General features: G+C 62.0%; 47 protein-coding genes and 3 tRNA genes (1 of these 50 cut by a window edge). 28 read left to right on the top strand and 22 right to left on the bottom strand.

Translation table 11 applies throughout. From position 1 onward, the window contains the following. The 9 genes from ACNFCJ_RS17535 to ACNFCJ_RS17495 all read right to left on the bottom strand — a co-directional run. Positions 1–645, bottom strand: partial view of a substrate-binding periplasmic protein gene (locus ACNFCJ_RS17535; RefSeq protein WP_416772741.1) — the 5' portion only. Its footprint begins 18 nt before the window's first position; only the first 645 of its 663 coding nucleotides appear in the window; it begins with the start codon at positions 643–645; its stop codon lies off the left edge, out of view. A gap of 155 nt (positions 646–800) precedes the next feature. Further along, complete coding sequence (locus ACNFCJ_RS17530; protein ID WP_416772706.1) at positions 801–1754, bottom strand: diguanylate cyclase; 954 nt, start codon at positions 1752–1754, stop codon at positions 801–803. After that, positions 1741–2568 carry an alpha/beta fold hydrolase gene (locus ACNFCJ_RS17525; protein ID WP_416772704.1) on the bottom strand — a complete coding sequence of 276 codons (828 nt, stop codon included), beginning with the start codon at positions 2566–2568 and terminating at the stop codon, positions 1741–1743. Before ACNFCJ_RS17525 ends, ACNFCJ_RS17530 begins: the two co-directional genes overlap by 14 nt. 303 nt (positions 2569–2871) lie before the next feature. Continuing rightward, the gene (locus ACNFCJ_RS17520) at positions 2872–3771 is read right to left on the bottom strand and encodes a hydroxymethylglutaryl-CoA lyase (RefSeq protein ID WP_416772703.1); all 900 of its coding nucleotides are present in this window, start codon (positions 3769–3771) and stop codon (positions 2872–2874) included. Positions 3772–3868: 97 nt separating this feature from the next. Next, a complete protein-coding gene (locus ACNFCJ_RS17515) occupies positions 3869–5797 on the bottom strand; it encodes an acetyl/propionyl/methylcrotonyl-CoA carboxylase subunit alpha (protein ID WP_416772701.1) in 1929 nt (642 codons plus the stop codon). Between the two features lie 2 nt (positions 5798–5799). Continuing rightward, entirely contained in the window at positions 5800–6594 is a 795-nt protein-coding gene (locus ACNFCJ_RS17510; RefSeq protein WP_416772699.1) for a gamma-carboxygeranoyl-CoA hydratase, read from the bottom strand. Positions 6595–6721: 127 nt separating this feature from the next. After that, positions 6722–8329, bottom strand: coding sequence for a carboxyl transferase domain-containing protein (locus ACNFCJ_RS17505; RefSeq protein ID WP_416772697.1), 1608 nt, complete (start codon positions 8327–8329; stop codon positions 6722–6724). A 103-nt stretch (positions 8330–8432) separates the two neighbouring features. Further along, the gene (locus tag ACNFCJ_RS17500) at positions 8433–9596 is read right to left on the bottom strand and encodes an isovaleryl-CoA dehydrogenase (RefSeq protein WP_416772695.1); all 1164 of its coding nucleotides are present in this window, start codon (positions 9594–9596) and stop codon (positions 8433–8435) included. Positions 9597–9631: 35 nt separating this feature from the next. Beyond that, a complete protein-coding gene (locus ACNFCJ_RS17495; protein WP_059392556.1) occupies positions 9632–10012 on the bottom strand; it encodes a MerR family transcriptional regulator in 381 nt (126 codons plus the stop codon). An 87-nt stretch (positions 10013–10099) separates the two neighbouring features. On the opposite strand from ACNFCJ_RS17495, the gene ACNFCJ_RS17490 reads away from it, so the two are divergent. The 3 genes from ACNFCJ_RS17490 to ACNFCJ_RS17480 all read left to right on the top strand — a co-directional run bounded on the left by ACNFCJ_RS17490 (position 10100) and on the right by ACNFCJ_RS17480 (position 13417). Further along, entirely contained in the window at positions 10100–10867 is a 768-nt protein-coding gene (locus ACNFCJ_RS17490; RefSeq protein ID WP_416772693.1) for a 3-hydroxyacyl-CoA dehydrogenase, read from the top strand. Between the two features lie 133 nt (positions 10868–11000). Then, positions 11001–12191: an acetyl-CoA C-acyltransferase gene (locus ACNFCJ_RS17485; RefSeq protein WP_416772691.1), complete on the top strand. Its 1191-nt coding sequence runs from the start codon at positions 11001–11003 to the stop codon at positions 12189–12191. Between the two features lie 98 nt (positions 12192–12289). Further along, positions 12290–13417 (top strand): acyl-CoA dehydrogenase family protein, encoded by a 1128-nt coding sequence (locus ACNFCJ_RS17480; RefSeq protein ID WP_416772689.1) that lies wholly within the window; start codon positions 12290–12292, stop codon positions 13415–13417. Between the two features lie 35 nt (positions 13418–13452). Here the strand turns inward: ACNFCJ_RS17480 and blaPRC are convergent, their stop codons facing one another. Together blaPRC and ACNFCJ_RS17470 are read right to left on the bottom strand one after the other, a co-directional pair. Beyond that, the gene (gene blaPRC / locus ACNFCJ_RS17475; RefSeq protein WP_416772687.1) at positions 13453–14592 is read right to left on the bottom strand and encodes a PRC family class C beta-lactamase; all 1140 of its coding nucleotides are present in this window, start codon (positions 14590–14592) and stop codon (positions 13453–13455) included. A gap of 95 nt (positions 14593–14687) precedes the next feature. Further along, a complete protein-coding gene (locus ACNFCJ_RS17470; RefSeq protein WP_416772685.1) occupies positions 14688–16523 on the bottom strand; it encodes a sigma-54-dependent Fis family transcriptional regulator in 1836 nt (611 codons plus the stop codon). Positions 16524–16783: 260 nt separating this feature from the next. Between ACNFCJ_RS17470 and ACNFCJ_RS17465 the strand changes: the two genes are divergently transcribed. The 6 genes from ACNFCJ_RS17465 to ACNFCJ_RS17440 are packed head-to-tail and all read left to right on the top strand — an operon-like array spanning position 16784 to position 22723. Then, entirely contained in the window at positions 16784–17878 is a 1095-nt protein-coding gene (locus ACNFCJ_RS17465) for an ABC transporter ATP-binding protein (protein WP_416772683.1), read from the top strand. Continuing rightward, a complete protein-coding gene (locus ACNFCJ_RS17460; RefSeq protein WP_416772681.1) occupies positions 17878–18975 on the top strand; it encodes an ABC transporter ATP-binding protein in 1098 nt (365 codons plus the stop codon). Before ACNFCJ_RS17465 ends, ACNFCJ_RS17460 begins: the two co-directional genes overlap by 1 nt. After that, positions 18972–19835 (top strand): carbohydrate ABC transporter permease, encoded by an 864-nt coding sequence (locus ACNFCJ_RS17455; protein WP_013715269.1) that lies wholly within the window; start codon positions 18972–18974, stop codon positions 19833–19835. Before ACNFCJ_RS17460 ends, ACNFCJ_RS17455 begins: the two co-directional genes overlap by 4 nt. An 8-nt stretch (positions 19836–19843) precedes the next feature. Next, entirely contained in the window at positions 19844–20644 is an 801-nt protein-coding gene (locus tag ACNFCJ_RS17450) for a carbohydrate ABC transporter permease (RefSeq protein ID WP_013715270.1), read from the top strand. Positions 20645–20656: 12 nt separating this feature from the next. After that, positions 20657–20929, top strand: a complete 273-nt coding sequence (locus tag ACNFCJ_RS17445; protein WP_003239937.1) for a DUF2160 domain-containing protein — start codon at positions 20657–20659, stop codon at positions 20927–20929. Positions 20930–20980: 51 nt separating this feature from the next. Then, the gene (locus tag ACNFCJ_RS17440) at positions 20981–22723 is read left to right on the top strand and encodes an extracellular solute-binding protein (protein ID WP_416772678.1); all 1743 of its coding nucleotides are present in this window, start codon (positions 20981–20983) and stop codon (positions 22721–22723) included. Positions 22724–22783: 60 nt separating this feature from the next. On the opposite strand, the gene folD is transcribed toward ACNFCJ_RS17440, so the two are convergent. Next, positions 22784–23638, bottom strand: a complete 855-nt coding sequence (gene folD / locus ACNFCJ_RS17435; protein ID WP_416772676.1) for a bifunctional methylenetetrahydrofolate dehydrogenase/methenyltetrahydrofolate cyclohydrolase FolD — start codon at positions 23636–23638, stop codon at positions 22784–22786. A gap of 269 nt (positions 23639–23907) precedes the next feature. On the opposite strand from folD, the gene ACNFCJ_RS17430 reads away from it, so the two are divergent. The 9 genes from ACNFCJ_RS17430 (at position 23908) to ACNFCJ_RS17390 (ending at position 32794) form a co-directional block, all read left to right on the top strand. Beyond that, a tRNA-Arg gene (locus ACNFCJ_RS17430) sits at positions 23908–23984 on the top strand. A 36-nt stretch (positions 23985–24020) separates the two neighbouring features. Next, positions 24021–24096 (top strand) — tRNA-His (locus tag ACNFCJ_RS17425). A gap of 56 nt (positions 24097–24152) precedes the next feature. Beyond that, positions 24153–24237: transfer RNA gene (locus tag ACNFCJ_RS17420), tRNA-Leu, on the top strand. Between the two features lie 128 nt (positions 24238–24365). After that, a complete protein-coding gene (gene tig, locus ACNFCJ_RS17415) occupies positions 24366–25676 on the top strand; it encodes a trigger factor (protein WP_099524457.1) in 1311 nt (436 codons plus the stop codon). A gap of 94 nt (positions 25677–25770) precedes the next feature. Further along, the gene (clpP, locus tag ACNFCJ_RS17410; protein WP_037052973.1) at positions 25771–26412 is read left to right on the top strand and encodes an ATP-dependent Clp endopeptidase proteolytic subunit ClpP; all 642 of its coding nucleotides are present in this window, start codon (positions 25771–25773) and stop codon (positions 26410–26412) included. A gap of 107 nt (positions 26413–26519) precedes the next feature. Continuing rightward, positions 26520–27800, top strand: a complete 1281-nt coding sequence (gene clpX, locus ACNFCJ_RS17405; protein WP_099524454.1) for an ATP-dependent Clp protease ATP-binding subunit ClpX — start codon at positions 26520–26522, stop codon at positions 27798–27800. 149 nt (positions 27801–27949) lie between these two features. Then, positions 27950–30346: an endopeptidase La gene (gene lon, locus ACNFCJ_RS17400; protein WP_416772672.1), complete on the top strand. Its 2397-nt coding sequence runs from the start codon at positions 27950–27952 to the stop codon at positions 30344–30346. Between the two features lie 135 nt (positions 30347–30481). After that, positions 30482–30754, top strand: a complete 273-nt coding sequence (gene hupB / locus ACNFCJ_RS17395) for a nucleoid-associated protein HU-beta (protein WP_003239952.1) — start codon at positions 30482–30484, stop codon at positions 30752–30754. 192 nt (positions 30755–30946) lie between these two features. Beyond that, positions 30947–32794, top strand: a complete 1848-nt coding sequence (locus tag ACNFCJ_RS17390) for a SurA N-terminal domain-containing protein (protein WP_416772670.1) — start codon at positions 30947–30949, stop codon at positions 32792–32794. A gap of 54 nt (positions 32795–32848) precedes the next feature. Here ACNFCJ_RS17390 and ACNFCJ_RS17385 read toward each other — a convergent pair whose 3' ends face one another. From ACNFCJ_RS17385 to ACNFCJ_RS17355, 7 genes are all read right to left on the bottom strand, one after another. Next, complete coding sequence (locus ACNFCJ_RS17385) at positions 32849–34396, bottom strand: phospholipase D family protein (RefSeq protein WP_416772669.1); 1548 nt, start codon at positions 34394–34396, stop codon at positions 32849–32851. Between the two features lie 231 nt (positions 34397–34627). Then, a complete protein-coding gene (fabI, locus tag ACNFCJ_RS17380) occupies positions 34628–35422 on the bottom strand; it encodes an enoyl-ACP reductase FabI (protein WP_024308006.1) in 795 nt (264 codons plus the stop codon). 28 nt (positions 35423–35450) lie between these two features. Further along, a complete protein-coding gene (locus ACNFCJ_RS17375; protein ID WP_143500429.1) occupies positions 35451–37064 on the bottom strand; it encodes an ABC transporter ATP-binding protein in 1614 nt (537 codons plus the stop codon). A gap of 1 nt (position 37065) precedes the next feature. Then, on the bottom strand, positions 37066–38085 hold the full coding sequence (locus ACNFCJ_RS17370) for an ABC transporter permease (RefSeq protein ID WP_416772668.1): 1020 nt from the start codon (positions 38083–38085) through the stop codon (positions 37066–37068). 2 nt (positions 38086–38087) lie between these two features. Then, positions 38088–39173: a microcin C ABC transporter permease YejB gene (locus tag ACNFCJ_RS17365; RefSeq protein WP_125879894.1), complete on the bottom strand. Its 1086-nt coding sequence runs from the start codon at positions 39171–39173 to the stop codon at positions 38088–38090. A 1-nt stretch (position 39174) separates the two neighbouring features. Further along, positions 39175–41034: an extracellular solute-binding protein gene (locus ACNFCJ_RS17360; protein WP_416772666.1), complete on the bottom strand. Its 1860-nt coding sequence runs from the start codon at positions 41032–41034 to the stop codon at positions 39175–39177. Continuing rightward, the gene (locus tag ACNFCJ_RS17355) at positions 41031–42860 is read right to left on the bottom strand and encodes an extracellular solute-binding protein (protein WP_416772665.1); all 1830 of its coding nucleotides are present in this window, start codon (positions 42858–42860) and stop codon (positions 41031–41033) included. The genes ACNFCJ_RS17360 and ACNFCJ_RS17355 overlap by 4 nt, the downstream gene beginning before the upstream one ends. A gap of 147 nt (positions 42861–43007) precedes the next feature. Here ACNFCJ_RS17355 and ACNFCJ_RS17350 point away from each other — a divergent pair, with 147 nt between their 5' ends. Beyond that, positions 43008–44450, top strand: coding sequence for an HDOD domain-containing protein (locus tag ACNFCJ_RS17350; protein ID WP_416772664.1), 1443 nt, complete (start codon positions 43008–43010; stop codon positions 44448–44450). On the opposite strand, the gene ACNFCJ_RS17345 is transcribed toward ACNFCJ_RS17350, so the two are convergent. After that, on the bottom strand, positions 44451–46025 hold the full coding sequence (locus tag ACNFCJ_RS17345; protein ID WP_416772662.1) for a LysM peptidoglycan-binding domain-containing protein: 1575 nt from the start codon (positions 46023–46025) through the stop codon (positions 44451–44453). Positions 46026–46146: 121 nt separating this feature from the next. Next, positions 46147–46920, bottom strand: a complete 774-nt coding sequence (gene gloB / locus ACNFCJ_RS17340) for a hydroxyacylglutathione hydrolase (RefSeq protein WP_416772660.1) — start codon at positions 46918–46920, stop codon at positions 46147–46149. Between the two features lie 72 nt (positions 46921–46992). Between gloB and ACNFCJ_RS17335 the strand changes: the two genes are divergently transcribed. The 7 genes from ACNFCJ_RS17335 to nudC all read left to right on the top strand — a co-directional run bounded on the left by ACNFCJ_RS17335 (position 46993) and on the right by nudC (position 54997). Beyond that, positions 46993–47751 (top strand): class I SAM-dependent methyltransferase, encoded by a 759-nt coding sequence (locus ACNFCJ_RS17335; protein WP_143503888.1) that lies wholly within the window; start codon positions 46993–46995, stop codon positions 47749–47751. A 41-nt stretch (positions 47752–47792) separates the two neighbouring features. Beyond that, positions 47793–48245, top strand: coding sequence for a ribonuclease HI (rnhA, locus tag ACNFCJ_RS17330; protein ID WP_099524432.1), 453 nt, complete (start codon positions 47793–47795; stop codon positions 48243–48245). Between the two features lie 73 nt (positions 48246–48318). Beyond that, entirely contained in the window at positions 48319–49077 is a 759-nt protein-coding gene (gene dnaQ / locus ACNFCJ_RS17325) for a DNA polymerase III subunit epsilon (protein ID WP_416772658.1), read from the top strand. Between the two features lie 121 nt (positions 49078–49198). Further along, a complete protein-coding gene (locus ACNFCJ_RS17320) occupies positions 49199–51442 on the top strand; it encodes an Orn/Lys/Arg decarboxylase N-terminal domain-containing protein (RefSeq protein ID WP_416772656.1) in 2244 nt (747 codons plus the stop codon). Positions 51443–51643: 201 nt separating this feature from the next. Next, positions 51644–52456, top strand: a complete 813-nt coding sequence (locus ACNFCJ_RS17315; protein WP_416772654.1) for a crotonase/enoyl-CoA hydratase family protein — start codon at positions 51644–51646, stop codon at positions 52454–52456. 37 nt (positions 52457–52493) lie between these two features. Further along, complete coding sequence (locus ACNFCJ_RS17310; RefSeq protein ID WP_013715347.1) at positions 52494–54173, top strand: hypothetical protein; 1680 nt, start codon at positions 52494–52496, stop codon at positions 54171–54173. Next, positions 54173–54997, top strand: coding sequence for an NAD(+) diphosphatase (gene nudC / locus ACNFCJ_RS17305; RefSeq protein ID WP_013715348.1), 825 nt, complete (start codon positions 54173–54175; stop codon positions 54995–54997). The genes ACNFCJ_RS17310 and nudC overlap by 1 nt, the downstream gene beginning before the upstream one ends. Before the next feature lie 92 nt (positions 54998–55089). Here the strand turns inward: nudC and ACNFCJ_RS17300 are convergent, their stop codons facing one another. Then, entirely contained in the window at positions 55090–55869 is a 780-nt protein-coding gene (locus ACNFCJ_RS17300) for a TSUP family transporter (protein WP_115291699.1), read from the bottom strand. A gap of 102 nt (positions 55870–55971) precedes the next feature. Between ACNFCJ_RS17300 and ACNFCJ_RS17295 the strand changes: the two genes are divergently transcribed. Then, entirely contained in the window at positions 55972–56619 is a 648-nt protein-coding gene (locus ACNFCJ_RS17295) for a hypothetical protein (protein WP_416772653.1), read from the top strand. A gap of 189 nt (positions 56620–56808) precedes the next feature. Then, the coding region (locus ACNFCJ_RS17290) for a transposase domain-containing protein (protein WP_416772651.1) at positions 56809–57019 on the top strand (211 nt) is incomplete at its 3' end.

The raw sequence follows: 57019 nt of genomic DNA, 5'->3' as shown, positions 1-57019 counted from the left end.
CGGCAGATAGGCCTGACGCAGGCGCTGGCTGATACCTTCCTGTTCGAGTTCGGCGATGGCACTGCGCAAGTCTTCGACCAGTCGCGCATCGCATTCCTTCGAGCAGCTCAGATAGAGGCCGGTACTGGCCAGCGTCGGGCTTCGGCGCAGATTCTGCTGGCGATAATTCGAACCTTCCCAGATATACAGCGCCTCCGGTACACCGGTGAACCAGGCGTCGATACGCCCCAGATTCAGCAGGTGGACGGGGTTCTCGCCCAGCGTGAGTTGCACGATCTGCTCGTCGCGAAAGCCTTCATGCTGGAGGATGGCGATCTGCGCAGTGCCCAGGCCAACTCCGATGCGACGGTAACGCTGACGGGCCTCGGCGAAGCTCGTCACGGGCTCGTCGAGGCTGAAGAAGGCACGCTCCAGTTCCATGACCAGCGTGATCCAGGTGTACAGCTCCTCGCGTTCGGGCGTGCGCGACAGGGGAATGATCAGCATGTTGCGGCCTCTGGCCACACTGGCCTGGGCGCGTGGCCAGGGTTCGGCAACGATTTCAGTCAGCTTGCCGAGCCTGGCCAGAGCCGCCAGGGTGACATCGCCGACCATGCCATGACCGCCCTCGTATTGGTGCAGCGTCAGGGGTGGTGCGTCCGGCATGTACAGTTTCACCGGCTCGTCAGCCGATGCTGCGGTGGCGAAGAGCGCGGCGGCGAGTATGCGGTAGAGGTTGTGCACGGCTAACGTTCCGCTGTCAGTGTGACCTGAAGTGTAGAGGGCATTGGCGTTGTGCACCTTGACCCGGCGCACGCGGCTTACTCATGGCGGACGCTGCGATTCCTGCCCTGGGCTTTGGCCTCGTACAGTGCCCTGTCGGCGGCTGCCAGCAACTGTGTCAGGTAGCGTTCACAAGGTTGCAGGCAGGCAATGCCAATGCTCACCGTGACCGTTTCATTGGCAACCTGCAGGGTTCTGATCTGCTCATGCACGCGCTGGGCAATATCGCTGGCTTCATCCAGCTCAGCGTCGGGTAACCAGATCGCAAACTCCTCACCGCCGTAGCGCGCGACGCTGTCGCCACTGCGTACGCTGTGCAGCAGGCGCTGAGCGAGATCTATCAGGACCCTGTCGCCCTCGGCGTGGCCAAAACGATCATTGATCTGCTTGAAATGATCGATATCGATCAACAGCAGGCTGCCATTGGCCTGCGCCGTGGCGCTGGCGAGCCAATGTTCGACATGCAGGGACAGTGCCCTGCGGTTGCTCAATGCAGTCAGTGGGTCGCTGTGGCTCAGTTGTGCCAACTGTTCGGCCTCGCTTTCCACTTCCACCGTGTAGTTGGCCAGTTGCGCGTAGGCGCTTTGCAGCGCCAGGTTGGCCTTGGCCAGTTGGGCAGCACTTTCCTGTGCCTGCTGGCGGGCCTTGAGCAGCTCCGTCTCGAAACGCTGGCGATCCTTGGCGACGAAGAACAGCCAGATGACTTCGGCAGAGCCCTCGGCTTCACTGATGCGGGCATTGGTCATCACAGGCATTAGTTGCCCGCTGCCCGACTGCAGTTGCAGATAGAGTTCATTGAACTCGCCATTGCGCAGCAGCAAAGGCCAGGCATGGGTTTGCAGGAATATACGGCTGGCTGGCGGAAAGAACTGATCCATATCGCCGCTCAGGGTAGCGTCTGCCAGGCGCTTGAAATCATTGTTGGCATACTTGATGCGGCCATTGCCGTCGGTCACCAGAACCGGGCAGGGCAGACGGTCAAGATAGAACACGGCTGTTGGCTCCCTGCAAATAGCGATACATGGCGGCACTGACCAGTTCGGGGTGGCTCATGTGCGCGCAATGGCCACTGATGTCCAGCATTTCCAAGGTGCTGTCTGCAAGTGCGTTTTGCAGATAGTCGGCCACTGATGTGGGAACCAGTGCGTCATGCTGGTGATGCAGGATCAGGCAGGGCGACGGGCACGACTGTAGCGCCGGACGAATATCTGAGAAGAAGGTGGCGTGAGCGAAAGCATGGGCCATTACTGGGTCGGTCGAGCAGAAGCTGTCGGAGAGCTGCCGGGTGACTGCGGGAGTCTCGTCGGCTGATACCAGTGGTGCGAATTGCTGGGCCCAGCCCAGATAGTTATGAGCCATCAGATCCAGCAGCCCCTCCAGGTCACTGCGTTCGAACCCGCCCCGATAGTCGGGTGGATCGTTGAGAAAACAGGGGGAAGGGCCGAGAAGAATCAGCCGGGAGAACAGCGCGGGGCGCCTGATGGCGGCGAGAATACCGATGCTGCAACTGATCGAGTGGCCAACAAAGGTCAGATCACCCGAGAGTTCCAGCGCGTCGCACACTTCCAGAAGATCGTCCACGTAACCCTCCAGCTGGGCATAGCGGGCAGGGTGAAAGGCGTTGGCATCGGAGCGACCGCTGCCGACATAGTCAAACAGTACCTGGTGCCAGTGCTGGCGGAAGGCTGGTGTGACCTTGCTCCACATTTCCTGATTGCAACCGAAGCCGTGGCCGTAGATGAGCGTCGGGGCATCGGCTGTTTCCGCTTTCAAGCGTTGAACGTTGTTGCGCTGGATGATGTTCATGCCGCCACCTTGCCATTTGCCGAGTCGGCCTTGGCCAGGACTCAGCTGCTTTGAAGACGAAAAAATGGCGTCAGTATAGTGATTTTTTCTGACTGGTGGCTTATGGCTACAGCTCGTATCTCAGCTCTGCCTGGCTGCGATACAACTCTAGCGTTTTTTCGGATTTGCAAGGATATCGGTGTTCTTCACCGTTTGGTCGTGGGCGATCTTCGCCGACCTTTTTGGCCGCGTGGTGTTGACGCATGTCACCCGGCCAGTCCCCTCGCAACGGTGGACGAAAAAACATCATCCACTTTACGGCGCTTATCGGCTCAGGCGTGCCCGCGCTACCCGCGAACCGTTGGCCTTGCCCAGCACCTCGCAGATGCGTTGGCCGGCAGCGATCAGCTTGTCCATGTCCACACCGGTTTCGATGCCCAGGCCCTGCAGCAGGTAGAGCACGTCTTCGCAGGCGACGTTACCGGTGGCGCCCTTGGCATAGGGGCAGCCGCCCAAACCTGCGACCGAGCAGTCGAACACGCTGATGCCTTCGAGCAGGCTAGCGTAGATATTGGCCAGGGCCTGGCCATAGGTGTCGTGGAAATGCCCGGCGAGTTTTCCGCGCGGGATGTCGCGGCCGACCACCTCGAGCATCGCGCGCGTCTTGCCGGCGGTGCCGGTGCCGATGGTGTCGCCGAGCGACACTTCATAGCAGCCCATTGCGTACAGTTCGCGGGCGACACTGGCGACCTGCTCCGGCGCGATATCGCCATCGTAGGGGCAACCCAGTACGCAGGAAACGTAGCCGCGCACGCGCACATTGGCAGCCTTGGCCGCCTCCATCAGCGGTACGAAGCGCTGCAGGCTTTCGGCGATGGAGCAATTGATGTTCTTCTGTGAGAAGGCCTCGCTGGCGGCGGCGAATACGGCCACTTCCTCGACCTTGGCTTCCAGTGCAGCCTCGAAGCCTTTCAGATTGGGCGTCAGGGCGGCGTAGGTAACGCCCGGTTTACGCTGGATGCCGGCGAACACTTCGGCGGAGCCAGCCATTTGCGGCACCCATTTGGGCGAGACGAAGCTGCCCACTTCCACATAGCTCAGGCCGGCGGCAGTGAGGCCGTCGACCAGACGTACCTTGTCGGCGACGCTGATCGGTTGCTTCTCGTTCTGCAGGCCGTCGCGTGGGCCGACTTCCACCATGCGTACGGTTTTGGGCAGGTTCATCGGTTGTCCTCGTATTCATCGTAGGGTGCGCCGTCTGCGGCACGGCGTCGTAAGGCGGGTGCAACCCGTCTACACCATCTGGCGGGTTGCACCCGACCTACGGTTCTAACTCCACCAGCACCGTGCCTTCGCTGACCATTTCCCCTTCTTGGCAATACAGCGCCTTGACCGTCCCGGCTTGCGGCGCGCGGATGCTGTGCTCCATTTTCATCGCTTCCAGCACCACCAGGGCAGTGCCGACCTCGACCGCCTGGCCGGGCTCGACCAGTACGCGGACGATGCTACCGTTCATCGGTGCACTGAGGCCGCCTTGCTGGGCATGGCTGGCTTCGGCAGCGGCAATCGGGTCGAAGCGGGTGATCGCGTGCAGCTCGCCTTGCCATTGCAGGTAGAGGGTTTCGCCTTTACGAATGGCGCGCAGACGCTGGCGCGTGCCGTCGATGTCGGTCAGCAGCTCTTCGTCTTGCAAGCGGGCATGGTGAGTGGCATGTACCTTACGGTTTTCGCCCTGGCAGCTCAGGTGCAATTCGATTTCCGCTGCACCGCCGGCACGCCAACCACTGCGGGCTGCCCAGGGCGAGTGGCTGTCGTCCGCGCGCTGCAGTGGTGCTTCGCTCTGCACCCAGGCGTCGGCTGCGAGTTGCCAGAAGGCCTCCGGCAGTTCGCCTGGGGCGGGCAGCAACTGCTGCTGATGACGCGGGATAAAGCCCGTATCCAGTTCGCACGCGGCGAACGCCGGGTGGGCGAGGATACGGCGCAGAAACGCCAGGTTGGTCTTCACCCCGCCGACCAAGGTGTCGTCGAGCATAGCCAGTAGGCGCAGGCGCGCCTGCTCGCGGTTCTCGCCCCAGGCAATCAGCTTGCCCAGCATCGGGTCGTAGAAGGGCGAAACGCTGTCGCCCTCGGCCACGCCACTATCGATACGCCGGCCTTCAGCGCTGGCGGCCTCGCGGTACAACGCCAGGGTGCCGGTGGCCGGGAGAAAATCGTGATCCGGGTCTTCGGCGTACAACCGCACCTCGATGGCGTGGCCGTTCAGCGGCACCTGCTGTTGGCTGATCGGCAGCGGCTCGCCACGGGCGACGCGAATCTGCCAGGCCACCAGATCGAGCCCGGTGATGGCCTCGGTGACCGGGTGCTCGACCTGCAGGCGGGTGTTCATCTCCATGAAGAAGAAGTCGCCGCGCTCATCCAGCAGAAATTCCACGGTGCCGGCGCCGACATAGCCGATAGCCTGCGCCGCCTTGACCGCCGCTTCGCCCATGGCACGTCGCAGCTCGGGGCTCAGGCCCGGTGCCGGCGCTTCTTCCACCACTTTCTGATGGCGACGCTGGATCGAGCAATCGCGTTCGTTGAGGTACAGGCAGTTGCCGTGCTGGTCGGCGAACACCTGAATCTCCACGTGACGCGGCTTGAGTACGTATTTCTCCACTAGCATGCGCGAGTCGCCGAAGGCCGACTGCGCTTCGCGCTGGGCGGATTCTAGCGTCTCGGCGAGCAGCGCCTCCGATTCGGCCACCTTCATGCCCTTGCCACCGCCGCCAGCAGCAGCCTTGAGCAACACCGGGTAGCCGATGCGCGCGGCGGCCTCGCGAAAGGTGTCGAGATCCTGCTTGTCACCGTGATAGCCCGGCACCAGCGGCACGCCGGCAGCCTCCATCAGCGACTTGGCCGCCGACTTGCTGCCCATGGCGTCGATGGCCGGGGCGGGCGGGCCGAGAAAGATCAGCCCGGCCTGCTCGATGGCGCGGGCGAAGCCGGCGTTCTCCGAGAGAAAGCCGTAGCCCGGGTGAATAGCTTGCGCGCCGCTGGCCTTGGCGGCCGCGATGATCTTGTCGATCAGCAGGTAGCTTTCACCGGGTTTGGCGCCGCCGAGATTCACCGCCATGTCGGCCTCGCGCACATGTCGTGCATTGGCATCAATGGCGCTGTGCACGGCAACGGTACTTATGCCCATGGCCTTGGCCGTGCGCATCACGCGGCAGGCGATCTCGCCACGGTTGGCGACCAGCAAGGTATCAATCATGGTCATTGCTCCTGCCAGGTGGGTTGGCGTTTTTCCAGGAACGCGCGCAGGCCTTCCTGGCCCTCTGGGCTGACGCGCAGACGGGCGATGGCATTTTCCGTGTAACGACGCAGGGCCGGGGTCAATTCGCCGCTGCCGACTTCGCGCAGCAGATCCTTGCTGGCGCGCATGGCTTGCGGGCTGTTGTGCAACAGGTTGGCCACCCAGGCTTCGACCTGAGCATCCAGCTCAGCGGCTGTGAAGCATTCGGCAAGCAGGCCCAGTTCGCGGGCACGTTTGCCATCGAAGCGCTCGGCGGTGAGCGCGTAGCGCTTGGCGGCGCGCTCGCCGATGGCCTGCACGACGAAGGGGCTGATCACTGCTGGCGCCAGGCCGATGCGTACCTCGGACAGCGAGAACAGCGCGTCTTCGCTACCGATGGCCATGTCGCAGCAGCTGGCCAGGCCCACCGCACCGCCGAAGGCCACGCCCTGGACGACGGCCAGGGTGGGGATCTTCAGGCCATGCAGGTTGTACATCAGCTCGGCCAGCTCGCGGGCATCACTCAGGTTGGCGTTGTAATCCAGAGTGGCCGCGTGTTGCATCCAGGCCAGGTCGGCGCCGGCGGAGAAGTGCTTGCCACGGCCGCGCAGCAGGAGAAAGCGCAGGGCCTTGTCTTCGCCCACGGCGTCGAGGGCGAGGATCAGCTCGCGGATCATCTCGGCGTTGAAGGCGTTGTTTTTCTCCGGGCGGTTCAGCCACAGGGTGGCGAAGCCGCGTGGATCTTTCTCAAACTGTACGGTGGTGAAGTCGGTCATGGTCAATTCCGGAATCTGCTTTTTGCTCCCTCTCCCATTCATGGGAGAGGGCTGGGGAGAGGGCGCTTCGAGCGTTTAACCCTCTCCCCCGGACCCTCTCCCGCAAGCGGGAGAGGGGAGTTGGTCATCACATACGGAACACCCCGAAACGGGTTGGCTCGATGGGGGCGTTGAGGCTGGCCGACAGCGCCAAGGCCAGCACCTCGCGGGTCTGCGCCGGGTCGATCACGCCGTCGTCCCACAGCCGGGCGCTGGAGTAGAAGGCGTGCGCCTGCTGCTCGTACTGCTCGACGATGGGTTGTTTGAGGCGCTGTTCGTCTTCGTCGGAGTAGGGCTGGCCGGCACGCTGCGCCTGTTCGCGCTTGACCTGTACCAGCACGCCTGCGGCCTGCTGCGCTCCCATCACGCCGATGCGCGCGTTGGGCCACATCCACAAAAAGCGCGGGTCGTAGGCGCGGCCGCACATGCCGTAGTTGCCGGCACCGAAGCTGCCACCGATGATCACGGTGAATTTCGGCACCTGGGCGCAGGCCACGGCGGTGACCAGCTTGGCGCCGTGCTTGGCGATGCCGCCTTCCTCGTACTTCTTGCCCACCATGAAGCCGGTGATGTTCTGCAAAAACAGCAGCGGGATGCCGCGCTGGCAGGCCAGTTCGACGAAGTGCGAACCTTTTTGTGCGGCTTCGGCGAACAGAATGCCGTTGTTCGCCAGGATCGCCACCGGGTAGCCGTTGATGCGGGCGAAACCGCAGACCAGGGTGGTGCCGAACAGCGCCTTGAATTCATCCAGTTGCGAGTCGTCGACGATGCGCGCGATCACCTCGCGCACATCGAAAGGCTGCTTGGCATCGGCCGGGATCACCCCGTACAACTCCTCGGCCGGGTAGCGCGGGGCGATGGGCGCGCGGCTGTCGAGCTGGCCGAGCTTGCGCCAGTTGAGGTTGGCGATGCAGCGCCGGGCCAGGGCCAGGGCGTGTTCGTCGTCCTCGGCGTAGTGATCGGCCACGCCGCTGATCTTGCAGTGCACATCGGCGCCGCCCAATTCCTCGGCGGTAACCACTTCGCCGGTAGCGGCCTTCACCAGCGGCGGGCCGGCGAGGAAAATGGTGGCCTGTTCGCGCACCATAATGGTCTCGTCGCTCATGGCCGGCACGTAGGCGCCACCGGCGGTGCAGGAGCCCATGACCACGGCGATCTGCGGAATGCCCAGCGCGCTCATATTGGCCTGGTTGAAGAAGATGCGACCGAAGTGCTCGCGATCCGGGAACACCTCGTCCTGACGCGGCAGGTTGGCGCCGCCGGAGTCCACCAGGTAGATGCACGGCAGGCGATTCTCGCGGGCGATGGCTTGGGCACGCAGGTGCTTCTTCACCGTCAGCGGGTAATAGGAGCCGCCTTTCACCGTGGCGTCGTTGGCCACGATCATGCATTCCACGCCTTCGACGCGGCCGATACCGGCGATCACCCCCGCGGCGGGTACGTCTTCGCCGTACACCTCATGGGCGGCTAGCTGGCCGATCTCGAGAAAGGGCGAGCCGGCATCGAGCAAGCGGTTGATGCGTTCGCGCGGCAGCAATTTGCCGCGCGAGGTGTGGCGTTCCTGCGCCTTGGCGCCACCGCCTTCATGGATCCGGGCGAGCAGGGCGCGCAGTTCGTCCACCTGGGCGAGCATGGCCGCCTGGTTGGCGGCGAACTCCGGCGAGCGGGTGTTGATCTGGGTGTGCAGGATGGCCATGGATGCCTCTTCGCTTGGCTCCCTCCCCCTCCGGGAGAGGGGTGGGGTGAGGGGAAAGCCCCTCATCCGCCCTTCGGGCACCTTCTCCCAGCGGGAGAAGGGATCACTTGGTTTCGTTGAACAGCTCGCGGCCGATCAGCATGCGGCGGATTTCGCTGGTGCCGGCGCCTATTTCGTAGAGCTTGGCGTCACGCAGCAGGCGCCCGGCCGGGTATTCATTGGTGTAGCCGTTGCCACCGAGTAACTGGATGGTGTCGAGCGCCATCTTGGTGGCCATCTCTGCGGTGTAGAGGATCACCGCGGCGGCGTCCTTGCGCGATTCCTCGCCGCGGTCGCAGGCCTTGGCGACGTTGTACAGGTAGGACTTGGAGGCGTTCATGCCGGCGTACATGTCGGCCAGCTTGCCCTGCACCAGTTGGAATTCGCCGATCGATTGCTTGAACTGCTGGCGCTCATGCACGTAGGGCAGCACCACGTCCATGCAGGCGCTCATGATCCCGGTCGGGCCGCCGGAGAGTACGGTGCGCTCAAAATCCAGGCCGCTCATCAGTACGCGTACACCGCCGCCCTCGACGCCGAGGATATTCTCCTCGGGCACTTCGCAGTCCTCGAACACCAGTTCGCAGGTGTTAGAGCCGCGCATGCCCAGCTTGTCCAGCTTCTGGTGGCGGGAGAAACCCTTGAAGTCGCGCTCGACGATAAAGGCAGTCATGCCACGCGAGCCGGCGTTGATGTCGGTCTTGGCGTAGATCACGTAGGTGTGGGCATCGGGGCCGTTGGTAATCCACATCTTGTTGCCGTTGAGCACGTAGCGGTCGCCGCGCTTTTCCGCACGCAGCTTCATCGACACCACGTCGGAGCCGGCGTTGGGCTCGCTCATGGCCAGGGCGCCGATGTGTTCGCCGGAGCACAGCTTGGGCAGGTACTTGTGCTTCTGCGCCTCGCTGCCGTTCTTGTGAATCTGGTTGACGCACAGGTTGGAGTGCGCACCGTAGGACAGCCCCACCGACGCCGAGGCACGGCTGATTTCTTCCATGGCCAGCACATGCGCCAGGTAGCCCATGTCGGTGCCGCCGTACTCCTCCTTGACCGTCATGCCGAGCAGGCCCATGTCACCGAACTTGCGCCACATGTCTATGGGGAACTCGTTGTCGCGGTCGATCTGCGCGGCGCGCGGTGCCAGCTCGGCCTGGGCGAACTGGTGTACCGAGTCGCGCAGCATGTCGAGGGTTTCACCGAGGCCGAAGTTGAGGGTGGGGTAGCTCATGGGGTCACCTGCTGTTGTTCTTGTCGTGGGGGCGATTACGCGGTCGTTTCGGCGAGGGCCGCGAGGCAGCGCTCCTCGGCGGTATCCAGTTCCAGCTGCATCTGCTGGATATCCAGTAACTGTTGTTCAAGCTGCAGACGGCGTTCGGCGATCTTGCCCATGAAGGTCTCCAGCTGCTTGCGGCTGCCGGTTTCCGGGTCGTAGAGCTCGATCAGCTCGCGGCATTCAGCCAGTGAGAAGCCGATGCGCTTGCCGCGCAGGATGAGTTTCAGCGTCACCTTGTCCTTGGCGCTGTAGATGCGCTCCTGGCCGCGCCGCTCCGGCGCGAGCATGCCTTGCTCCTCATAGAAGCGGATGGCGCGGGTGGTGATGTCTAGTTCGCGAGCCAGATCGGAGATGGAGTAAGTGGTTGCCATGGTCAGTGCTCGTTTACCTTTACGTTAACGTAAACCTGTGCAAATCTGCCTGTCAATCTCACTCCACAACAATCACAGAGGTTGAGCATGCGTATCGACGAATCCGTATTCCTGATCAGCGGCGGCGCCTCTGGTCTTGGCCTGGCCACCGCCCGCGAACTGGTCAGGCAGGGCGGTAAGACGGTGCTGCTGGATATCAACGCCGAGGCAGGCCAGCAGGCCCTTGCCGAGCTGGGCGCCAACGCCCGTTTCGTGCGCGCCGATATCACTCGCGAAGAGGATGGCCGCGCTGCAGTGGTGCAGGGTCTTGAGGCTTTCGGCGCCCTGCACGGGTTGGTCAATTGCGCCGGCGTCGCGCCAGCCGAGAAAGTGTTGGGTCGCAACGGTGCTCATGGTCTGGACAGTTTCCGCCGCACTGTCGAGGTCAACCTGATCGGCAGCTTCAACCTGTTGCGCCTGGCTGCCGAGGCCATGGCGCAGAACGCGCCGAACGTTGAGGGCGAGCGTGGGGTCATCATCAATACCGCGTCGGTGGCGGCGTTCGATGGGCAGATGGGCCAGGCTGCCTATGCCGCGTCCAAGGGTGGCGTCGCCGCACTGACGCTGCCGGCAGCGCGTGACTTGGCGCGTTCGGGTATCCGTGTGATGTGCATTGCCCCCGGTGTGTTCGAGACGCCAATGATGGCCGGTATGTCCCAGGAGGTGCGTGATTCGCTGGCGGCCAATGTGCCGTTCCCGCCGCGCTTGGGGCGGCCCGACGAATACGCCGCACTGGTGCGGCATATCGTCGAGAACACCATGCTCAATGGCGAAGTGATCCGTCTCGATGGCGCGCTGCGCATGGCGGCTAAGTAGCGGGCTCTAGCTTTTGTGGGAGCGGCTTCAGCCGCGAGATAAATGACGCAGCCTTCGCGGCTGAACCCGCTCCTACCGCCAGAACATGGCCCGGACGCGATCCGGGAATAACGCAGATCAGAAGGTGAAACTCATGAACCAGCAACTCGACCCCGTCGTCATCGTCAGTGCAGTGCGCACGCCCATGGGCGGCTTCCTTGGTGATCTGGCCGGCCTTACGGCGGCCGAACTGGGCGCCGCTGCCATCCGCTCGACCCTCGATCGTGCCGGGCTCGCGGCTGAGGCAGTGGACACGGTGCTGATGGGCTGCGTGTTGCAGGCTGGCCAGGGTCAGGCACCCGCGCGCCAGGCGGCGTTGGGCGCAGGGCTGAGCCAGGCCGCTCAATGCACCACGCTGAACAAGATGTGTGGCTCCGGTATGCAGGCACTGATGCTTGGTCATGACCAGTTGCTCGCCGGCAGCGCCGATGTGCTGGTGGCCGGCGGTATGGAGAGCATGTCCAACGCGCCCTACCTCCTGGCGCGTGCCCGCAGTGGCTATCGCATGGGGCATGGCCAGGTGCTCGACCATATGTTCCTCGACGGTCTGGAGGACGCCTACGAGCGTGGTCGGTTGATGGGCACCTTCGCCGAGGATTGTGCGCAGCAGTATCGCTTCAGTCGTGAGGAGCAGGACGCCTATGCCCTGGAGTCGCTGCGTCGCGCCCAGCAGGCGATAACGGACGGAAGTTTCTCCAGTGAGATCGTCGCCGTGGAGGCGCCGCAGGGGCGTGAACGGCGTCAGGTCAGCACCGATGAGCAGCCGCCCAAGGCTCGCCCGGAAAAGATTCCCGGTCTAAAGCCGGCGTTTCGCGAGGGGGGTACGGTGACGGCGGCCAATGCCAGTTCCATTTCCGATGGCGCCGCCGCGCTGCTGTTGATGCGCCTGTCCGAGGCTCAGGAACGCGGACTGAAACCACTGGCGCGCATCGTCGGTCATGCTGGCCACGCCCAGGCGCCGAATCTGTTCACTACCGCCCCGGTGGCGGCGATCCAGCGTTTGTTGGCGCGTATCGAATGGCCACTGGAGACGGTCGATCTGTTCGAGATCAACGAGGCGTTCGCCGTAGTGCCCATGGTGGCCATGCGTGAATTGGGCATCGATCACGCCAAACTCAATGTAAACGGCGGCGCGTGCGCCTTGGGCCATCCCATTGGCGCATCTGGCGCGCGCATACTAGTGACCCTGTTGGCAGCGTTACAGCAGCGTGATCTAAAGCGCGGCCTGGCCTCCGTGTGCATTGGCGGCGGTGAGGCCACTGCTGTAGCCATCGAGCTGTACTGAGTATCCACGTACTTAACCTGTGGGAGGGGCTTCAGCCGCGACTGTCGCCGCTAAAGCGCCTCCCAGGGAGTGATCGAACCGCATCATCGGAGCCAGCCATGCTGCCAAAAGAAGAAGACATCCTTATCCGTGACATGGCCCGCCAGTTCGCCCAGGAACGGCTGAAACCCTTCGCCGCTGACTGGGACCGCGAGCATCGTTTCCCTGCCGAAGCCATCGCCGAGATGGGCCAGCTGGGTTTTATGGGCATGCTGGTGCCGCAGCAGTGGGGCGGCGCCGAGACCGGGCACCTGGCCTATGCGATGGCCCTTGAGGAGATCGCCGCGGGCGATGGTGCCTGCTCTACCATCATGAGTGTGCACAACTCGGTAGGCTGCATGCCGATCCTCAAGTACGGCAGCGAGCAGCAGAAACAGCGCTTTCTCCGCCCGCTGGCCGAGGGCAGCATGCTCGGCGCCTTCGCCCTGACCGAGCCGCAGGCCGGCTCAGATGCCAGCGACCTGCGTACCCGCGTGCGGCGCGATGGCGATCACTATGTGCTCAACGGTGCCAAGCAGTTCATCACCTCCGGCAGCCATGCCGGCATGGTGATCGTCTTCGCCGTTACCGATCCGCAAGCAGGTAAGAAGGGTATCAGCGCCCTTATCGTGCCGACCGATACACCTGGTTTCTCGGTGGTGCGGGTGGAGGACAAGCTCGGCCAGCACGCCTCCGACACCTGCCAGCTCCAGTTCGACGACGTGCGCATTCCGGCCGACCTGCGCCTCGGCGAGGAGGGCGAGGGCTATCGCATCGCCCTGGCCAACCTTGAAGGTGGGCGCATTGGTATCGCCGCGCAATCGGTGGGCATGGCGCGGGCGGCGTTCGAGGCGGCGTGCGATTACTCCCGTGAGCGGGTGACCTTTGGCAAGCCTATCATCGAGCACCAGGCGGTGGCGTTTCGCCTGGCGGACATGGCCACGCAGATCGCCGTCGCACGGCAGATGGTGCATCACGCTGCCAGCCTGCGCGAGGCCGGCCAGCCGTGCCTGACCGAGGCGTCGATGGCCAAGCTGTTCGCTTCGGAGATGGCCGAGCGCGTGTGCTCGGCGGCGATCCAGACCCTGGGTGGCTACGGCTACCTCAAGGACTTCCCGGTCGAACGCATCTACCGTGACGTGCGCGTGTGCCAGATCTACGAAGGCACCAGCGACGTGCAGCGGATGGTGATCGCGCGAAGTTTCTAAGCTCAAGGTGCGTACCCAACGCACCTGTGCCCTGTCTAGGGCTCGATGCTTTCGAGCAACTGCAGCGCCAGGCGTACGCGCTCGGCGTTGGGGTAGTTGCGGTTGGCGAGTATCACCAGGCCGGTATCGCGCGCCGGAAGCAGCAGGATGTAGGCGCCGAAGCCGTTGGTCGAGCCGGTCTTGTTCAGAAGCAGGTCGCCTTCGGCTGGCTTGGGCACACTGAAACGCGCCACGCTCTGCGGTTGCAGCGCCATTTCCGCTGAGTTGCCGGCCTGCAGTTTCTCCAGACTGATGGGGTAGGTGTAGCGCTCCCAGCCCAGGGCCTGAGTCATGTCGCCGACCTGGTAGTAGCCGCGATGGGTTGAGCTGATCGCCTGGCGCAGTGGTGCGGGTAATTGATCCGGGTGCAGGTTGGCGTCGATGAAGCGCAGCATATCGGTGGTGCTGGATTTCAGCCCGTAGGCTTCGGCATCCAGCGCGCCGGGAGTCACGCGCACAGCCTTATCGTCGCGGTAGCCCCAGGCGTAGCGCTTCATCTGCTCGGTCGGTATGCGAACGTAGCTTTCCTGCATGCCCAGTTGCTGCAGCAAATCCTTCTCCATCAACTGCTGAAACGGCTCGGCAAGGCTGGCGGCCGCCAGGTAGCCGAACAGGCCGATGCTGGGGTTGGAATACAGTCGTTGCGTACCCGGCGGATACACTGCCTGCCAGTTACGGTAGTAATCGAGCATCTGTTGTTCGTTGTTGACCGCGTCCGGGAATTGCAGCGGCAGGCCACCCGGGGTGTAAGTGGCCAGATCCAGCAGGCTGATGTGGTCGAAGGCGGTGCCGCGCAGTTCGGGCAGATATTGGCTGGCGTTGTCGCTGAGGTTCAGCGTGCCGCGAGCTTCGGCGTAGGCGCCGAGGGTGGCGGTGAAGAGTTTGCTGATCGAGCCCAGCTCGAACAGGGTGTGGCGATCCACCGTCTGGCCGCTTTCACGGGATGCCACGCCGTATTCGAAGAAATGCGACTGCCCCTTGTGGCTGATGGCGATGGCCATGCCGGGAATGGCATAGGTCTGCATCATCGACTTCGCAGCGGCGTCCACCTGTGTTTCCAGTGAAGGAGCTGCCGGCGCGTGGCTGGCGGCCAGCAGCGCCAGGGCGGCGAACAGGGGGCGGTACAGGTGGCGCATGCTGAGTTCCTTTCGTGGCGGGACGACGCCTGTGCTGCTCGATGGGCGAGTGCGGTGGCAAATGTATGGCTTGGGCCGATTCTTCGAGCAAAGGTTCAGGACCGCACGCCCTGTTCACGCAGGCGCTTGTACAGGGTATTACGGCTCAGGCCAAGGTGGCGGGCCAGGTAGGAGATATTACCGCCGCATGCCTGGTACTGGCTGGCCAGGTCACCATCATCCGGCTCGAGATGCGTGGGCTGGGGCGCCTCTGTCGGCAGATCGAGGAAGAAGTCATCCGGCAGGTGTTCGGCGCGGATAGGCTGGTCGTCGGCCATGGCCAGCGCCACGCGCAGCACGCTGCTGAGCTGGCGCAGGTTGCCTGGCCATGGGTGATGCTGGAACAGCTCCAGCACTTCGCGGCTGATACCCGCATGTTGGCCGGGTTCTCGGTGCTGCTCCCAGAGTTTCTGGAACAGTGCCTGCTTATCATTGCGTTCGCGCAGTGGCGGCAGTTCGAGGTTCAGGCCGCTGATGCGGTAGTACAGGTCGGCGCGGAACTGGCCGCTGTCGACGTCCTGGCGCAGTGGGCGGTTGGTGGCCGAGACCAGGCGCACGTCGACTGGATGCAGCTCACTGCTGCCCAATGGCTGTACGCAGCGCTCCTGCAACACGCGCAGCAGCCGCGCCTGCACACGCAGCGGCATATCACCGATCTCATCGAGAAACAGGGTGCCCTTGTGCGCCTTGCGGATCAGCCCGACATGGCCTTTCTGGTTGGCGCCGGTAAAGGCGCCTTTCTCGTAGCCGAACAGTTCCGACTCCACCAGCTCCGCTGGAAGGGCCGCGCAGTTGACCGCGATGAAGGGTTGATCGGCGCGTGAGCTGGCGCGATGTAGCGCCCTGACGAAAACCTCCTTGCCGGCGCCGGTTTCGCCCTGCACCAGGATCGGAATGTCCTTTTCCAGCAGACGTTCGGCCTGGCGGATGGCCTTGTCCATGCGTGCGTCACCCATGCTCAGTGCATGCAGATGAGGCTCTTGTGGCGTGTTTTGCGCAACCTGCGGGCGGAAATCGCGAGGCTTAATGGGGGCCGGTCGGGCAGGGCGCCTTACCCGTGCATGAAAACGAAAGTGGCTGCTGGTGCGCAGGCTGAACGGCTGGCCGTCCGGCTGGTTGAGCAACTGCTGTAGAGGCACGTCGAACAGTTGCTCGATGGCGCCGTAGGTCAGGGGTTGGCCGAGCAGATTGTCAGCGCGGCGGTTGGCCGACACCACGTGGCCCTGTTCATCGAACACCACCAGGCCGGCCCAGGGGCTGTCGAGGTTGTCGAGGCTGGTATTGAAGCTGAGCAGGTGGTACTGGTCGGCGAACAGCTTGAGGATCAGGCGGTTCTCCACCGACTGGCTCATCATCTTGACCATGCCCAGGGTATGCGCCGGCGGCAGGTAGCTGTCGCTGGACACGTCGAGCACGGCGATCATGCGCCGTTGCTCATCGAAGATCGGCGAGGCTGAGCCGGTCATGAATCGGTTGGCCTTGAGAAAGTGCTCGTCGTGCTGGATATGTACGGCCTGGCCGCAACTGAGCGCGGTACCGATGGCGTTGGTGCCGGTGTAGCGCTCCAACCAGCTGGCGCCCGCGACGAAGCCTGCGGCCTGGCGTGGCTCGATAAAGCGCTGGTCGCCCCAGGATTGCAGCAGCCGGCCCTGGTCGTCGGCGAGCATGATCAGGCAGTTGGAGTTGGAAAGGATGGTGCCGTAGTAGGGCAGTACTTCCTGGTGCGTGGTCTGCACCAGGGCCTGGCGGCTTTCCAGCAGCGCCGAAAGATCGCCTGGCGCCGGAGGATCGAAGCGAGGCGCGCTCTGGTGGGTCAGGCCGTAGTCACGGCAGCGCGACCAGGACTCCTGGATGATGGCGTCATGCGCCGGGGCGCGGGCAGCTTCTGTCATGGTGCGATCTCTTCTTGTTGGTTCGCGATCTGCGCCGCGATAGATCCAGTTTCGTTCAAGCCTGTTCAAAGTCAACGAACGAATTGTTCAGTTGTTCACATTCGACTGTTCAAAAGTGTTCAGTGGAAAACCGTTGCTGCACCGTTCTTTGGCGGCTTTTTCGATTCCGATCAACGAGATGCGTTGGTTTTTTGGGGGCTGGCACGCTTGTCGCTATCGATGTTCGCAATCGAATGGCACGACAAGAAAAAGGACAGGCCATGTCGCTCAAGCTCGAACACGTCACCCGTATCGTCGACGGCCAGGTGCATATCGACGATGCCTGCCTGAGTTTCGAACCCGGCTCCTTCAACGTTCTGCTCGGCCGTACCCTGGCCGGCAAGACCAGCCTGATGCGCCTGATGGCCGGGCTGGATCGGCCCAATAGCGGCCGCGTGCTGATGAACGGCGCCGATGTCACCGGCGTGCCGGTGCGCCAGCGCAACGTGTCGATGGTCTATCAGCAGTTCATCAACTACCCGACCCTGACGGTGTTCGAGAACATCGCCTCGCCACTGCGCCAGGCCGGCGTGGCCAAGGAGCAGATCGTCGAGAAGGTCGAGGCCACGGCGCGCATGCTACGCATCGAGAAACTGCTGTCGCGTTATCCGTTGGAGCTGTCCGGCGGCCAGCAGCAGCGCACGGCCATGGCCCGGGCGCTGGTCAAGGATGCCTCGCTGATCCTGTTCGACGAACCGCTGGTCAACCTCGACTACAAGCTGCGCGAGGAGCTGCGCCAGGAAATGCGCGAGCTGTTCCAGGCGCGCCACACCATCGCCATCTACGCCACCACCGAGCCCAACGAGGCGCTGGCCCTGGGTGGCACCACCACCATCCTGCACGAGGGGCGGGTTATCCAGAGCGGCAAGACCGCCGAGGTCTACCACCGCCCGCAACAGGTGCTGGCTGCCGAGCTGTTCTCGGAGCCTGCGATCAATCTGATGCCGGGGCGTATCAGCGGCTCCGAGGTGAGCTTCGCCGACTGCGTGCACTTTCCGCTCAATCCCGATCTGCGCGGCATCGCCGAGGGCGAGTACCGCTTTGGCGTGCGCCCCAGCCATATCGGTTTGGTGCCGTCCAACGACGATGATCTGGAGCTGGCGGTAACCGTTGAGCTGGCCGAGATCAGCGGCTCGGAAACCTTCCTGCATGTGCGCAACGAGCAGTTCGTGCTGGTGCTGCACCTGCCGGGCGTGCACGAGTATGCGGTCGATACGCCGATCCTGATCTACATCCCGACCCACAAGCTGTTCGTCTTCGCTGCCGATGGGCAGTTGGTGCAGGCGCCCAGTCGTCGTCAGGGGAGGGCCGCCTGATGGCCGAGATTCGCTTGCACAACCTTGCCCACAGTTACAGCGGCACGCCGAAAGCGCCGGAAGATTACGCAATCCGCGAGATGAACCATATCTGGCAGCAAGGCGGCGCCTATGCGCTGCTGGGGCCGTCGGGCTGCGGCAAGTCCACCTTGCTAAACATCATCTCCGGCTTGCTCAGCCCGTCTCAGGGCGAGGTGCAGTTCGACGGCAAGGCGGTCAACACGCTGTCGCCGCAGGAGCGCAACATCGCCCAGGTTTTCCAGTTTCCGGTGGTCTACGACACCATGACGGTGTTCGACAACCTGGCCTTCCCACTGCGCAACCAGGGCATGGACGAAGCTCGGGTGATGAGCAAGGTGCACGAGATCGCCGAGGTGCTGGAGTTGCATCGCTTGCTGCACAAGAAGGCGCGTAACCTCACCGCCGACGAGAAGCAGAAGGTCTCCATGGGCCGTGGCCTGGTGCGCGACGACGTATCGGCAATTCTCTTCGACGAGCCGCTGACGGTGATTGACCCGCATCTGAAGTGGAAGCTGCGGCGCAAGCTCAAGCAGATCCATGAGCAGTTCAACATCACCATGGTCTACGTCACCCACGACCAGTTGGAGGCCTCAACCTTCGCCGACAAGATCGCAGTGATGTACGGCGGGCAGATCGTCCAGTTCGGCACGCCACGCGAGCTGTTCGAGCGCCCCGGCCATACCTTCGTCGGCTATTTCATTGGCAGCCCGGGGATGAATCTGATCGAGGTGCAGCGCTGTGAGGGCGGGGTGCGCTTCGCCGATACGGTGCTGCCGCTTTCCGACGCGCTCAACCAGCGTCTCGCCGAACTGGACGGCAAGCGCCTGCAGGTGGGCATTCGTCCCGAGTTCGTGCACGTCTGGGACGGCGCCTATGAAGACGCGCTGTGTGGTCGGGTGCTGTATGTCGAGGATCTCGGCACCTACAAGATCCTCACTTTCGACCTCGATGGCCAGGTGCTCAAGGCGCGCCTGCAGGAGGATCAGCCGGTGCCGCACGAGCAGGTTTACCTGAGTTTTCCGGCGCAGTGGCTGATGCTCTATGCCGACGACTACCTGGTGGAGGTGGCGCCATGAAGGTGCAGAACAACAAGGCCTGGTGGCTGGTGCTGCCGGTATTTCTGCTGGTGGCGTTCAGCGCCATCGTGCCGATGATGACGGTGGTCAACTACTCGGTGCAGGACATCTTCGACCCGGCCACGCGCTACTTCGTCGGCGTCGACTGGTATCGCCAGGTGCTGCAGGACCCGCGCCTGCATGATTCGTTGCTGCGCCAGTTCATCTTCTCCGCCTGCGTGCTGCTGATCGAGATTCCCTTAGGCATCGCCATCGCCCTGTGCATGCCGACGCGCGGGCGCTGGGCGTCGCTGTGTCTGATTCTGATGGCCATTCCGCTGCTGATCCCATGGAACGTGGTCGGCACCATCTGGCAAATCTTCGGCCGCGCCGACATCGGCTTGATGGGCTGGGCTCTGAACAGCCTGGGCATCAGCTACAACTACGCGGCCAACACCATGGATGCCTGGGTGACGGTGCTGATCATGGACGTCTGGCATTGGACATCGTTGGTGGCGCTGCTGTGCTACTCCGGGCTGCGCGCCATTCCCGACGTCTACTACCAGGCGGCGCGCATCGATCGCGCCTCGAACTGGGCGGTGTTTCGCCATATCCAGTTGCCCAAGCTCAAGAGCGTGCTGCTGATCGCGGTGATGCTGCGCTTCATGGACAGCTTCATGATCTACACCGAGCCCTTCGTGCTCACCGGCGGCGGGCCGGGCAACGCCACCACCTTCCTCAGCCAGACCCTGACGCAAATGGCTGTCGGCCAGTTCGACCTAGGCCCGGCGGCGGCGTTCTCGCTGGTGTACTTCCTGATCATCCTGCTGGTGTCCTGGCTGTTCTATACCGCCATGACCCACGACGACAAAACCCGCTGAGGCCGACCATGACGCTGCGCAAACGCCTGGTACTGCTGATCTACTTTCTGTTCCTGCTGGTGCCGATCTACTGGCTGCTGAACATGTCGTTCAAGAGCAATACCGAAATTCTCGGCGGGCTCAGCCTTTGGCCGCAGAACTTCACCCTGGACAACTATCGGGTGATCTTCACCGACCGCAGCTGGTACGAGGGCTACCTCAACTCGCTGTACTACGTCAGCCTCAACACCCTGATCTCGCTCAGCGTGGCGCTGCCGGCGGCCTATGCCTTCTCGCGCTACCGCTTTCTCGGCGACAAGCACCTGTTCTTCTGGCTGCTGACCAACCGCATGGCGCCGCCGGCGGTGTTCCTGTTGCCGTTCTTCCAGCTCTACTCGTCCATCGGCCTGTTCGACACCCATATCGCCGTGGCGCTGGCGCACTGCCTGTTCAACGTGCCGCTGGCGGTGTGGATCCTTGAAGGCTTCATGTCCAGCGTGCCGAAGGAAATCGATGAGACGGCCTACATCGACGGCTACAGCTTTCCGAAATTCTTCGTGAAGATCTTCATCCCGCTGATCCGCTCCGGTATCGGTGTCACGGCCTTCTTCTGCTTCATGTTCTCCTGGGTCGAGCTGCTGCTGGCGCGCACCCTGACCTCGGTAGACGCCAAGCCCATCGCCGCGGTGATGACCCGTACCGTGTCCGCGTCGGGTATCGACTGGGGTGTACTGGCCGCCGCCGGGGTGCTGACCATCATCCCGGGGATGCTGGTGATCTGGTTCGTTCGCAACCATGTGGCCAAGGGCTTCGCCCTCGGTCGCGTGTAAGGGAGGTTCGTCATGAGCTGGATGGCCTGGACTCTGCCGACCGCGCTGTTCTTCGGCGGCATCGCCGTGCTGCTGGCCGGCATGACGCTGGTCGAGCTGCGCTGGCCGTGCGTCGAGCGCAAGGGTTTTCTGCCGATCACCACAACCCGGGGTGATCGGTTGTTCATCGGTCTGCTCGGCAGCGCCTACCTGCATCTGCTGGTAATAGGCGTGACCGACTGGAGCGTGTGGATAGCGTCGCTGCTATCGCTGTTGTGGTTGTGCGCAGTCATGCGCTGGGGCTGAGCCGGGCTGCCGCCGGTATGCCTCTCCCCATATCCTGAGATGGAGGTCTCTATGTTCGACAATAACAACAAGACCCGACATAGCATGGCGTTGGCCGCCTTGCTGGCGTTGTCCGGTTTGAGCGGTGTGGCCTGGGCGGATGCCTATGAAGAGGCCGCGAAGAAATGGATTGCTGATGAGTTCAACCCCTCGACTCTGACGCCCGAGCAACAGCTCGAAGAACTGAAGTGGTTCATCAAGGCTGCCGAGCCGTTTCGTGGCATGAACATCAACGTCGCCTCGGAAACTCTGACCACCCATGAGTACGAGTCCAAGGTGCTGGCCAAGGCCTTCAGTGAAATCACCGGCATCAAGCTCAAGCATGACCTGATGCAGGAAGGCGATGTGGTCGAGAAACTGCAGACGCAGATGCAGTCCGGCAAGAACATCTACGACGGCTGGGTCAACGACTCGGACCTGATCGGTACCCACTTCCGCTATGGCAAGGCGGTCTCGATCACCGACATGATGGCTAACGAGGGTAAGGACTTCACCTCGCCGACTCTCGATCTTGACGATTTCATCGGCCTGTCATTCACCACCGGGCCGGACGGCAAGGTTTATCAGTTGCCCGATCAGCAGTTTGCCAACCTCTACTGGTTCCGCGCCGACTGGTTCGAGCGTCCGGAGCTGAAGGCCAAGTTCAAGGAAATCTACGGCTACGAGCTGGGCGTGCCGGTGAACTGGTCAGCTTACGAGGACATCGCCGAGTTCTTCTCCAAGCACGTCAAGGAAATCGACGGTAAACGCGTCTATGGCCATATGGACTACGGCAAGAAAGATCCGTCGCTGGGCTGGCGTTTCACCGACGCCTGGTTCTCCATGGCTGGCGGTGGCGACAAGGGCCTGCCCAACGGCCTGCCGGTGGACGAGTGGGGCATTCGCGTCGACGGCTGCCGCCCGGTAGGTTCCAGTGTCGCCCGCGGTGGTGATACCAACGGGCCGGCGGCGGTGTTCGCCACGCAGAAGTACGTCGATTGGATGCGCCAGTACGCGCCGCCGGAAGCGCAGGGCATGACCTTCTCCGAATCCGGGCCGGTGCCGGCGCAGGGCGCCATCGCTCAGCAGATCTTCTGGTACACCGCTTTTACCGCCGATATGACCAAGCCGGGCCTGCCGGTGGTCAACGACGATGGCACGCCGAAATGGCGTATGGCACCGTCGCCCAAGGGCCCGTACTGGGAGGAGGGCATGAAGCTCGGTTATCAGGACACCGGCTCCTGGACTTTCCTCAACTCCACGCCGGAGAAGCAGCGCCTGGCCGCCTGGCTCTATGCGCAGTTCGTCACCTCCAAGACTGTGTCGTTGAAGAAGACCCTGGTCGGCCTGACGCCGATTCGCGAGTCGGACATCAACTCGCAGGCGATGACGGACGTAGCGCCCAAGCTGGGTGGTCTGGTGGAGTTCTACCGCAGTCCGGCACGTGTGCAATGGACGCCAACCGGCACCAACGTGCCTGACTATCCACGTCTGGCTCAGCTCTGGTGGCAGTTCATCGCCGAGGCCGCCAGCGGTGATAAGACGCCGCAACAGGCCCTCGATGGCCTGGCCGCAGCGCAAGACACCATGCTTGGTCGTCTGGAGCGTTCCGGCGTACTGGGTGAGTGCGGGCCGAAGCTGAACGAGCCGCGTGATCCGCAATACTGGTTCGATCAGCCGGGTGCACCGAAACCCAAGTTGGCCAACGAGAAACCCAAGGGCGAAACCATCGCCTACGACGAGTTGCTCAAGTCCTGGGAGCAGGCGCGTAACTGATCCTGGCGGCAGAAACGACAACGGCACCTGAGGGTGCCGTTGTTCGTTGCGCAGCGCTGCTTATTTATGCAGGTGTTCGGCTGCGTGCAGGGTGTTTTCCAAAAGACCCGCACGGGTCATCGGGCCTACGCCACCCGGAACCGGAGTGATCCAGCCGGCGCGGGGCAGGGCGGCATCAAAGGTCACATCGCCGACCAGCTTGCCATCTTCCTGGCGGTTGATGCCGACGTCGATGACGATGGCGCCTTCCTTGATCCACTCGCCCTTGACCAGGCCCGGCTTGCCGGCCGCGACCACGACGATGTCAGCCTGGCCGACATGGCTGGCCAGATCCTTGGTGAAACGATGAGTGACGGTCACGGTGCAGCCGGCCAGCAGCAGCTCCATGGCCATCGGCCGGCCAACGATATTCGAGGCGCCGACTACCACGGCATGCAGGCCGTAGAGGTCAACGCCAGTGCTTTCCAGCAGCGTCATGATGCCTTTCGGCGTGCATGGGCGTAGCAGCGGCATGCGCTGGGCCAGGCGGCCAATGTTGTAGGGGTGGAAGCCGTCCACGTCCTTGTCTGGGCGAATACGCTCGAGCAGCAGCGAGGAATCCAGGTGCTCCGGTAGCGGCAGCTGTACCAGAATGCCGTCGATGGTCGGGTCTTCATTGAGCTCGTCGATCAGCGCGAGCAGATCGGCCTGGCTGGTCTCTGCCGGCAGGTCATAGGCACGGGAGAGGAAACCGACTTCTTCGCAATCCTTGCGTTTGTGTGACACATAGACCTGGGAGGCAGGATCGGTGCCGACCAGGATCACGGCCAGGCCTGGCGCACGAAGGCCTTGCTGGCGGCGTTCGGCGACACGTTGGGCAATCTGCTGGCGGAGGCTGGCGGCGATCGCCTTGCCGTCGATCAGTTGTGCGGTCATTGCGCTGGTTAACCATTAATAAGGATGAAAAAAGGACGCGCATTCTCGCATGGGCGCTCACCTGGGCAAAGGCGCCTGCCGTCGTTTTCGCGTAACTCCTTTAAATCGCTGAATTTTTTTGAAAATTTCTGTTGACGAGGTTGGGAGGCGTCTATAACATTCGCCCCGCTTCTCAGGAACAGCCACTCGCTGGGTGAGGCGGCAAGAGCCAAGCCCTGGTGGTGAGGCTGGAGCCAAAAGCTTGTAAGTCTGCGCTAGCGGATGGATAAGTGCCCGTAGCTCAGCTGGATAGAGCATCCGCCTTCTAAGCGGATGGTCGCAGGTTCGAGTCCTGCCGGGTGCGCCATTTGGCGGTCAGGCAAGAGTAAGCAAATGCAATATGGTGGGCGTAGCTCAGTTGGTAGAGCACAGGATTGTGGCTCCTGGTGTCGTGGGTTCGATTCCCATCGTCCACCCCATATTCCAAAGCGCCAGGCCAAAAGCCTGGCGTTTTTGTTTTAAGCTGCAAAGCCACGCGGACGTGGTGGAATTGGTAGACACACCAGATTTAGGTTCTGGCGCCGCAAGGTGTGAGAGTTCGAGTCTCTCCGTCCGCACCATCTTTATATAGCCCCTCCCGACTGCCGCCTGCTTCTAGGGTGACTTCTGCACATTGAGCCTCTAGAATGCTTGGCCTTGATTCGGGGCCGGTTCGAGCCGGCTTATGTCTGTGCAACGAGGAATATCCATGCAAGTTTCTGTTGAAAGCACTTCTGCTCTTGAGCGCCGCATGACTGTCGGCGTACCCGTCGAGCGCATCGAGACCGAAGTCAACAAGCGTCTGCAGCAGACTGCCCGTCGTGCCAAGGTTCCTGGCTTCCGTCCTGGCAAGGTGCCGATGAGCGTGATCCGTCAGCGTTATGAAGACGCTGCTCGTCAGGAAGCCCTGGGCGACCTGATCCAGGCTACCTTCTACGAAGCCGTGGTTGAGCAGAAGCTGAATCCGGCCGGTGCTCCGGCTGTCGAGCCCAAATCCTTCGAGAAGGGTAAGGATCTGGAATACGTCGCTACTTTTGAAGTATTCCCCGAGTTTCAGGTTTCCGGTTTCGACTCCATCGCCATCGAGCGCCTCGAAGCTGATGTGGCTGATAGCGACGTCGACAACATGCTCGACATCCTGCGCAAGCAGAACACCCGTTTCGAAGCTGTTGAGCGTGCTGCCGAGAATGGCGACCAGCTGAACATCGACTTCGTTGGCAAGATCGACGGCGAAGCCTTCGCTGGCGGTAGCGCCAAGGGCACTCAGCTGGTGCTGGGCTCCGGCCGCATGATCCCGGGCTTCGAAGACGCCCTGGTCGGCGCCAAGGCTGGTGAAGAGCGCGTGATCAACCCGACGTTCCCCGAGGACTACCAGAACCTCGATCTGGCCGGCAAAACCGCCGAGTTCACCGTTACCGTAAACAGCGTTTCCGCGCCGCAACTGCCTGAGCTGAACGACGAATTCTTCGCTCTGTTCGGTATCAAGGAAGGCGGTCTGGAAGGTTTCCGTGCCGAAGTCCGCAAGAACATGGAGCGCGAGCTGCGTCAGGCCATCAAGTCCAAGGTCAAGAACCAGGTAATGGACGGCCTGCTGGCTGCCAACCCGGTTGAAGTGCCGAAGGCGCTGATCGGTAACGAAGTGAACCGTCTGCGCGTGCAGGCCGTTCAGCAGTTCGGTGGCAATATCCAGCCTGACCAACTGCCGGCCGAACTGTTTGAAGAGCAAGCCAAGCGCCGTGTGGTGCTGGGCCTGATCGTTGCTGAAGTGGTCAAGCAGTTCGACCTGAAGCCGGACGAAGCCCGCGTACGCGAACTGATCGAAGAAATGGCCTCGGCTTACCAAGAGCCTGAGCAGGTCGTTGCCTGGTACTACAAGAACGACCAGCAAATGAACGAAGTGCGTTCGGTTGTACTGGAAGAGCAAGTTGTAGATACTGTTCTGCAGAAGGCCAACGTGACCGATAAAGCGGTTTCCTACGAAGACGCAGTCAAGCCGGCGGAAGCTCCTAAAGCCGACTGATCTGGTAACCTCGTTCGAGTACACCACCATAAGCCAGCCTCCGTGCTGGCTTATGCGTATTTGAGACATGACTATTAGGGAGTGAGCGCAAGACATGTCCCGCAATCCTTTTATGCAAAACATGCCTGAAATCCAGGCCGCTGGCGGCCTGGTGCCGATGGTCATCGAGCAGTCCGCTCGTGGCGAGCGTGCCTACGACATCTACTCGCGTCTGCTCAAGGAGCGCGTGATCTTTCTGGTTGGTCAGGTCGAGGACTACATGGCCAACCTGATCTGCGCCCAGCTGCTGTTTCTGGAAGCAGAGAATCCGGACAAGGACATTCACCTGTACATCAACTCGCCGGGTGGCTCGGTGACTGCCGGCATGGCGATCTATGACACCATGCAGTTCATCAAGGCGGACGTGTCTACCACCTGCATCGGTCAGGCCTGCAGCATGGGCGCGTTCCTGCTGGCTGGCGGTGCCAAGGGCAAGCGTTTCTGCCTGCCGAACTCGCGTGTGATGATTCACCAGCCGCTGGGCGGCTTCCAGGGGCAGGCCTCGGACATCGAGATTCATGCCAAGGAAATCCTCTTCATCCGAGAGCGCCTGAACGAACTGCTGGCTCATCACACCGGTCAGAGCCTGGAAACCATCGAGCGTGACACCAATCGCGACAATTTCATGAGCGCTTCGCGTGCCGTGGAGTATGGTTTGGTCGATGCGGTGCACGAAAAGCGTCAAATGCCGGTCTAGATGAGGCGCCGGCTGCGGGCATCCTTCAATGACGCGACTTGCGCCCTTGAAAATGCCCGCATTTGCCTTCATCTTGTGTTTCAAGCCTACCGTATTGGATTGATCGAATGACTGATACCCGTAACGGCGAGGACAACGGCAAACTGCTTTATTGCTCCTTCTGCGGCAAAAGCCAGCATGAAGTGCGCAAGTTGATCGCCGGTCCTTCCGTCTTCATCTGCGACGAATGCGTCGACCTGTGCAACGACATCATCCGCGAGGAGGTGCAGGAAGCACAGGCCGAGAGCAGCGCGCACAAACTCCCAGCACCCAAGGAAATCAGCGGCATCCTCGATCAGTATGTGATTGGTCAGGAGCGCGCCAAGAAAGTGCTGTCGGTAGCGGTATACAACCACTACAAGCGTCTTAATCAGCGCGACAAGAAAGATGATGTCGAGCTGGGCAAGAGCAACATTCTGCTGATCGGTCCGACCGGTTCCGGCAAGACATTGCTGGCGGAAACGCTGGCGCGTCTGCTCAACGTGCCCTTCACCATCGCTGACGCCACCACCCTGACCGAAGCCGGTTATGTCGGTGAGGACGTCGAGAACATCATTCAGAAGCTGCTGCAGAAGTGCGATTACGATGTCGAGAAGGCCCAGATGGGCATCGTCTACATCGACGAAATCGACAAGATCTCGCGCAAGTCCGATAACCCGTCGATTACTCGCGACGTGTCGGGTGAGGGCGTGCAGCAGGCGCTGCTGAAACTGATCGAGGGCACTGTTGCCTCGGTTCCGCCGCAAGGCGGGCGCAAGCATCCGCAGCAGGAATTCCTGCAGGTCGACACGCGCAACATCCTGTTCATCTGTGGCGGTGCATTCGCCGGTCTGGAGAAAGTCATCCAGGCGCGCTCCACCAAGGGCGGCATCGGTTTCGGGGCGGAAGTGCGCAGCAAGCAGGAAGGCAAGAAGATCGGCGAGTCGCTGCGCGAAGTCGAGCCGGACGATCTGGTCAAGTTCGGCCTGATTCCCGAGTTCGTCGGTCGTCTGCCGGTGATTGCGACCCTGGAAGAGTTGGACGAAGCAGCTCTGGTACAGATCCTCACCGAGCCGAAGAACGCGCTGACCAAACAGTACGCCAAGCTGTTCGAGATGGAAGGCGTGGACCTGGAGTTCCGCTCCGATGCGCTGAAATCCGTGGCGCAGAAGGCGCTGGAACGCAAGACCGGTGCACGTGGCCTGCGTTCTATCCTCGAGGGCATTCTGCTCGACACCATGTACGAAATCCCGTCCCAGCAGGACGTGAGCAAGGTGGTGATCGACGAGAGTGTCATCGAAGGTACCTCCAAGCCGCTGTTGATCTACGAGAACAGCGAGCCGCCGGCGAAGGCCGCACCAGACGCCTGACGGCTGTCACACGATGCAAAGAAGGGGCCCCTCGGGCCCCTTCGCTTTTCTGGACATTGCGCTTGTTTTTTATGGGAGCTACCCCCATCTTAAATGCCAAGGGTAATCCCGCCTGTTTACGGCCTTATGGCCGCCGCTGAGCCGAAATCATGAAGACAACCATCGAATTGCCTCTCCTGCCATTGCGCGATGTAGTGGTCTATCCGCACATGGTCATCCCGCTTTTCGTCGGGCGTGAGAAATCCATCGAGGCCCTCGAGGCAGCGATGACGGGCGACAAGCAGATTCTTCTGGTGGCCCAGAAGAATCCGGCCGTCGATGATCCGGATGATCAGGATCTGTATCGCGTAGGCACCGTTGCCACCGTCCTGCAGCTGCTCAAGTTGCCCGACGGCACCGTCAAAGTGCTGGTCGAGGGTGAGCAGCGAGGCTCCATCGAGCGTTTCATCGAGCTCGATGATCATTGCCGCGCCGAAGTGCAACTGATCGAGGAGGGCGAGACCGCCGAGCGCGAGTCCGAGGTTTTTACTCGTAGCCTGCTCAGTCAGTTCGAGCAATACGTGCAGTTGGGCAAGAAGGTCCCGGCCGAAGTGCTGTCTTCGCTCAACAGCATCGATGAGCCCAGCCGCCTGGTCGATACCATGGCCGCGCACATGGCGCTGAAGATAGAGCAGAAGCAGGAAATCCTCGAGATCACCTCGCTGTCCGCCCGCGTCGAGCATGTGCTGGCGCTGCTGGATGCCGAGATCGACCTGCTGCAGGTCGAGAAGCGCATCCGTGGTCGCGTTAAGAAGCAGATGGAGCGCAGCCAGCGCGAGTACTACTTGAATGAGCAGATGAAGGCCATTCAGAAGGAGCTGGGCGACATCGATGAAGGCCACAACGAGATCGATGAGCTGAAGAAGCGCATCGACAACGCCGGCCTGACCAAGGAAGCGCTGGCCAAGGCCAATGCCGAGTTGAACAAGCTCAAGCAGATGTCGCCGATGTCTGCCGAAGCCACTGTGGTGCGTTCCTACATCGACTGGTTGGTGAACGTGCCGTGGAAGGCCGAGAGCAAGGTACGTCTCGACCTGGCACGTGCAGAGAGCATCCTCGATGCCGACCATTACGGTCTGGAAGAGGTCAAGGAACGCATCCTCGAGTATCTCGCCGTGCAGAAGCGGGTGAAGAAACTCAAGGGGCCGGTGCTGTGCCTGGTAGGCCCGCCCGGTGTGGGCAAAACCTCTTTGGCCGAGTCCATTGCTAGCGCGACCAACCGCAAGTTCGTGCGCATGGCTTTGGGCGGCGTACGCGACGAGGCCGAGATTCGTGGTCACCGTCGTACCTATATCGGTTCGATGCCGGGGCGTCTGATTCAGAAGATGACCAAGGTGGGTGTGCGCAATCCGCTGTTCCTGCTCGATGAAATCGACAAGATGGGCCAGGACATGCGCGGCGATCCTGCGTCTGCGCTGCTCGAAGTGCTCGATCCAGAGCAGAACCACAACTTCAACGATCACTATCTGGAGGTCGATTACGACCTGTCGGACGTGATGTTCCTCTGCACCGCCAACTCGATGAATATCCCTGGGCCGTTGCTGGACCGGATGGAAGTCATTCGGCTGCCGGGTTACACCGAGGACGAGAAGGTCAACATTGCCATCAAATACCTGGCGCCCAAGCAGATACAGGCCAATGGTCTGAAGAAGGGCGAGCTGGAAATTGAAGAATCGGCGATTCGCGACATTATTCGTTACTACACACGTGAAGCGGGCGTGCGCAGTCTGGAACGGCAGATTGCCAAGGTCTGCCGCAAAGTTGTCAAGGAACATGTGCGCGAGAAGCGTTTTCAGGTCACGGTCAGCGCTGACTCCCTGGAGCACTTCCTGGGGGTGCGCAAGCATCGCTACGGTCTCGCCGAGCAGCAGGATCAGATTGGCCAGGTAACGGGTTTGGCGTGGACGCAGGTGGGCGGCGAGCTGCTTACCATCGAGACGGCGGTAGTGCCTGGTAAGGGCGTTTTGATCAAGACCGGCTCGTTGGGCGATGTCATGGCAGAGTCCATGACGGCGGCCATGACGGTGGTTCGCAGTCGTGCGAAAAGCCTGGGGATCGCAGCTGATTTTAACGAGAAGCGTGATGTTCACATCCATATGCCGGAAGGTGCGACACCTAAGGATGGCCCGAGCGCGGGCATTGGTCTGTGCACGGCGCTGGTCTCGGCATTGACGCAGATTCCGGTGCGGGCGGACGTGGCCATGACCGGAGAAATCACCTTGCGTGGTCAGGTGTTGGCCATCGGTGGTCTCAAGGAAAAACTTCTGGCAGCTCATCGGGGTGGGATCAAGACTGTGATTATTCCCGAAGAAAATGTGCGTGATCTGAAGGAAATTCCGGAAAATATTAAGCAAGACCTGCAGATTAAACCGGTTAAATGGATTGACGAGGTCCTGCAAATTGCGCTGCAATACGCCCCGGAGCCCTTGCCCGATGCGGCTCCCGAGATGGTTGCAACGGATGACAAGCGCGAGTCTGATTCCAAGGAGCGAATTAGCACGCATTAGCCGGGGGGCTTCCTTGACACAATTTTTGAGCCCTTGTTATAAAGCGGCTCTTATTGTGTCAGCAGGCCATCCAGCACCCGCTTTGCTTACACTAAAAATCAAGAAACAAACTAAACAGAAATAAGGGGACTTAGAGTGAACAAGTCGGAACTGATCGATGCCATCGCTGCATCTGCTGATATCCCGAAAGCTGTTGCTGGCCGCGCGCTGGATGCAGTGATTGAATCCGTCACTGGCGCTCTGAAAGCTGGTGACTCCGTTGTGCTGGTTGGCTTCGGCACCTTCGCTGTCAAAGAGCGCGCTGCTCGCACTGGTCGCAACCCGCAGACCGGCAAGCCGATCAGCATCGCTGCTGCCAAGATCCCAGGCTTCAAAGCTGGCAAGGCTCTGAAAGACGCCGTCAACTAAGCGTCTTCCGGGTTTGCCTCGCCGTCAGGCTTCATCTGGCGGCTGTTAGGGGGCAGCGCAGGTAGTCCCAGACTCTTGCTCTGACTGCTTAACGCGTTACGAGAAGGCGCATCCAAGGATGCGCCTTTCTTCTATCTGGACATTACCCACACTGCGCGGCTGGTGACTCTGTACAGTCGTTCTGGGGGAAGCATGCTGCAAAACATCAGGGACAATTCACGCGGTTGGATTGCCAAAATCATCATCGGCCTCATTGTGATGCTGATGGCGTTTACCGGTTTCGAAGCTATCGTCACGGGAGCCAGCAATCGCAACAATGCGGCTGACGTGAACGGAGACACCATTACCCTCAGCGAGCTCAACCAGGCCGTTGAAATGCAGCGTCGCCAACTGCTGCAGCAATTGGGTCGCGATTTCGATGCCTCGCTGCTCGATGACAAGTTGCTGCGTGAGGCTTCGCTCAAGGGTTTGATCGAGCGCAAGCTGCTGTTGCAAGCAGCGGACGATTCCCACTTCGCCTTCTCGCAGGGGGCGCTGGATCAGGTCATTCTGCAAACTCCCGAATTTCAGGTAGATGGCCGCTTCGATGCTGCGCGCTTCGATCAGGTCATTCGCCAGATGGGCTACACCCGTCTGCAGTTCCGCCAGATGCTGGAAGAGGAAATGCTGATTGGGCAACTGCGTGCCGGCCTCGGCGCCAGTAGCTTCGTCACTGAGCAGGAGGCGCGTGCGTTCGCCAATCTCGAGCGCCAGACCCGTGACTTCGCCAGCCTCGTCATCAAAGCCGACAGTGCTGCGATCAACCTGAGCGATGACGACGTCAAAGCCTATTATGACGAGCATGCCAGCGAGTTCATGAGCCCTGAGCAAGTGGTGCTGGAGTACGTCGAACTGCACAAGGACAGCTTCTTCGATCAGGTCGAAGTCAGCGATGAAGATCTGCAGCCGCTGTACGAGAGCGAGATCGCCAACCTGGCTGAGCAGCGTCAGGCTGCGCACATCCTGATCGAGGGCGATGACCAGGCAGCGCGCACCAAGATCGAAGAGATCAAGGCGCGTGTAGACGCTGGCGAAGATTTCGCTGCCCTGGCCAAGGAGTTCTCGCAAGACCCAGGATCGGCTGCCGATGGCGGTGATCTGGGGTACGCCGGTCCTGGCGTTTACGACCCGGCCTTCGAAGAGGCGCTCTATGCACTGCAGCAAGGGCAGGTCTCCGAACCGGTCAAGAGCGAGTTCGGCTGGCATCTGATCAAGCTGCTGGGTGTTCAGGCGCCTGAAGTGCCGAGCTTCGACAGCCTCAAGGACAAGCTGGCGCGTGACTTCAAGGCGCAACAGGTCGAGCAGCGCTTCGTCGAGGCGACCAAGCAGTTGGAAGATGCTGCGTTCGAAGCGTCGGATCTGGTGCAGCCGGCTCAGGAGCTGGGGCTCGAGGTCAAGACCAGCGAAGCCTTCGGCCGTGAGGGTGGTGCAACTGGTATCACTGCCAACCGTCAGGTACTGCAGGCTGCATTCAGCCCTGAGGTTCTGGAAGATGGCACCAACAGCTCGACCATCGAACTGGACCCAAGCACCGTGGTTGTCGTGCGCGTCAAAGAGCACAACAAGCCTGAGCAGTTGCCGCTTGAGCAGGTTGCAGAGAGCATCCGCGCTCATCTGCAGCAAGAGCGCGCCGCCGCTGCCGCCAAGGCTGAGGGCGAGAAGCAACTGGCCGCTGCCGAGGCAGGTGAAGTTGCCGATGCTGGCTGGCAGGTTCAGGAAGCCGCCACGCGCAGCCAGGACGGCGTTGAGCCGAAGGTGCTGCAAGCGCTGTTCCGTATGCCCAAGCCAGCCAAGGCGGGCGAGCCGACCTTCGCCGGCGTGACACTGAACAATGGTGACTATGTTGTGCTGCGTCTCGATGGCGTGAATGTGCCGGAAGAAACGCTGGCTGACGAAGAGCTTGCCATGTACCGCAACTTCCTCGCATCGCGTGCAGGTCAGCAGGACTTCGCCGCACTGCGTAAGCAGCTGGAAGCCAAGGCCGACATCGAACGTTTCTGATCGTTGTTCGCTAAGAAAGAGCCCCGCCAAGTGCGGGGCTCTTTCATTTTGAGGTCATAACAACCATTCGATGGGCAGCCACGAAAGCAGGCGCACACCCAGATTTTTCAGCAGCCCCGTACCAGGCTCGCTGTCGAGTCGACGTTGCTCGCCATTCTGGCGCTCAAGCCAGTAGAGCCCGCCGTTCTCGCTTAGCCCCAGCTCATAGGCATTTGCCGGAATATCGGTTTCGAATGCCTGGCCAATGGCGGCGGCCAGTGCCGGGCTTTCGATGATGAAGCCCATCTCCGTGTTGAGGCGGGCGGAGCGTGGATCGAAGTTGAACGAGCCGATGAAAATGCGCTGGCCATCCAGAGCGAAGGTCTTTGCGTGCAGGCTAGAGCCGGAGCTGCCAAACGGCCCGGCTTTTTCCCGGTGGCCCTCGTCGTCGGCACCCAGGCGCATTTCATAGAGTTTGACGCCACCTTCCAGCAAGGCGCGACGACGCTTGGCGTAGCCGGCATGCACGGGCGTCACGTCGGTTGCTTCCAGCGCATTGGTGAGAATACGCACCTCAATGCCGCGTCGTACCATGCCGGTGAACAGGTCGACGCCGGCTTGCGTGGGGACGAAGTAGGGGGAGACGAGATCGACCCGAGATGTGGGGGTGTCGAGCATGTCTTTCAGGTCGCTGATCAATAGTTCGCCATCACTGGCTGTGCCAAGGCCTTTGGCGGGATCGTCACTGACCAGCGTGGTCTCGCTCCATTCAAAGCTCAGATCCTTGTCCAGCAGGCGTGCAATGAAGTCGCTTTCCTGTAGGGCTTTCACGTAGCCGCTGGCTGCAGGTGTATTGGAAAGGTCTGCAGCGATATCGTGTAGGCGCAATGGGGCGTTCTGGCTGCGCGGCACGATCAGCTCCAGCGGATAGCTCGAATCACTGGCCCAGTAACGATCGAAATCGTCCGAGGTATCCGCCACCACTGGGCCGATTGCCAGCACGTCGAGGTCGGCGAAAAGCACGCCCTCACTGGCATCGAAGTACTCGTCGCCAATATTGCGCCCGCCAATGATGGTGGCCTGGTTGTCGACGGTAAGCGACTTGTTGTGCATGCGCCGGTTGGCGCGGGAGAAATGCGTCAGATAACCCAGCATCTTGGCTTTGCGCAGGGAGAAGGGGTTGAACAGACGTACATCGATGTTGGAGTGTTGATCGAGTGTGCTGAGTGTCTGGTCGAGACCGGCAATGCCGTTGTCGTCCAGCAGCAGGCGGACGCGTACGCCGCGCTCTGCAGCTCTGAGCAGGGCGTCGAGTAACAGGGTGCCGGTGACGTCATTGCGCCAGATGTAGTACTGCACGTCGAGGCTGCGCTCGGCCGCTTCGACCATCAGCATGCGCGCGGCGAAGGCGTCCCTGGCCGCTGCCAGCGTAAGTATGCCGGACAAGCCGGGATGAGCGTCCCGCTCGCTACCCAGAGCTTGCCCCAGTGTGGTGTCGGCCGTTTCGGCCTGGGTGAAGGCCAGGCTTTCGCTACGGCCATCCAGTGGCGGTAATGCGCAGCCAGCCGCGACGCTGCATAGCGCGGTAATCAGGCAGGCTCGCCAGGTGTTTGTCTGGATCATTTACCTTTCTCGGTTCCAGGCCTCCCATCTAGGACCGCGTCAGTGTTGATGCGTGCCGGGCTTTAATGAAATGTGACATCAGAACGCGGCTCGGCGCGCTCAGCCCCTGCAGGATTTGCTGGCGTCCTGACGAAAAAACGCCGCAGTCCCAAGGGGATCTGCGGCGTTTTCGTGCTGTTCAGCAGGGGGCATCGATGCTGGAGTTCCAGTCGATGCCCGGTCGACTGCCGATCAGTCTTCCATGGCGCCCATGGCGGTGGTGTTGAAGCCGCCGTCGACGTACATGATCTCGCCGCTGATGCCCGAGGCCAGGTCAGAGCAGAGGAAGGCGCCGGCATTGCCGACTTCCTCGATGGTGACGTTGCGACGCAGCGGGGTCTGCTTCTCGTTGGCCGCCAGCATCTTGCGGAAGCTGGCGATGCCGCTGGCAGCCAGGGTGCGGATCGGGCCGGCGGAAATGGCGTTGACGCGGGTGCCTTCCGGGCCGAGGCTGCCGGCCAGGTAGCGCACGCCAGCTTCCAGGCTGGCCTTGGCCATGCCCATGACGTTGTAGTTGGGCATGGTGCGCTCGGCACCCAGGTAGGAGAGGGTGAGCAGGCTGCCGTTGCGGCCCTTCATCATCTCGCGACCGGCCTTGGCCAGGGCGACGAAGCTGTAGGCGCTGATGTCGTGGGCGATCTTGAAGCCTTCACGGGTGGTCACTTCGGTGAAGTCGCCATTGAGCTGGTCGCCCGGGGCGAAGCCGACCGAGTGGACGATGCAGTCCAGGCCGTCCCACTTCTTGCTCAGCGCTTCGAATACGGCGGCGATTTCCTCGTCGCTGGCCACATCGCAAGGGAAGCACAGGTCAGCGCTGGAGCCCCAGCCGGCGGCGAACTCTTCGACGCGGCCCTTGAGCTTCTCGTTCTGGTAGGTGAAAGCCAGCTCGGCACCTTCGCGGTGCATGGCGGCGGCGATACCCGAGGCGATGGACAGTTTGCTGGCAACGCCAACGATGAGTACGCGCTTACCGGTTAGAAAACCCATTGTGCTATTCCTCTTCCTGTTTCAAGGATCAGTGAGCCGTTGCCGGGGCCAGAAAAGCGGCTTCCAGCAACTGCTGCGTATAAGGGTGTTGCGGTGCGCTGAAGATCGACTCGGCAGACCCCTGTTCGACCACCTGGCCCTGCTTGACCACCATCAATTGGTGGCTCAGCGCTCTGACTACCGCCAAGTCATGGCTGATAAACAGATAGGTCAGGTTGTACTTGGCCTGCAAGCCGCGCAACAACTCCACCACCTGACGCTGAACCGTGCGGTCGAGCGCCGAGGTGGGCTCGTCCAGCAGGATCAGCGCCGGTTTCAACACCAGTGCCCGGGCAATGGCAATCCGCTGCCGTTGCCCGCCAGAAAACTCGTGGGGGTAGCGATGCCGCGTCTGCGGATCCAGCCCTACCTCCAAAAGCGCGTCGATGATCGCCTGTTCCTGCTCCGCCTCGTTGCCCATGCGGTGAATGCGCAGACCTTCACCGACGATCTGGCTCACCGACATGCGCGGGCTCAGGCTGCCGAAGGGGTCCTGAAACACCACCTGCATCTGCCTGCGCAGCGGGCGTACTTCCTGCTGGCTCAGGCCCTGCAGCTGCTGGCCCTGGAAGCGGATATCACCGCGACTGGCGAGCAGCCGCAGAATGGCCATGCCCAGCGTGGACTTGCCGGAACCACTTTCGCCGACGATGCCCAGGGTCTGGCCCTGAGGCAGGCTGAAGTTGATGCCGTCCACCGCTTTGACATGATCCACCGTCCGGCGCAGCAGGCCCTTCTTGATCGGGAACCACACGCGCAGGTCGTCCACTTCCAGCAATGGCTGGCCTGCGGGGTTGGCCGCAGGTTCGCCACTGGGCTCGGCGCCGAGCAGTTCCTGGGTATAGGGATGCTGCGGCGCCTGGAACAATTGTTCACACGACGCCTGTTCGACGATGCGACCGCGCTGCATGACACATACGCGATGGGCAATTCTGCGAACCAGGTTGAGATCATGGCTGATCAGCAGCAATGACATGCCCAGACGCGCCTGCAGATCCTTGAGCAATTCGAGGATTTTCAGCTGTACGGTGACATCCAGGGCGGTGGTCGGCTCGTCGGCGATCAACAGCTGTGGCTCGTTGGCCAGGGCCATGGCGATCATCACCCGCTGCCGTTGGCCGCCGGAAAGTTCGTGTGGGTAGGCTTTCAGACGCTTCTTCGGCTCCGGAATGCCGACCAGCTCCAGCAACTCCAGAGTACGTGCGCTGGCTGCCTTGCCGCGCAGGCCCTTGTGCAGGGCGAGGACCTCGTTGATCTGCTTCTCAATGGTATGCAGCGGGTTGAGCGAGGTCATCGGCTCCTGGAAGACCATGGCGATGCGGTTGCCACGGATGCCGCGCAGACGGCCCTCGCCGAGCTTGAGCAGGTCTTCGCCAGCGTACTCGATGCTGCCATGCGGATGGCGTGCCAGCGGGTAGGGCAGCAGGCGCAGGATCGAGTGGGCGGTGACCGATTTGCCTGAGCCGCTTTCGCCGACCAGGGCCAGTGTCTCGCCTTTGCGGATGTCGAAGCTGACTCCCTCGACCACGCGCTGGCAGTTTTCGCCCGTGACGAATTCGACGGCCAGGTCGCGAACTTGCAGCAGGGTTTCGTTCTGGCTCATGTCATTTCCTCGGGTCGAAGGCATCGCGGGCGGCTTCGCCGATGAACACCAGCAGGCTCAGCATGATCGCCAGTACGGCGAAGGCGCTGATACCCAGCCAGGGCGCCTGCAGGTTGCTCTTGCCCTGGGCGACCAGCTCGCCGAGCGACGGTGCGCCGGGCGGCAGGCCGAAGCCGAGGAAGTCCAGCGCAGTGAGGGTGCCGATGGCGCCGGTCAGGATGAAGGGCATGAAGGTCATGGTCGAGACCATGGCGTTGGGCAGGATGTGGCGGAACATGATCGCGCCGTTGCCCATGCCCAGCGCCCGCGCCGCACGCACGTACTCGAGATTGCGGCCGCGCAGGAACTCGGCGCGTACCACGTCCACCAGGCTCATCCAGGAGAACAGCAGCATGATGCCCAGCAGCCACCAGAAATTCGGCTGCACGAAGCTGGCGAGAATGATCAGCAGATAGAGCACCGGCAGGCCTGACCAGATTTCCAGAAAGCGCTGACCGATCAGGTCGACCCAGCCGCCATAGAAGCCCTGCAGCGCGCCGGCGATCACGCCGATCACCGAGCTGGCCAGGGTCAGGATCAGGGCGAACAGCACCGAGATGCGAAAGCCGTAGATCACCCGTGCGAGCACGTCACGGCCCTGATCGTCGGTGCCCAGCCAGTTCTGCGCCGAGGGCGGTGCGGGGGCCGGTACTTCCAGGTCGTAGTTGATGCTCGAATAGCTGAACGGGATCGGCGGCCAGATCATCCGCCCATCTTTCTCTGCGATCAGGTCCTGAATATAGGGACTCTTGTAGTTGGCCTGCAGCGGGAACTCGCCGCCGAACACGGTTTCCGGGTAGCGCTTGAGCACCGGGAAATACCACTCGCCGTCGTAGCGCACGGCCAACGGCTTGTCGTTGGCGATCAGTTCGGCGCCGAGGCTCAGGCCAAACAGGATGAGAAACAGCCACAGCGACCACCAGCCGCGCTTGTGCGCCTTGAAGCGGTCGAAACGGCGTCGATTGAGAGGGGAGAGTTTCATGCTCAACCCTCCCGGCTTTCGAAGTCGATGCGTGGATCGACCAGGGTGTAGGTGATGTCACCGATCAATTTCACGATCAGCCCCAGCAAGGTGAAGATGAACAGGGTGCCGAACACCACCGGATAGTCGCGGTTGATCGCCGCTTCGAAGCTCATCAGGCCCAGGCCGTCGAGCGAGAAGATCACCTCGATCAGCAGGGAGCCGGTGAAGAAGATGCCGATGAAGGCTGCGGGGAAACCGGCGATGATCAGCAGCATGGCGTTACGGAAGACGTGGCCGTAGAGCACGCGATTGTTGGTCAGGCCCTTGGCGCGGGCTGTCACCACGTACTGTTTGTTGATCTCGTCGAGAAAGCTGTTCTTGGTCAGCAGGGTCAGGGTGGCGAAGTTACCGATGACAAGGGCGGTAACCGGCAGCACCAGGTGCCAGAGGTAGTCGAGAATCTTGCCGCCGAGGCTGAGCTGCTCGAAGTTGTTCGAGGTCAGGCCGCGTAGCGGGAACCAGTCCCAGTAGCTGCCACCGGCGAACAGCACGATCAGCAGGATGGCGAAGAGGAAGGCCGGGATGGCGTAGCCGACGATGATCGCCGAACTGGTCCAGACGTCGAAGGCGCTGCCGTGGCGGGTGGCCTTGGCGATCCCCAGCGGTATGGACACCAGATACATGATCAGGGTGCTCCACAGACCGAGCGAGATCGACACCGGCATCTTCTCGATGATCAGGTCGATGACCTGGGCGTCACGGAAGAAGCTGGAGCCGAAGTCCAGCTGCGCGTAATTCTTCAGCATGATCCAGAAACGTTCCGGCGCCGACTTGTCGAAGCCGTACATCTTCTCGATCTCGGCGATCAGTTGCGGATCGAGGCCCTGTGCGCCACGGTAGTTGGAGCCGGCCACCGACACTTCGGCACCGCCGCCACCGATGCGCCCCGTGGCGCCGCCGGCGGCTGCATCGAAACCTTCCAGCTTGGCGATCATCTGTTCGACCGGGCCGCCGGGCGCGGCCTGGATGATGATGAAGTTGATGACCAGAATGCCGAACAGGGTCGGGATGATCAGCAGCAGGCGGCGAAAGATATAGGCCAGCATGTTATGGCTTCGCCTCTTCGGTCGCTTGCTCTGCGGCTTGCTGCTGAGCGTCGTTCGGCTGCTCCAGGCCTGGGCGCACCCACCAGGTGTGCAGGCCGATATCGTAGAGTGGCGTCACCTTCGGGTGCTCGAAGCGGTTCCAGTAGGCGACACGCCAGGTCTTGATGTGCCAGTTGGGGATCACGTAATAGCCCCACAGCAGCACGCGATCGAGGGCGCGGGTATGGGCGATCAGGTTCTGCCGCGAGTCGGCGTTGATCAGCCCTTCGACGATCTGGTCGATGGCCGGATCCTTGAGCCCGATGAAATTGCGGCTACCAGGATTGTCGGCGCTGGAGGAATGCCAGTACTCGCGCTGTTCGTTGCCAGGCGAGTTGGACTGGCCGAAGCCGCCGACGATCATGTCGAAATCACGCGAACGCAGGCGGTTGATGTACTGCGAAACGTCGACGCGGCGAATCACCATTTCGATGCCGAGGTCGGCCAGATTGCGCTTGAAGGGCAGCAGAACGCGTTCGAATTCGGTCTGCGCGAGCAGAAATTCGAAACTTACCGGCTGGCCGCTGGCGTCGAGCATGCGATCACCATCGATACGCCAGCCGGCCTGTTGCAGCAGCTGATAGGCGCGGCGCTGCTGCTCGCGGATGATGCCACTGCCATCGGTGACCGGTACGTGAAATTCTTCGCTGAACACCTCGGCCGGAATCTTGCCGCGCAGCGGCTCGAGAATCGCCAGCTCATCTTCGCCGGGCAGCCCGCGTGAGCCCAGCTCGGAGTTGTCGAAGTAGCTGCGGGTGCGGAAGTAGGCACCGTTGAACAGGCGCTTGTTGGCCCATTCGAAGTCGTACAGCAGGCCCAGCGCTTCGCGTACGCGGCGATCCTGGAACTGCGGACGGCGGGTGTTGAAGATGAAGCCCTGCATACCGGTCGGGTTGCGGTTCTGGATCTCTTCCTTGATCAGCTGGCCGTTGGCCACTGCCGGGGTGTTGTAGGCGGTGGCCCAGTTCTTCGCGCTGGTTTCCAGCCAGTAGTCGAACTGGCCGGCCTTGAGCGCTTCCAGGGCTACGGTGTTGTCGCGGTAGTAGTCGATCTGGATGGTGTCGAAGTTGTAGAAACCGCGGCTCACCGGCAGGTCCTTGGCCCACCAGTCCTTGACGCGCTCGTAGCGGATGCTGCGCCCGGCCTGGACCCGGCCGACCCTGTACGGGCCGCTGCCCAGCGGGGCTTCGAGATTGCCCTTGGTGAAGTCGCGCTCGGCCCACCAGTGCTTGGGCAACACCGGCAACTGGCCGACGATCAGCGGCAGCTCGCGGTTGCCGGCATGCTTGAACACGAAGCGCACGCTGTGCGGCGATTCCACCTCCACCTGCTCGACGTCGGCGTAATAGCCGCGATACATCGGCGCGCCTTTCTCCATCAGGGTGTCGAAGGTGAACTTGACGTCCTCGGCGGTGATCGGCGTGCCGTCGTGAAAGCGCGCTTCCTTGCGTATCAGGAAGCGCACCCAAGCGTTGTCAGGCGCTTTCTCGATCTTTTCTGCCACCAGGCCATAGGCGGTGAACGGCTCATCCATGCTCTGCACGGCAAGGGTGTCGTAGATCAGATTGATCTCGTCGGCTGCCACGCCCTTGCTGATGAAGGGGTTGAGGCTGTCGAAGCCACCGAAACCCGCTTCGCGAAAGGTACCGCCCTTGGGCGCGTCGGGGTTGGTGTATTCGAAGTGCGTGAAGTTGGCGGGATATTTGGGCGGCTCGTCGTAGAGGGTGACGGCATGCTTGGGGGCGGCGAAGGTGAGGCCGGCCAGGCCGAGCAGGATGAGGCTGCTACCGTGAAGCAGGAAACTGCGCAGCGGGTGGATCATCGAGCGTTCTCCGTGGGCTTCAGCCACCAGGTGCGCAGGCCCAGGGTGTAGGGCGGCGTGGTGACGAAGGCGAACCGGTTGCGGTACGCCAGGCGGTGATAATTGATATACCAGTTGGGAATGCTGTAGTGCTGCCAGAGCAGGACTCGGTCCAGGGCCCGTGCGGCTGCTACCTGTTCGTCTCGAGTCTGCGCCGAAAGCAGCTTGTCGATCATCTCGTCGACCACCGGATCGTTGACGCCTGCATAGTTCTTGCCGCCCTTGATGTTCACCTGGCTGGAATGGAAGTACAGCGATTGTTCCAGGCCTGGGCTGAGGGTTTGCGGCAGGGTCAGCAGGATCATGTCGTAGTCGAACTGGTCAAGGCGTTGCTTGTACTGGGCGCGATCGACAGTGCGCAAGTTGGCGCGTATGCCGATACTGGCGAGGTTGGCAGTATAGGGCTGGAGAATGCGCTCGAGGCTGGGGTTGACCAGCATGATCTCGAACTCGAGGCGTTGACCGCGGGCATTACGCAGCTCCTGGCCGGAGGTCTTCCAGCCGGCGTCGGCCAATAGACCGAGGGCGCGGCGCAAGGTTTCCCGGGGGGTGCCGCGGCCATCGGTTACCGGTTGTGTCGGCGCCTCGGTGAACAGGCGGGCCGGCAGCTTGTCGCGGTGCGGTGAAAGCAGCAGCCATTCGGCGCCTTCGGGCTTGCCGGTGGCCGAGAATTCGCTGTTGGGGTAGTAGCTGGCGGCGCGCACGTAGGCGTTGTTGAACAACGTACGGTTGGTCCACTCGAAATCGAACATCAGCCCCAGCGCTTCGCGCACGCGGCGGTCGCTGAACAGGGCGCGGCGGGTGTTCATGAACAGCGCCTGGGTCTGCGTCGGGATCTGGTGGGGGATCTCGGCGCGGACCACTTCGCCGCGGGTCACGGCCGGAAAGCGATAGCCGTTGCTCCAGTTCTTCGCCTGGTTCTCGATGTAGAAGTCGAATTCACCGGCCTTGAAGGCCTCGAAGGCGACATGGTTGTCGCGGTAGAACTCCACTTCGACGCGGTCGAAGTTGTACTTGCCGCGATTGACCGGCAGGTCCTGGCCCCACCAGTCCTTGACCCGTTCGAACACCAGGCGTCGGCCTGGCACCACCTGGACGATGCGATAGGGACCACTGCCCAGCGGCGCCTCGAAGGTGGTGCTCTTGAAGTCGCGGTCTTTCCAGTAGTGCTGCGGCAGCACCGGCAGTTCGCCCAGGCGCAGGATCAGCAGAGGATTGCCGGCGCGCTTGAAAACGAAACGGATACGGTGACGACCGAGGATGTCGACGCGCTTCACTTCCTGCAGATTGGTGCGGTACTGCGGATGGCCATCATTGCGCAGCAGGCGATAGGAGAAGGCCACGTCGTAGGCGGTGATCGGTTTGCCATCGTGAAAGCGCGCTTCCGGGCGCAGGTTGAACACCACCCAGCTGCGATCCTCGCTGTACTCGACGCTCCTGGCGATTAGGCCATAGCTGGAGGCGGGTTCGTCGCCTGACGGGTCGTAGGCACCGGTGCCGACCATCAGGGGCTCGTTCAGCTCGTTGGCGCCGTATTGCAGAAAGTGCGCGGTCGAGATCGGGCTGCTGCCCTTGAGCGTGTAGGGGTTGAGTGTATCGAAAGTGCCGGACGCCATGATGCGCAACGTGCCGCCTTTGGGCGCGTCGGGGTTGACCCAGTCGAAATGACTGAAGCTGGCAGGGTACTTGAGTGTCCCGAACTGGGCGTAGCCGTGGCTCTCGCTGATAGTCGCAGAGGCGGGAAAGCTCAAGGCCAGGCTGAGGAACAGCAGGAGGAGGGGACGCATCGGGCGTGAGATCCGATCCTTGGCGGCGTTTGGGCTTCTGGGGCCGTACAGTAACAGCTTGTCTGGGCAGGAAAAAGAGCACGGTGGCGGGTGAGCAGTAGCGGCACTTTGGCATACACTTCACAGACACGCCATGAGGGTACGAAATTGTCGGAACGAAGCCATGGTCTGCAGTCATGGATCGATCGCCTGAACCAAGCCGAACTGCCCGCACTGGCTGCCGTGGTGCAGGATCTGCAGCGCCTTGCGCAGCAGGATTCTGCTTCGGTGCAACAACTGGCCGATGTGTTGCTGCGTGATGCAGCGCTGACCAGCAAGGTGCTGCGGGTCGGCAACAGCGTCTACTACAACCCATCTCAGGAAACCATCAAGACCATCTCACGGGCCATCGTGCTGATCGGCTTCGACAATGTGCGTCTGATTGGCCTGTCGGTCAGCCTGATCGACGGACTGCTCACCCGCGCTCCGCGCGAGCAGCTGCAGGAGTTGCTCGCGCGCTCCTTCCACGCCGCCGTGCAGGCGCGCAACATCGCCGGTTACGTGCTCTCCAAGCATGTCGAGGAGGTGTTCATCGCCGCCTTGCTCCATCATCTGGGCGAGCTGGCGTTCTGGGGCTGTGGCGGCGAGCAGGCGGACGAGCTGGCTGCAGCTCTGGCGCAACCCGGAATAGAGGCCGATGAGGCGGTACGCGAGGTCCTCGGCACCAGCTTCCGCCAGCTGACCCAAGGGCTGGTGAAAAGCTGGAACCTCGGTGAGACGGTCAGCCTCGCCCATGCCGGCGCCAACCAGCACGACCCGGCGGCATACGCCGTGCAGCTGGGCGTGCGTATCAGCGAGGCCGCGTTGCACGGCTGGGAGTCGCCGGAGATGGAAGCGGTGCTGGCGAAGATGGCGGCATTCGTCGACCTCAGTGCCGAGGATGCGCTGCAGCAGGTGCTGGCCAGTGCCGAGGAGGCGGTCAAGGTGGCCTCCACCTTCGGCGCCAGCAAGCTGTGCCGGCTGATTCCCAATACCGACCCCGAGCAGATCCGCCTGCAGCAGGAAGAGCGCAAGGCGCGTCTGTTGCAGCCTGACTTGTTGGTGATGCAGCAGGCGCTGCAGGACCTCGGCCTGATGATCAGTGCGCGGGCCGATGTTGGCCTGGTGCTCGATACGCTGCTCAAGGGCTTGCACCGTGGCGCAGGGCTGGAACGGGTAATGCTCACGGTGCTGGCCGATGGGCAAAGCCGCTTTCGCGCCAAGCGCGTGATTGGCGACAAGAGCGAGCAATGGCTGCAGGATTTCGTCTTGCCGGCCGAGCAGGCGGAGCAGCCGCACATCTTCAGCTATGCGCTGCGCCATCGTGAAGCGATCTGGATGGGGGTGCCTGCCAGCTACAATCTCGCCGAGCTGGTGACCCAGCCGATCCGTCGCAGTCTGGGCAATGGCATGTTCTTCATCGCGCCGATCATTGCGGGTACACGTGAGATCGGCGTGATTTATGCGGACAGTCGTTTGTCGGGGCGAGCGCTACGGCATGAGCAGTTCGTCGCCTTTCAGCGCTTCACCCAGCTCACCGGGCGCTGCCTGGAGGCCATCAGCAAGCGCTGATCAGGGTAGATAGAGTGTCAGCATTTGCCCGGGGCGCAGCGTGCTACTGCGTGGATTCCAGGCTTGCAGGCGCTTGAGGTCGATCTTGAAGCGCTTGGCAATCACGTACAGCGAGTCGCCGTGCTGCACGCGATAGTAGGTGACCTTGTCCCGCGAGCTGGTGCTGCTGCGGTTTGTGGCGGCAACCTGAGGGGCGCTGTCAGTGGCTGCCAGCGTCAGTACCTGGCCGACTTTCAGCTGATTGCCTTGCAGCTTGTTCCAGCGTTTCAGGTCATGCACGGCAACCTGGTTGGCGCGTGCGATCTGCCAGAGGTTGTCGCCATTCTTCACGCGGTAGGTGCGGCTGGCAGTGCTCTGCGCGGTGCTGCGCTGTTGATACAGCGGCTCGTTTGGCGCCGTGCCGGGCTTGGCCGGTATGGTCAGCACCTGGCCGATGCTCAGGTTGTTGCTGCTCAGGCGGTTGACGTCCTTGAGCATGTTCACCGACAGGTGGTGACGGTTGGCGATGGCGTGCAGGCTGTCGCCGGAACGCACGGTGTAACTCTGCCAGTCGACCATTTCCTGCGGTTTCATCAAGGCCAGGTTGGCGCTGAGCATCTCGGCTTTGTCGGTTGGTACCAGCAGATGTTGCGGGCCATCGAGGGTAATGCCGCGCTTATAGGCCGGGTTGAGCTGCAGCAGTTCCTGTTCATCCAGGTCGGCCAGTTTGGCGACGCGGGCCAGATCCATGTGCTGCTTGATCGCGATCTGTTCGAAGTAGGGTTCGTTGGCGATCGGCGAGAGGGTAACGCTATAGGCTTCCGGCGTCAGGATCACCTGTGACAGCGCCAGTAGCTTGGGCACATAGTCTTCGGTTTCCTTGGGCAGCGACAGGTTCCAGTAGTCGCTGGGCAGGCCGAGCTTCTCGTTGCGTTCGATGGCGCGACTGATGCGGCCTTCGCCAGCGTTGTAGGCAGCGAGGGCGAGTAACCAGTCGCCGTTGAACATTTCGTGCAGGCGGCTGAGATAGTTGAGTGCGGCCTGGGTTGAGGCGGTGACGTCGCGGCGACCGTCGTACCAGTTGGTCTGGCGCAGGTTGTAGTAACGGCCGGTAGACGGAATGAACTGCCAGAGGCCGACCGCGTGCGCCGAAGAATAGGCCAGTGGGTCGTAAGCGCTTTCGATCACCGGCAGCAGCGCCAGCTCCATCGGCATGTCGCGTTCAGCCAGGCGTTCGACGATGTAGTGGATATAGGGGGCGCTACGTTCGCTGACGGTGTCGACATGCTTCGGATTGCTGGCGTACCACAGGCGTACGCGCTCGATGCGCGGGTTGATACCTATCTGATCCTGCAGCTTGAAGCCGTCGCGCATGCGCTCCCAGATATCGGTGTATTCGCGGGGTTTGACTTCGCTGCTGAGCCACTCGGGCTCACGTTCCATGCCGATGGCGCGTGAGGTATCGGCAGAGCGATCCGGGGTGTCGCTGGGCAGGCTCTGACAACCGGCCAGGATCATGCAAAACATCACTGCGAGCGCTCGAGAGCTTCGCTCCAATGCCTTTATATTCAATGGCTTGCGTGATGATAAAGGCATTGGCTGAGGTGTTCATCCCGACGAAAAATTCGGGCGATTCTAGGAATCGAGGCGGTGCTGGTCAAGTTTTCACCAGTCCTGGACTGGTCTTTTGCGGGCTTGTCGACCTTTTTCTCAGCAGCTAGAAGTTGTCTTTCCAGGCGCGCAGGCTAGCGAATACGGCGCTTGGCTCGCTCGACTGCCGGTCATCGCGTCCGTTGGTCGCAGTGAGGACCGAAGGTTCGCCAACACGCAGGAAAGGATTGGTGGCCAGTTCCAGTTCGATGTTCGACGGCAGACTGATGCGGCCTTCGTCGCGCCAGCGGGTCACTTCGGCCAGGCGTTCGTTCAAGCGTGCATTGTCCGGCTCGACGGCGTGGGCGAAGCGCAGGTTGCTCAAGGTGTATTCGTGGGTGCAGTACACCAGGGTACGGGCGGGCAGGGCCGCCAGGCGGCTGAGAGACTGATGCATCTGTTGCGGGGTGCCTTCGAACAGGCGGCCACATCCGCCTGCGAACAGGGTATCACCGCAGAACAGCAGGTCCTGTCCGGCGTGGTAGTAAGCGATATGACCGAGCGTGTGGCCAGGCACGGCCATGACCTGGAAGCGCAGGCCGAGCACGTCGATCTCGTCGTTGTCGCTCAGATCGAGGTCACGGGCCGGGATCTTTTCCGCCGCAGGGCCGGCGACACGTGCGCCGGTGGCGTTCTTCAGTGTTTCGACACCGCCGACATGATCGAAGTGGTGGTGAGTGATCAGGATGTCGCTGAGCGTCCAGTCAGGACGGGCTTCCAGCCAGGCCATGACCGGCGCTGCGTCGCCGGGGTCGACCACGGCGCAGCGCTTGCTGCGGGCGTCCTGCAGCAGCCAGATATAGTTGTCATTGAAGGCGGGCAGCGCGTCGATCTGAATCATTGCGGGTCGCTAAGCTGGTGATAAAGGTGCATCTTAGACACGACATGCAGAACCTGTCATGCGGAGGCAGCGATGACTGATGAGGCATTCGCCCAGGCCGACCCTGAGTGGCTCAAGCTTATCGGCGAGGCGCGCGACTGGCTTGCCGGGCCGCTCGGCCAACTGTTGCTGGAGGAAGAACGGCGCTTGCTGGAAGAGGAGCTGGCGCGTTTTTTCGGTGGTTATCTGGTGAGCTACGGCCCTGGTGCGGAGGGGCCGCCCAAAGCGGGACAGATCCAGCACAACGTGCGCCTTGGCGCGCCGATGCCGGGTGTGCAGATCGTCTGCGAAGAGCAGTCCTGGCCGCTGGGTGAGCACGCTGCCGACGTGGTGGTGCTGCAGCACGGTCTGGATTTCAGCTTGTCACCCCACGGCCTGTTGCGTGAGGCGGCGCGTAGCGTCAGACCTGGCGGGCATCTGCTGATTCTGGGGATTCACCCCTGGAGCGCCTGGGGCGTGCGGCGCCTGTTTGCCCGGGACGGTTTGGCCGAGGCACGTTGCATCGCCCCGAGCCGTGTCGGCGACTGGCTGAGTTTGCTGGGCTTTGCGTTGGAGAAACGGAGGTTCGGGTGCTATCGTCCGCCGCTCGCTTCGCTTGCCTGGCAAACGCGCCTGCGGCGAATGGAGAGCTGGGGCGATGCCTGGCAGTTGCCGGGCGCTGGTTGTTACCTATTGGTAGCACGCAAGTTGGTGGTTGGTTTGCGTCCGTTGCGGCAGTCGCGCCGCGAGCCGATGGGCAAGTTGCTGCCGATGCCAGTGGCGAAGGTCAGTCGGCGTGATCTCGACAACTGACTGCCAGACTGCGGCCAAACAATTCTGTACAGAGTCTATGAATGTCTGAAAACCATGATGTGGTGATTTACACCGACGGCGCCTGCAAAGGCAATCCTGGTCCCGGAGGTTGGGGCGCGCTGCTGGTGTACAAAGGCGTGGAGAAGGAACTTTGGGGCGGCGACCCCAATACCACCAACAACCGCATGGAGCTGATGGCGGCGATTGCCGGCCTGATCGCGCTGACCCGGCCGTGCTCGGTCAAACTGGTGACCGACTCGCAGTATGTGATGAAAGGTATCCAGGAATGGCTGCCGAACTGGAAGAAGCGCGGCTGGAAGACCGCTTCGAAAGAGCCGGTGAAAAACGCCGATCTCTGGCAGAAGCTGGATGAGGAAGTGAATCGCCATCAAGTGAGCTGGCAGTGGGTGCGTGGGCATACGGGTCACCCCGGCAATGAGCGTGCCGACCAGCTGGCCAATCGCGGCGTCGACGACGTGCGTGCGGCGCGCTGAGCGGTTATTCAGCACCTGAGTTAAGATGCTGCGCTGAGTGTGCGGCAACCCGAATAGATGAGAGAGGCAAGGCGTGACAACCGAGAGCACCGTCAAACGCTACGTAGTGCTGGATACCGAAACCACGGGTATGCCGGTCACCGACGGGCACCGCATCATCGAGATCGGTTGTGTCGAATTGTTGGGCCGCCGCCTCACCGGGCGTCACTTCCACGTTTACCTCAACCCCGATCGTGAAATCGACGAAGGCGCCATCGCGGTTCACGGCATTACCAACGAGTACGTCGCCGACAAGCCGCGTTTTAAGGAGGTCGCCGATGAGTTCTATGAGTTCATCAAGGGCGCCCAGCTGATCATCCACAACGCGGCGTTCGACGTTGGTTTCATCAATAACGAGTTCGCCTTGCTGGGGCAGAGCGAGCGTGCTGACGTCAGCGATTACTGCTCGGTACTCGATACCCTGATGATGGCGCGCGAGCGCCATCCGGGACAGCGCAACAGCCTGGATGCGCTGTGCAAGCGTTACGGCGTCGACAACTCCAACCGCGAATTACACGGCGCCTTGCTCGACTCGGAGATTCTTGCCGACGTCTACCTGGCGATGACCGGCGGGCAGACCAATCTGTCCCTGGCGGGTGATGGTGCTGATGGCGATGGCAGCGGGCGCCAGCAGGCTACGCCGATTCGCCGCCTGGACCCTTCGCGTGCGCGCACTCGCGTCATTCGTGCCAGTGAGGAAGAGCTCGCGGCCCATATGGCGCGCCTGGCCGTGATCGAGAAATCCGCTGGCGGTCCATCGCTGTGGGCTCAGCTGGAAAAGTCGCCGGAATAACCGAACAGCGCAATTGCGACCTTTTGTTATAGCGTGATGCACAGGGGGTTCCGCCGATCAGGGCGAGCCTCTAACCTGAAGTGATGGGCAGGCCCAGCCTGCCAGCCTTCAGGACGCCACAATGTATAAAGATCTCAAGTTTCCCGTCCTAATCGTGCACCGCGATATCAAGGCCGATACCGTGGCCGGTGATCGCGTGCGCGCCATCGCGCAGGAGCTCACTCAGGACGGATTCAGCATCCTGCCCACGGCGAACGCCGCCGAGGGGCGCATCGTCGCCTCCACCCATCACGGTCTGGCCTGCATTCTGGTGGCCGCCGAGGGAGCGGGGGAGAACAGCCGCCTGCTGCAGGACATGGTCGAGCTGATCCGTGTGGCCCGGGTGAGGGCGCCACAATTGCCGATCTTCGCCCTGGGCGAGCAGGTCACCATCGAGAACGCGCCTGCTGAGGCCATGGCCGATCTCAACCACCTGCGCGGTATCCTCTATCTCTACGAAGACACCGTGTCCTTTCTGGCCCGGCAGGTTGCGCGGGCGGCGCACAATTACCTTGATGGTCTGCTGCCGCCCTTCTTCAAGGCATTGGTGCAACACACCGCGCAATCCAACTATTCCTGGCATACGCCGGGTCATGGCGGTGGCGTGGCCTATCGCAAGAGTCCGGTCGGCCAGGCTTTCCACCAGTTCTTTGGTGAAAACACCCTGCGCTCGGACCTGTCGGTCTCTGTGCCGGAGCTGGGTTCGCTGCTCGACCACACTGGCCCGCTGGCGGAAGCTGAGGCTCGTGCCGCGCGCAACTTCGGCGCCGACCATACCTTCTTCGTGATCAACGGGACCTCGACGGCGAATAAGATCGTCTGGCATTCCATGGTCGGTCGCGATGATCTGGTGCTGGTGGATCGCAACTGCCACAAATCGATCCTGCATTCGATCATCATGACCGGCGCGATTCCTCTGTATCTGTGCCCCGAGCGTAACGAGCTGGGCATCATCGGGCCGATTCCGCTTTCCGAGTTCAGCAGGGAGTCGATCCAGGCCAAGATCGACGCCAGCCCGCTAGCCCGCGGTCGTGCACCCAAGGTCAAGCTGGCGGTGGTGACCAACTCCACCTATGACGGGCTCTGCTACAACGCCGAGATGGTCAAGCAGGCCCTTGGTGATTCGGTCGAAGTACTGCATTTCGATGAGGCCTGGTATGCCTATGCGGCGTTCCATGAGTTCTACGCCGGCCGTTATGGCATGGGCACCCAATGTGACGAGCAGTCGCCGCTGGTGTTCACCACCCATTCCACGCACAAGCTGCTGGCGGCGTTCAGTCAGGCGTCGATGATTCACGTGCAGGATGGCGGCCAGCGCCAACTGGACCGTGACCGCTTCAACGAAGCTTTCATGATGCACATCTCCACTTCGCCGCAGTACGGCATCATCGCCTCGCTGGATGTGGCCTCGGCGATGATGGAGGGGCCGGCCGGGCGTTCGCTGATTCAGGAAACCTTCGACGAGGCACTGAGCTTCCGCCGCGCCTTGGCCAACGTACGGCGCAACCTGAGCGCCGAGGACTGGTGGTTCAGTATCTGGCAGCCGGGCGCTGCCGACGGTGCCGACAGCCTGTCCACCGCAGACTGGGTGCTGCAGCCAGACGCCGATTGGCATGGCTTCGGCGAAGTGGCCAGCGACTACGTGCTGCTCGATCCGATCAAGGTCACGCTGGTGATGCCGGGCCTCAATGCCGCCGGCAAGCTGGAGCAGCAGGGCATTCCTGCCGCGGTTGTCAGCAAGTTTCTCTGGGAGCGTGGCCTGGTGGTGGAAAAGACCGGCCTTTATTCCTTCCTGGTGCTGTTCTCCATGGGCATCACCAAGGGCAAGTGGAGCACGCTGCTGACCGAGTTGCTGGAGTTCAAGCGCAGCTACGATGCCAACCTGCCGCTGATCGATGTGTTGCCCTCCATCGCCCACGCGGGCGGTGGGCGTTACCAGGGTATGGGCCTGCGTGACCTGTGTGACGCGTTGCACGGTTGCTACCGCGAAAACGCCACGGCCAAGGCGCTGAAGAGCATGTACACGGCTTTGCCTGAGCTGGCGATCAAACCAGCCGACGCCTATGACCGGCTGGTGCGCGGTGAGGTGGAGGCGGTGCCTATCGATCAGTTGCAGGGGCGTATCGCTGCGGTGATGCTGGTGCCTTATCCGCCAGGCATTCCGCTGATCATGCCGGGCGAACGCTTCACGGCGGCGACGCGCTCGATTCTCGACTACCTGGCATTCGCCAGAACCTTCGATCAGGCCTTCCCGGGTTTTGACATCGACGTGCATGGCCTGCAAACCGAGGCGGGCGAGTACAGCGTGGATTGTTTGGTTGAATAAAACGGGGGAATCTGCTGCGGCGTAAGAACCTCGGCAGATCAATCTCTTATCTCTGATATTCAAAGCAGTTGCTAACGTGTCGGGGCGTGCCCTGCGTCACAGTGGCAAGCATCGACTTTTATGGCGTGCTTGTTATAGTTGCTCGGTTATTAATCACAAAATTGTTACTGTGCTGCCGAGCCGCGGCTGAGGATGCCTGCCATGTCCGACTACAAAGCCTTCCACGTCGAGCTGGCGGACAAGATCGCCCATGTGCAGATCAACCGTCCAGACAAGATCAACGCCATGAATGCCGACTTCTGGCGCGAGATCATCGAGATATTCCAATGGGTCGACGACACCGATGCAGTGCGTGTGGTGGTGCTCTCCGGGGCGGGCAAGCACTTCTCCTCAGGCATTGACCTGATGCTGCTGGCGTCGGTCGGCGCCCAACTGGGCAAGGACGTCGGTCGCAACGCCACCGCGCTGCGTCGCAAGATTCTCGAACTGCAAGCCTCCTTCAATGCTGTCGACAACTGTCGCAAACCGGTGCTGGCGGCCATCCAGGGTTATTGCATTGGTGGTGCCATCGATCTGATCAGCGCCTGCGACATGCGCTATTCCACTGTCGATGCGCAGTTCTCGATCAAGGAAATCGATATGGGTATGGCTGCCGATGTCGGCACCCTGCAACGCCTGCCGCGCATCATCGGCGACGGCATGATGCGTGAGCTGGCCTACACCGGACGCAGCATCGACGGCCACGAGGCGGCTCGCATCGGCCTGGTCAACCGCACCTATGAAGATCAGGAGGCTCTGCTGGCCGGGGTAATGGACATTGCCGCACAGATCGCTGCCAAGTCGCCGATTGCCGTACGCGGTACCAAGGAAATGATTCGCTACATGCGCGATCACCGCGTCGACGACGGCCTGGAATATATCGCCACCTGGAACGCCGCGATGCTCCAATCCGAAGACCTGCGCCTGGCCATGTCAGCGCACATGACCAAGCAGAAGCCGGAGTTCGCCGACTGATGCCGTATTCGCTGATGTTCGTTGCGAGGCCTATCGCATGGTAAGTGGAGCCACATCGCTGAACCTGGTGCGCGACGAGCTGTTCGTGACCATGGAGGAAGCCGAGCAGAGCCTTGAGCACTTCATCGCCGAGCGGCATAACGGCAGCCTGTTGCAGCAGGCGGTGGAGAGCCTGCACCAGGTGCGCGGTACGCTCAATCTGATCGAGTTGGCAGGCGCCGAACTGCTGGCGCAGGAAGTGCTCGACCAGGCCACCGACATACCCGCTGGTGCCGGCGAGGAGCGCGATGTACAACTCGCGGCGCTGAGCAACGCGCTGCATGTGCTGCGTCGCTACCTGGAAAACGTCGACGCCCATCGCCAGGAAATGCCCGAGCTGCTGCTGCCGGCGATCAACGATCTGCGCCAGGCCGGCGCGCAACAGCCACTGCCGGAAAGCTTCTTCTTCAGCGTGCGCCTTGACCATGCGCGGCCGCACAGCGCGACCCAGACGCTCGACGGGGCGGCCAAGCTGGCCGAAGGCAAACGCCTGCGCCATATGTATCAGGTGGGCTTGCTCGGTTTCATTCGTGAGCAAAATCCGCAAGCCAGCCTCAAGCTCATGGTGCGTGCCATGGCGCGCCTGGACAGCTTGTTCGCCAACGAGCCGCGAGGGCGCATGTGCTGGATCGGCGCGGCGGCCATCGAGGCGCAATGCGATGGCCAGCTGTTGCCGCGTAAGGCGCGCAAGCAGCTGTTCTCAAGGCTCGATCGCGAACTCAAGCTGATGCTCGGCAACCCTCAGTACGAGGCGCCACGCAGCCTGCTCAAAGAGCTGTTGTATCTGGTTGCGCTGGCAGACAGCCACGGACCACTCGCCAGCGCCATGCGCGAGGTATTCGGCCTCACGCCGCTGCCGTTCACCGATCACCTGCTGGAAGAGGAATACCAGCGCCTGGCCGGCCCCGGCCAGGCGGTGATGCGTTCACTGTCCACTGCGATTCGCGAGGAACTGGCCAGCGTCAAGGACATGCTCGATCTGCTCGAGCGCGGCACCTTGCAGGGAGAAACCCTGGGTACCCTGCATGCGCTGCTGGGCAAGCTGGCCAAGACTCTCGGTATGGTCGGTCTGAACTCTGCGGGTAATTCGCTGAGTGCGCAGTTGCCGCAGGTCGCGGCCTGGAGTGAAGACACGCCACCGCAGCCGGAACAATTGCACAAGTTGGCCGATGCGGTGCTCTATGTCGAAGGCATGGTCGCCAGTCTGGAGCGGGGTGAAGGCCGCGATTCCCGGCCGGCAGCCGTCGAGCCCGGCAATGAAGCCGACTCCTTCGCCAGCCACCAGCTCAATGAAGCCCGTATCGTCGTGGTCGATGAGGCGCAGGCCGGTCTTGCTCTCGCCAAGCGCGCTATTACGGCTTATCTGGAGTCCGGTGGCGACAAGATGCACCTGTCCAATGTGCCGTTCAGTCTGCAGGCCGTTCGGGGTGGTCTGTGGTTCCTTGAGCAGCGCCGCGCCGCAATGTTGGTCGGGGCGTGCGCCGACTACATCCAGACGCGCATGCTCGAATCAGGGCAGATGCCTTCGGAGCAGATGCTGGAAACCCTGGCCGATGCGCTCAGCAGCCTGGAGTACTACCTGGAAGCTGGCGCCGTCATGCGTCCTGAAACCCGCCCGAGTGTGCTCGACCTTGCCGAAGAGAGCGTCAAGGCGCTGGGCATGCCGGTGGCTGCCTGATGGTCTGGCGTAATACGTTCCTCGATCCGGCCCAGCCGGGTGGCTGGGCGCTGCTCTACAGCCAGCAGCACTTTCTTGCCGACAGCAATGGTGTGCTGTTCCCGCGTGACTGGATCAAGCGCCAGGATCTGCCGATCATCGGCGAGCAGGGCATTGGCCATTTCGGTGAGGACGCCGTCTATCTCGTACAGGTCAAACCGTCGGCCGCGCTGGATGGCTGCAACTGGCAGAGCCTGCGCCAGTTCATGTTGCAGGGCGAGGCGGAAACCTTCCGCATGCTCGCCTACGCCGCGCAGATCGGCACCTGGTACTCCGAGCATCGTTTCTGCGGCAGTTGCGGTGCGCCGACCCGGCAGCTTTCTGGCGAGCGGGCCATGCGTTGTGACAGCTGCGAATCGCAGCATTATCCGCGCCTGGCGCCGAGCATGATCGTGCTGGTGACGCGTGGCGATGAAGTCCTGCTCGCGCGTTCGCCGCGTTTCGTGACAGGGGTCTACAGCACTCTGGCGGGCTTCGTCGAACCCGGTGAGTCGGTTGAACATTGCGTGGCGCGCGAGGTGCGCGAGGAAGTCGGGCTCGAAGTGAAGAGCTTGCAGTACATCGGTAGCCAGGGCTGGCCGTTCCCGCATTCGCTGATGCTCGGCTTCCATGCCGAATATGCCGGTGGCGATATTGTCATGCAGGAAGACGAAATTGAGGATGCGCGCTGGTTCCGTATCGATGATCTGCCGCCGCTGCCGGCATCGCGTTCCATCGCCCGCCATCTGATCGATCTCTACGTTGCCAGGCGCCTGGGTCTTCCCGAGCCGACGCTGCCGGTGTAAATCGCCTTATGCAGGAGCGGCTTTAGCCGCGAACTCACCGACCATTTCGCGGCTGAAGCCGCTCCTACGCGACCCTGGATAGCCCGCCGGATTCAGCCAAACCAGTGCTGCCAGACCAGGCGGGCGGTCAGCGCCAGTACCACGGTGATGAATACCGGACGAATGAATTTCGAGCCGCCCTTGATCGCGGTGCGTGCGCCGAGGAATGCGCCGACCATCAAGGCCGCGCCCATGCTCAGGCCGAGTACCCAGGCCACCTGGCCAAAGGCGATGAACACCGCAAGCGCTGCCGCGTTGCTGACGAAGTTCATGGTGCGCGCCACACCGCTGGCACGCACCAGGTCGAGCGGATACATCAGCAGGCTGCTGACCGTCCAGAATGCGCCGGTGCCAGGGCCGGCCACGCCATCGTAGAGCCCCAGTCCCAGCCCCTGTGGCCACTGCCGGCCACGGGCAATCGGCAGGTCGTGTTCGGCTGGCGCCTCCGGCATACGGCCGAACAACAGGTAAATGCCGCAGGCGAAGACGATCACCGGCAGCATCTGGTTGAGCCAGGCGGCCGGCATCCAGTGGGCGATGATGGCTCCCAGCAGGGCGCCAATCAGCGTCGCCAGCAGGGCATTGCGCCATTGTGCGGGGTTGAACAGCTTGCGCCGGTAGAAGGTCAGGGCAGCGGTACCCGAACCGAAGGTGGCGCAGAGCTTGTTGGTGCCCAGCACCAGGTGCGGCGGCAAGCCGGCGGTCAGCAAAGCCGGAATGGTCAGCAGGCCGCCTCCACCGGCAATGGCGTCGATGAAGCCGGCGACGAAGGCGACCAGGGCGAGAATGGCTAGGGTACTGGGGTCAATGGCGAGCTCGAGGGCGAAAGGCATATCAAAGTGTCGACTTGTGGGCGAGTGCGCAGCCTGTTGGCTGTTCGTCGTGGGGAGAGCTGCGCATAATGCCGGGATTTCGTCAGAGAAGGAACGCAATCGATGCAATACGACGGGTTGGCCTGGGCCGTGGCGCTGTTGGCCGTGTTGGCGCTGCTGGTGGCATTGCGCATTCTGCTCAATACGGGCTGGTTCCTCGGTTGGTTGCGTGGCACCTGTGGTCTGGCATTTCTGGCCCTGGCCGGATTGGTCGGCCTGGTGGCGTACGACTTGTACGCCTACGAGCCGCTGCAGGCGGGCAAGCCACTGGTCACGCTGAGTTTCAAGGCCGACGGTCCGCAGCGTTATCAGGTGACGCTGCTCGAAGGTAGTCGTGAGCGCACGGTCACGCTCGAGGGCGACATGTGGCAACTCGACGGCCGACTGATTCGCTGGAAAGGTCTGGCCGAGCTGATTGGCCTTGAGCCGGGTTACCGCTTGGAGCGTCTATCTGGGCGTTTTCTGGCCATCGAGCAGCAGGCGTTGGCGCAACACGGTCGCGTGCAGTTGGCCGAGAGCCCCTACGGTGTGGATCTGTGGCGCTGGTTGCGGCTGAGCCAGCGTGATCTGCTGCTGTTCGACCCGCAGGCGCTGCGCGTCACCTACCTGCCAATTGCCGCCGATGCGGTGTACAGCGTCAGCCTGACGCCGACCGGCCTGCTGGCTGAGCCGATGAACCCGGCAGCCGAAGCCGCGTTGAAGGATTGGTAAGCGGTAGCAGAGTGTGGCAGAAGTAGGGTGCGCCGTGCGCACCACAGATGGATTCGGTCTATCGGTGCGCACGGCGCACCCTACAAAAAAGGCACCTATAGGGTAATGCCAGTCAGTTAAGCGCTACAGCTTGACCTTCTGCGCGCTGAAACGAAAATCCGATGCTTGTTTTGAGCATCGGATTTTTTTATGCGACTTTCCCGCGCCTTGGCACTGACTCACGAAGCGGCTTCTGCCACCCACTCCCTTGACGAGCTGGGGGCGCTGCTTGATCCAGGCCTAGTTAGCACCGCACTGGAAACGGCGGGAGTGGCGACCCTGCGTAAGCGACGTCTCCCTCTTGAAGCCATGCTCTGGTGCGTGATCGCCATGGCGTTGTTTCGCCGGATGTCGGCCTGGG

It is taken from the genome of Pseudomonas sp. NY15364 (assembly GCF_048068235.1).
Taxonomy (GTDB): Bacteria; Pseudomonadota; Gammaproteobacteria; order Pseudomonadales; family Pseudomonadaceae; genus Aquipseudomonas; species Aquipseudomonas mendocina_D.
Note: the sequence above shows the minus strand (reverse complement) of the source record. Positions and strands in the feature narration are given on the sequence as shown.

Coding starts and splice junctions, on each gene's coding strand:
- ACNFCJ_RS17360 (WP_416772666.1), bottom strand. CDS start 41,034: ATGATCCACCCGCTGCGCAGTTTCCTGCTTCACGGTAGCAGCCTCATC.
- ACNFCJ_RS17455 (WP_013715269.1), top strand. CDS start 18,972: ATGAAGGTGCAGAACAACAAGGCCTGGTGGCTGGTGCTGCCGGTATTT.
- ACNFCJ_RS17510 (WP_416772699.1), bottom strand. CDS start 6,594: ATGACCGACTTCACCACCGTACAGTTTGAGAAAGATCCACGCGGCTTC.
- ACNFCJ_RS17295 (WP_416772653.1), top strand. CDS start 55,972: ATGCAATACGACGGGTTGGCCTGGGCCGTGGCGCTGTTGGCCGTGTTG.
- ACNFCJ_RS17315 (WP_416772654.1), top strand. CDS start 51,644: ATGTCCGACTACAAAGCCTTCCACGTCGAGCTGGCGGACAAGATCGCC.
- ACNFCJ_RS17515 (WP_416772701.1), bottom strand. CDS start 5,797: ATGATTGATACCTTGCTGGTCGCCAACCGTGGCGAGATCGCCTGCCGC.
- ACNFCJ_RS17445 (WP_003239937.1), top strand. CDS start 20,657: ATGAGCTGGATGGCCTGGACTCTGCCGACCGCGCTGTTCTTCGGCGGC.
- blaPRC (WP_416772687.1), bottom strand. CDS start 14,592: ATGCGCCACCTGTACCGCCCCCTGTTCGCCGCCCTGGCGCTGCTGGCC.
- ACNFCJ_RS17505 (WP_416772697.1), bottom strand. CDS start 8,329: ATGGCCATCCTGCACACCCAGATCAACACCCGCTCGCCGGAGTTCGCC.
- clpX (WP_099524454.1), top strand. CDS start 26,520: ATGACTGATACCCGTAACGGCGAGGACAACGGCAAACTGCTTTATTGC.
- gloB (WP_416772660.1), bottom strand. CDS start 46,920: ATGATTCAGATCGACGCGCTGCCCGCCTTCAATGACAACTATATCTGG.
- ACNFCJ_RS17500 (WP_416772695.1), bottom strand. CDS start 9,596: ATGAGCTACCCCACCCTCAACTTCGGCCTCGGTGAAACCCTCGACATG.
- ACNFCJ_RS17335 (WP_143503888.1), top strand. CDS start 46,993: ATGACTGATGAGGCATTCGCCCAGGCCGACCCTGAGTGGCTCAAGCTT.
- ACNFCJ_RS17365 (WP_125879894.1), bottom strand. CDS start 39,173: ATGCTGGCCTATATCTTTCGCCGCCTGCTGCTGATCATCCCGACCCTG.
- clpP (WP_037052973.1), top strand. CDS start 25,771: ATGTCCCGCAATCCTTTTATGCAAAACATGCCTGAAATCCAGGCCGCT.
- ACNFCJ_RS17480 (WP_416772689.1), top strand. CDS start 12,290: ATGCTGCCAAAAGAAGAAGACATCCTTATCCGTGACATGGCCCGCCAG.
- ACNFCJ_RS17470 (WP_416772685.1), bottom strand. CDS start 16,523: ATGACAGAAGCTGCCCGCGCCCCGGCGCATGACGCCATCATCCAGGAG.
- ACNFCJ_RS17450 (WP_013715270.1), top strand. CDS start 19,844: ATGACGCTGCGCAAACGCCTGGTACTGCTGATCTACTTTCTGTTCCTG.
- ACNFCJ_RS17390 (WP_416772670.1), top strand. CDS start 30,947: ATGCTGCAAAACATCAGGGACAATTCACGCGGTTGGATTGCCAAAATC.
- ACNFCJ_RS17520 (WP_416772703.1), bottom strand. CDS start 3,771: ATGAACCTGCCCAAAACCGTACGCATGGTGGAAGTCGGCCCACGCGAC.
- ACNFCJ_RS17370 (WP_416772668.1), bottom strand. CDS start 38,085: ATGAAACTCTCCCCTCTCAATCGACGCCGTTTCGACCGCTTCAAGGCG.
- ACNFCJ_RS17485 (WP_416772691.1), top strand. CDS start 11,001: ATGAACCAGCAACTCGACCCCGTCGTCATCGTCAGTGCAGTGCGCACG.
- nudC (WP_013715348.1), top strand. CDS start 54,173: ATGGTCTGGCGTAATACGTTCCTCGATCCGGCCCAGCCGGGTGGCTGG.
- ACNFCJ_RS17440 (WP_416772678.1), top strand. CDS start 20,981: ATGTTCGACAATAACAACAAGACCCGACATAGCATGGCGTTGGCCGCC.
- rnhA (WP_099524432.1), top strand. CDS start 47,793: ATGTCTGAAAACCATGATGTGGTGATTTACACCGACGGCGCCTGCAAA.
- ACNFCJ_RS17345 (WP_416772662.1), bottom strand. CDS start 46,025: ATGCCTTTATCATCACGCAAGCCATTGAATATAAAGGCATTGGAGCGA.
- ACNFCJ_RS17375 (WP_143500429.1), bottom strand. CDS start 37,064: ATGAGCCAGAACGAAACCCTGCTGCAAGTTCGCGACCTGGCCGTCGAA.
- ACNFCJ_RS17385 (WP_416772669.1), bottom strand. CDS start 34,396: ATGATCCAGACAAACACCTGGCGAGCCTGCCTGATTACCGCGCTATGC.
- ACNFCJ_RS17320 (WP_416772656.1), top strand. CDS start 49,199: ATGTATAAAGATCTCAAGTTTCCCGTCCTAATCGTGCACCGCGATATC.
- ACNFCJ_RS17300 (WP_115291699.1), bottom strand. CDS start 55,869: ATGCCTTTCGCCCTCGAGCTCGCCATTGACCCCAGTACCCTAGCCATT.
- folD (WP_416772676.1), bottom strand. CDS start 23,638: ATGACCGCACAACTGATCGACGGCAAGGCGATCGCCGCCAGCCTCCGC.
- ACNFCJ_RS17525 (WP_416772704.1), bottom strand. CDS start 2,568: ATGAACATCATCCAGCGCAACAACGTTCAACGCTTGAAAGCGGAAACA.
- ACNFCJ_RS17495 (WP_059392556.1), bottom strand. CDS start 10,012: ATGGCAACCACTTACTCCATCTCCGATCTGGCTCGCGAACTAGACATC.
- ACNFCJ_RS17490 (WP_416772693.1), top strand. CDS start 10,100: ATGCGTATCGACGAATCCGTATTCCTGATCAGCGGCGGCGCCTCTGGT.
- ACNFCJ_RS17310 (WP_013715347.1), top strand. CDS start 52,494: ATGGTAAGTGGAGCCACATCGCTGAACCTGGTGCGCGACGAGCTGTTC.
- ACNFCJ_RS17465 (WP_416772683.1), top strand. CDS start 16,784: ATGTCGCTCAAGCTCGAACACGTCACCCGTATCGTCGACGGCCAGGTG.
- ACNFCJ_RS17460 (WP_416772681.1), top strand. CDS start 17,878: ATGGCCGAGATTCGCTTGCACAACCTTGCCCACAGTTACAGCGGCACG.
- lon (WP_416772672.1), top strand. CDS start 27,950: ATGAAGACAACCATCGAATTGCCTCTCCTGCCATTGCGCGATGTAGTG.
- ACNFCJ_RS17355 (WP_416772665.1), bottom strand. CDS start 42,860: ATGCGTCCCCTCCTCCTGCTGTTCCTCAGCCTGGCCTTGAGCTTTCCC.
- fabI (WP_024308006.1), bottom strand. CDS start 35,422: ATGGGTTTTCTAACCGGTAAGCGCGTACTCATCGTTGGCGTTGCCAGC.
- tig (WP_099524457.1), top strand. CDS start 24,366: ATGCAAGTTTCTGTTGAAAGCACTTCTGCTCTTGAGCGCCGCATGACT.